The 57,671-nt window shown below is 59.6% G+C and carries 28 protein-coding genes and 3 rRNA genes (2 of these 31 cut by a window edge); 10 read left to right on the top strand and 21 right to left on the bottom strand.

The features are described from left to right. The 3 genes from B2J77_RS00890 to B2J77_RS00880 form a co-directional block, all read right to left on the bottom strand. Positions 1 to 375, bottom strand: partial view of a uroporphyrinogen-III synthase gene (locus B2J77_RS00890; protein WP_058637038.1) — the 5' end (the start) only. It extends 408 nt beyond the left edge of the window; 375 of the gene's 783 nt are visible here — the first part of the coding sequence; it begins with the start codon at positions 373 to 375; the stop codon falls past the left edge of the window. After that, the gene (gene hemC, locus B2J77_RS00885; protein WP_023535732.1) at positions 372 to 1,313 is read right to left on the bottom strand and encodes a hydroxymethylbilane synthase; all 942 of its coding nucleotides are present in this window, start codon (positions 1,311 to 1,313) and stop codon (positions 372 to 374) included. Before hemC ends, B2J77_RS00890 begins: the two co-directional genes overlap by 4 nt. Before the next feature lie 159 nt (positions 1,314 to 1,472). Next, on the bottom strand, positions 1,473 to 2,216 hold the full coding sequence (locus tag B2J77_RS00880; protein ID WP_058637037.1) for a LytR/AlgR family response regulator transcription factor: 744 nt from the start codon (positions 2,214 to 2,216) through the stop codon (positions 1,473 to 1,475). 310 nt (positions 2,217 to 2,526) lie between these two features. On the opposite strand from B2J77_RS00880, the gene argH reads away from it, so the two are divergent. Then, positions 2,527 to 3,921 carry an argininosuccinate lyase gene (gene argH / locus B2J77_RS00875; RefSeq protein WP_058604679.1) on the top strand — a complete coding sequence of 465 codons (1,395 nt, stop codon included), beginning with the start codon at positions 2,527 to 2,529 and terminating at the stop codon, positions 3,919 to 3,921. A 111-nt stretch (positions 3,922 to 4,032) separates the two neighbouring features. Here the strand turns inward: argH and B2J77_RS00870 are convergent, their stop codons facing one another. Beyond that, a complete protein-coding gene (locus B2J77_RS00870; RefSeq protein WP_058637036.1) occupies positions 4,033 to 4,692 on the bottom strand; it encodes a glutathione S-transferase in 660 nt (219 codons plus the stop codon). A 148-nt stretch (positions 4,693 to 4,840) separates the two neighbouring features. Here B2J77_RS00870 and B2J77_RS00865 point away from each other — a divergent pair, with 148 nt between their 5' ends. Together B2J77_RS00865 and B2J77_RS00860 are read left to right on the top strand one after the other, a co-directional pair. Beyond that, on the top strand, positions 4,841 to 5,140 hold the full coding sequence (locus tag B2J77_RS00865; RefSeq protein WP_058637035.1) for a hypothetical protein: 300 nt from the start codon (positions 4,841 to 4,843) through the stop codon (positions 5,138 to 5,140). 68 nt (positions 5,141 to 5,208) lie between these two features. Then, the gene (locus B2J77_RS00860; protein WP_023535777.1) at positions 5,209 to 5,454 is read left to right on the top strand and encodes a TIGR02647 family protein; all 246 of its coding nucleotides are present in this window, start codon (positions 5,209 to 5,211) and stop codon (positions 5,452 to 5,454) included. A gap of 147 nt (positions 5,455 to 5,601) precedes the next feature. Here the strand turns inward: B2J77_RS00860 and B2J77_RS00855 are convergent, their stop codons facing one another. The 6 genes from B2J77_RS00855 to B2J77_RS00830 all read right to left on the bottom strand — a co-directional run bounded on the left by B2J77_RS00855 (position 5,602) and on the right by B2J77_RS00830 (position 11,562). Continuing rightward, positions 5,602 to 7,020, bottom strand: coding sequence for an efflux transporter outer membrane subunit (locus tag B2J77_RS00855; RefSeq protein WP_078477806.1), 1,419 nt, complete (start codon positions 7,018 to 7,020; stop codon positions 5,602 to 5,604). After that, entirely contained in the window at positions 7,017 to 7,892 is an 876-nt protein-coding gene (locus tag B2J77_RS00850; RefSeq protein ID WP_058604675.1) for an HlyD family secretion protein, read from the bottom strand. Before B2J77_RS00850 ends, B2J77_RS00855 begins: the two co-directional genes overlap by 4 nt. Next, on the bottom strand, positions 7,889 to 8,101 hold the full coding sequence (locus tag B2J77_RS00845; protein ID WP_023535833.1) for a DUF1656 domain-containing protein: 213 nt from the start codon (positions 8,099 to 8,101) through the stop codon (positions 7,889 to 7,891). Before B2J77_RS00845 ends, B2J77_RS00850 begins: the two co-directional genes overlap by 4 nt. Beyond that, entirely contained in the window at positions 8,098 to 10,185 is a 2,088-nt protein-coding gene (locus B2J77_RS00840; RefSeq protein WP_078477805.1) for an FUSC family protein, read from the bottom strand. Before B2J77_RS00840 ends, B2J77_RS00845 begins: the two co-directional genes overlap by 4 nt. Further along, entirely contained in the window at positions 10,182 to 10,634 is a 453-nt protein-coding gene (locus B2J77_RS00835; RefSeq protein WP_058604673.1) for a MarR family winged helix-turn-helix transcriptional regulator, read from the bottom strand. Before B2J77_RS00835 ends, B2J77_RS00840 begins: the two co-directional genes overlap by 4 nt. Before the next feature lie 136 nt (positions 10,635 to 10,770). Then, entirely contained in the window at positions 10,771 to 11,562 is a 792-nt protein-coding gene (locus B2J77_RS00830) for a tetratricopeptide repeat protein (protein ID WP_078477804.1), read from the bottom strand. Between the two features lie 207 nt (positions 11,563 to 11,769). Between B2J77_RS00830 and B2J77_RS00825 the strand changes: the two genes are divergently transcribed. Continuing rightward, positions 11,770 to 12,330, top strand: coding sequence for a WYL domain-containing protein (locus tag B2J77_RS00825; RefSeq protein WP_058637032.1), 561 nt, complete (start codon positions 11,770 to 11,772; stop codon positions 12,328 to 12,330). Between the two features lie 59 nt (positions 12,331 to 12,389). Here B2J77_RS00825 and B2J77_RS00820 read toward each other — a convergent pair whose 3' ends face one another. The 6 genes from B2J77_RS00820 to B2J77_RS00795 form a co-directional block, all read right to left on the bottom strand. Next, positions 12,390 to 13,253 carry an ABC transporter permease gene (locus B2J77_RS00820; protein ID WP_078477803.1) on the bottom strand — a complete coding sequence of 288 codons (864 nt, stop codon included), beginning with the start codon at positions 13,251 to 13,253 and terminating at the stop codon, positions 12,390 to 12,392. Positions 13,254 to 13,268: 15 nt separating this feature from the next. Continuing rightward, entirely contained in the window at positions 13,269 to 14,132 is an 864-nt protein-coding gene (locus B2J77_RS00815) for an ABC transporter ATP-binding protein (protein ID WP_078477802.1), read from the bottom strand. 3 nt (positions 14,133 to 14,135) lie between these two features. Next, positions 14,136 to 15,155: an ABC transporter substrate-binding protein gene (locus B2J77_RS00810; RefSeq protein WP_058637030.1), complete on the bottom strand. Its 1,020-nt coding sequence runs from the start codon at positions 15,153 to 15,155 to the stop codon at positions 14,136 to 14,138. A 16-nt stretch (positions 15,156 to 15,171) separates the two neighbouring features. After that, positions 15,172 to 16,071 carry a TauD/TfdA dioxygenase family protein gene (locus tag B2J77_RS00805; protein WP_058637029.1) on the bottom strand — a complete coding sequence of 300 codons (900 nt, stop codon included), beginning with the start codon at positions 16,069 to 16,071 and terminating at the stop codon, positions 15,172 to 15,174. Positions 16,072 to 16,267: 196 nt separating this feature from the next. Beyond that, positions 16,268 to 16,609, bottom strand: a complete 342-nt coding sequence (locus tag B2J77_RS00800) for a hypothetical protein (protein WP_058637028.1) — start codon at positions 16,607 to 16,609, stop codon at positions 16,268 to 16,270. A gap of 186 nt (positions 16,610 to 16,795) precedes the next feature. Next, entirely contained in the window at positions 16,796 to 43,036 is a 26,241-nt protein-coding gene (locus B2J77_RS00795; RefSeq protein ID WP_078477801.1) for an immunoglobulin-like domain-containing protein, read from the bottom strand. A 942-nt stretch (positions 43,037 to 43,978) separates the two neighbouring features. On the opposite strand from B2J77_RS00795, the gene B2J77_RS00790 reads away from it, so the two are divergent. Together B2J77_RS00790 and B2J77_RS00785 are read left to right on the top strand one after the other, a co-directional pair. Then, positions 43,979 to 46,135: a type I secretion system permease/ATPase gene (locus B2J77_RS00790; protein ID WP_028687928.1), complete on the top strand. Its 2,157-nt coding sequence runs from the start codon at positions 43,979 to 43,981 to the stop codon at positions 46,133 to 46,135. Further along, positions 46,125 to 47,501 carry an HlyD family type I secretion periplasmic adaptor subunit gene (locus B2J77_RS00785; protein WP_078477800.1) on the top strand — a complete coding sequence of 459 codons (1,377 nt, stop codon included), beginning with the start codon at positions 46,125 to 46,127 and terminating at the stop codon, positions 47,499 to 47,501. The genes B2J77_RS00790 and B2J77_RS00785 overlap by 11 nt, the downstream gene beginning before the upstream one ends. A gap of 43 nt (positions 47,502 to 47,544) precedes the next feature. Here the strand turns inward: B2J77_RS00785 and lapD are convergent, their stop codons facing one another. Then, positions 47,545 to 49,503 (bottom strand): cyclic di-GMP receptor LapD, encoded by a 1,959-nt coding sequence (lapD, locus tag B2J77_RS00780; RefSeq protein WP_078477799.1) that lies wholly within the window; start codon positions 49,501 to 49,503, stop codon positions 47,545 to 47,547. A gap of 10 nt (positions 49,504 to 49,513) precedes the next feature. After that, complete coding sequence (gene lapG, locus B2J77_RS00775; RefSeq protein WP_194286103.1) at positions 49,514 to 50,275, bottom strand: cysteine protease LapG; 762 nt, start codon at positions 50,273 to 50,275, stop codon at positions 49,514 to 49,516. A gap of 201 nt (positions 50,276 to 50,476) precedes the next feature. Between lapG and B2J77_RS00770 the strand changes: the two genes are divergently transcribed. The 4 genes from B2J77_RS00770 (at position 50,477) to B2J77_RS00755 (ending at position 55,324) form a co-directional block, all read left to right on the top strand. Next, entirely contained in the window at positions 50,477 to 51,166 is a 690-nt protein-coding gene (locus B2J77_RS00770; RefSeq protein ID WP_078477798.1) for a GntR family transcriptional regulator, read from the top strand. A 91-nt stretch (positions 51,167 to 51,257) separates the two neighbouring features. Further along, entirely contained in the window at positions 51,258 to 51,755 is a 498-nt protein-coding gene (locus B2J77_RS00765) for a sigma-70 family RNA polymerase sigma factor (RefSeq protein WP_058639853.1), read from the top strand. An 11-nt stretch (positions 51,756 to 51,766) separates the two neighbouring features. Then, on the top strand, positions 51,767 to 52,738 hold the full coding sequence (locus B2J77_RS00760; RefSeq protein ID WP_078479376.1) for a FecR domain-containing protein: 972 nt from the start codon (positions 51,767 to 51,769) through the stop codon (positions 52,736 to 52,738). Positions 52,739 to 52,909: 171 nt separating this feature from the next. After that, positions 52,910 to 55,324 (top strand): TonB-dependent siderophore receptor, encoded by a 2,415-nt coding sequence (locus B2J77_RS00755; protein WP_277988546.1) that lies wholly within the window; start codon positions 52,910 to 52,912, stop codon positions 55,322 to 55,324. Between the two features lie 105 nt (positions 55,325 to 55,429). Here B2J77_RS00755 and rrf (B2J77_RS00750) read toward each other — a convergent pair. From rrf (B2J77_RS00750) to B2J77_RS00740, 3 genes are all read right to left on the bottom strand, one after another. Then, positions 55,430 to 55,545, bottom strand: a 5S ribosomal RNA gene (rrf, locus tag B2J77_RS00750). 107 nt (positions 55,546 to 55,652) lie between these two features. After that, a 5S ribosomal RNA gene (gene rrf / locus B2J77_RS00745) occupies positions 55,653 to 55,768 on the bottom strand. Between the two features lie 134 nt (positions 55,769 to 55,902). Continuing rightward, a 23S ribosomal RNA gene (locus B2J77_RS00740) occupies positions 55,903 to 57,671 on the bottom strand; it runs 1,124 nt beyond the window's last position.

Raw genomic sequence — 57,671 nt, 5'->3', positions numbered from 1 at the left:
TACCTGTTGCAGCGCAGGCAATTCGAGCAGGGCTTCACTGTCGTCCCCGCCTGCGGGGAAGCTGACATCAAGCTGTGCATCCTGCAGCACCGCAGCTGTAGCCGCGCCTACCGTGAACCAACCCTGGGGCGGTAGGGATAGCTGCCGCTGCTCCGCTGCCGCCAGCAGCAGCCTGGCGGCCGGTTTACTGACCACGATGAACCCCTGGTAAGTGGACAGTTCCTTGAGCAATTCCAACTGCGGCCGCTGCAGCATGACAGGTTCGATTGCAAGCAAAGGCATGCAGCTGCTGGCTATGCCGGCTTCGCCCAGTGTGTGGGCAAGCGCTGCACACTCCTCGGCGGGTCGGGTCAACAGCAGGCGCCAAGGGCTCACGAATGCCCTGCCTCGCCGTAGACTTCCTTGAGGATGGCCTCAGCGCCCTGGTTGAGCAGGTCTTCGGCCACCTGCATACCGAGTGCTTCGGCTTGCAGACGAGGCGCCCTGGCCTGGGCGACCAACAGGGTACCGCCGTCTGGATGCCCTACCAGGCCGCGAAGCCACAGCTGGTCTTGTTCGAGCACGGCATAACAGGCGATCGGCACTTGGCAACCGCCGTTGAGGCGCTTGTTCAAGGCGCGCTCGGCTACCACACGATCGGCCGTATCGAGATGATGCAAAGGCGCAAGGAGCGCGTGGATCTCTGCGTCGGCGCTGCGGCACTCGATGCCGACGGCGCCTTGCCCCCCGGCAGGAAGGCTATCGTCGACGCTGATGCTGTCGGTGATTCGCGCTTCGAAGCCCAGGCGGATGAGCCCGGCTGCCGCCAGGATGATGGCGTCGTAGTCACCCGCGTCGAGCTTGGCCAGGCGTGTATTGACGTTGCCGCGCAGAAAGCGGATTTGCAAGTCGGGACGACGGGCCAGCAGTTGGGTCTGTCGACGCAGGCTCGAGGTTCCGACGATGCTGCCGGCGGGCAACGACTGGAGGCTGTCGAATCGGTTAGAAACGAAGGCATCGCGCGGATCTTCACGCTCGCAGATGCAATACAGGCCAAGGCCCTCGGGAAAGTCCATGGGGACGTCTTTCATCGAGTGCACGGCAATGTCGGCTTCGTGCTCGAGCAGAGCGGTTTCCAGTTCCTTGACGAACAGCCCTTTGCCGCCGATCTTGGCCAAGGGTGCATCAAGCAGCTTGTCACCCCGACTGACCATGGGCACCAGGGAGACTTTCAGGCCAGGGTGGGCCTGTTCCAGGCGCGCCTTGACGTATTCGGCCTGCCACAGGGCCAGGGCACTTTTACGGGTGGCAATACGGATTTCGCGAGTGGACATGTAACGCCCCGAACCAGAGAAATGCCGCCGATGATAACAGCATCACCGGCGGCACTAGCAGATACGGATCAACAGCATGGCCGAAGCTGCCAATGACAGGCCCAGCGGGACGCCCCCGTGCGGCTGTCATGAGTGCTGGCGCGTCACTGGCTCAGGCGTTCAGAGGGTCTGCATCATCTTGCGCATGCCTGCTACATGGCGCCGGCTCACGGTCAGGGCATCACCGTCGAGCCCTTGAAGGTACAGTTGGAAATGCCCCAGCGGTGTACGTTGCAGGCGTTCGATCCGCTCCCGCGCAACCAGTGCATTGCGGTGGATACGCACAAAACGGTCGCCAAATTCATCCTCAAGCGCCTTGAGCGGCTCGTCGAGCAACACTTCGCCCGTTTCATGACGCAGGGTCACGTACTTGTGATCGGCGATAAAGTAGATGACCTGAGCGATAGGGATCAACTCGATGCCCTTGCGGGTTCTGGCGCTGATGTGGCTGCGAGGGCCACTGCCCTCGTGGCCTGGACGCGTGAGCGCGGCCAGCTGGCCGCGGTTTGGTCGCTCGGCCTTGCGCAGTGCCTCCCGAAGCGCCGGCCCGTCAACAGGCTTGGTCACGTAGATAAGGGAGGCTTGCTTGAAGGCATCTTCCCCATACTCGTCATCACCGGTACAGAACACGAGCGCAGGCGGCGCCTCACGCTCGCACAGTCGGGCGGCGACCTGCAGACCATCGAGGCCAGGCATTCCGATATCCAACAGGACAATGTCGGGTTTCAGGCTTTCGATCAGCGCAAGGGCCTCTTCACCATTGGTGGCACTTGGCTCCAGCACGGTATAACCCTCGAGTTCACCGAACATTAGGCTTAGGCGCTTGAGGTCTTGGGGTTCGTCATCAACGATCAGGACATTCATAATTGCGCTGGATTCCTGAGTGAGTCTCGCACGGTTAAAAGCGTAGACAGCTGTGTTTGAAGCGACGCTGCGTGTCACGCTCTAGACCGGTGCGATAGCCAAAGATTCACTGTGGCTGGCAGATTAGCTGCCCGCCTCTGTCAAACTGTAGACGGTCCATGGAACACTGCCGTTCAATCCGTAAAATCTCCGTTGCCTACAGCGCGCTATGCCTTTTCCTCGCGCCCACCCTGCAGGCGCCCTGCGGCACTGGGCCTAACCCTGTTATCATCGCGGCAATTTTTCGTTCACGCCTGTAATGAGTGAAACCATGAGCACTGACAAGACCAATCAGTCCTGGGGCGGCCGCTTCAGTGAACCCGTAGACGCCTTCGTCGCCCGTTTCACGGCCTCGGTCGATTTCGACAAGCGCCTGTACCGCCACGACATCATGGGCTCCATCGCTCATGCCACCATGCTGGCGCAAGTCGGTGTGCTCAGCGATGCCGAGCGCGACACCATCATCGATGGGCTCAAGACCATCCAGGGCGAAATCGAGGCTGGCACCTTCGACTGGCGTGTCGACCTGGAAGACGTGCACATGAACATCGAAGCGCGCCTGACCGACCGCATTGGTATCACCGGCAAGAAACTGCACACCGGCCGTAGCCGCAATGACCAGGTCGCGACCGACATTCGCCTATGGCTGCGTGACGAAATTGACCTGATTCTGGCCGAAATCACCCGCCTACAAGAAGGGCTGCTGGAACAGGCCGAACGCGAAGCCGAAACCATCATGCCCGGCTTCACGCACCTGCAGACGGCACAGCCGGTGACCTTCGGCCACCACTTGCTGGCCTGGTTCGAAATGCTCAGCCGCGACCATGAACGCCTGGTCGACTGCCGCAAGCGTACCAACCGGATGCCATTGGGCAGTGCTGCGCTGGCCGGCACGACCTACCCCATCGACCGTGAGCTGACCTGCAAGCTGCTGGGCTTCGAAGCCGTGGCAGGCAACTCACTGGACGGCGTGTCGGACCGTGACTTCGCCATTGAATTCTGCGCCGCCGCCAGTGTGGCGATGATGCACCTCTCGCGCTTCTCCGAAGAACTGGTGCTGTGGACCAGTGCCCAGTTCCAGTTCATTGACCTGCCCGACCGATTCTGCACCGGCAGCTCGATCATGCCGCAGAAAAAGAACCCGGACGTGCCCGAGCTGGTGCGTGGCAAGAGCGGGCGCGTCTTCGGTGCACTGACTGGTTTGCTGACCCTGATGAAAGGCCAGCCGCTGGCCTACAACAAGGACAACCAGGAAGACAAGGAACCGCTGTTCGATGCCGCAGACACGCTGCGCGATTCGCTGCGTGCCTTCGCCGACATGATCCCGGCCATCAAACCCAAGCATGCCATCATGCGCGAGGCCGCCTTGCGCGGGTTCTCGACCGCAACGGACCTAGCCGACTACCTGGTGCGCCGTGGCCTGCCGTTCCGTGACTGTCACGAAATCGTGGGCCACGCGGTGAAGTACGGCGTCGATAGCGGCAAGGACCTGGCAGAGATGAGCCTGGAAGAGCTCCGTCAATTCAGTGACCAGATCGAACAGGACGTATTCGCCGTCCTTACGCTGGAAGGCTCGGTAAATGCCCGTGATCACATCGGTGGTACGGCACCGGCGCAGGTACGTGCAGCGGTGGCGCGCGGCAAGGCGTTGCTGGCCGCACGCTAACGGCGCTGAGTGACGGGGCGGGGGCTACCCTGCCCCGTCGCTTTGCCAAAAATATTCAGATTGTTGGGGGCTGTAACACAAGCCCCCATCTGGTCGGACTAGCCCGCCGCCTCAGCGCCTGTTGCGCATCATTTCCAGGAAGGACGGCATTGCCGCTTCCTTGTCTGCGACGATTTTCGCCATGTGGGGGTTCTGCCCCATTAGTTCGAGCAATGCCTTGGCCTGAGGGAAATCTTCAAGGAAGTCGATGTTGAGCACTTTCTTGCCTACGGCGCATGCCAGGTCGACCGAGAAGCAGAACATCAGGTCGGCCAGGGTCAATTGCCCGCCTGCCACGTAAGGTGCAAAACGCCCGTTGCGCTTGAGCGTGGCAAAACCTGCCAGAAGCTCGGTGCGCGCCTTTTCCTTGACCAAGGGTTCCACGGGCATGCCAAAGAATGCTTCGGCGTAGCATGTACGCGCAGGGAGCTCGATGTACAGCTCGATCTCCTTGACCAACTCATGCACCTTCGCCTTTGCGTACGGATCAGCGGGAAGCAGCGCCTTGCCGCCCTGGGTCTGCTCGATGTAGTCGAGGATCACCGTGGTTTCGCTGAGAAAGCCGTGCTCGGTCTGCAGTACCGGCACCTTGCCCCGTGGGCTGACTTCCAGCACCTGAGGCGTCTGACCGCTGAAGAACAGGACTTCTTCGAAAGGCGCGCCCTTTTCCAACAAGGCCAATTTGACCATGTTGTAGTAGTTGCTGACAGGGAATCCGTGGAGCTTGAGCATGGTTCGACAGCCTCCGGGCCGTATGGGAATGGCAGGGCTTTTATAGCCCTTTTGGCCATCGGCTGACCAGCGTCATGCACCCGGTCAATGACCAGGCATTGCCACCACGGACGTGGCAAACTGTAGCGCCCACGACAGGAGTAATCCCATGAGCGAGCCCACCGATATCGACAATGACGATGAAGCGTTCGCCGAAGCCACGCTGACCCAGGCCATTGAAAACCAAATTGAAAGCGGCGAGCCGGCTGCGGCGAAGGCTACGTTCAACAAGCTGACACTGGTCGGGTATGAGCGCGAGGATATCCTCAACCTGATGGCCCACGTGCTGGCCTTCGAGATCGACAACATGCTGGCGCAGGACCGAGCCTTCGACAGCCAGTGGTATGAAAACGCCTTGCGCGCGCTACCCGAACTGCCTCCTGAGATGGATCAAGGCGACGACGAATAACCCGGCTACACTCCAGATTCAGGCACCCCCGCGGTGCCGCTATCCTCGTCTGGAAGTCAGGAGTCGCCATGTCCTTTTCACCCGAACTGATCGCTGAACTGGAAGTGCTTGCACTGTTCAATCTCGACAGCAGCCAGGAAGGCATCAAGATTCACAACACCGCATCCCCGACGCTCATCGCCGCCGCGCAGCGGCTGCACGAAAAAGGCCTGACCGATCAACCCGACGGGGGCTACCTGACCAGCCTGGGTCACGACGCGGTCGAAAGTGTTCAGTTGCTGCAGAACATTCTGAGAGCGCCCCAGCCGGCCTGACCTTGTGATTGACTGGGGCTGCGCTGCAGCCCCTGCTGTACATTGGCCGCGGAACACTCATTCACAAACCGTAAACTCTGTTTTCTCGGCTGCGCGTGCCTTGCCTGACCCTTGTCTCGATACTTTTACACAGACTCTATTTACCCCTCAGTGCTCCATGGGACGCTTCCAACCGCCTCCAAGCGCCAGAAACACGCCAACCTGCCCCATTGCAACCTGGCTGTTCGCAGCCGCCAACTGCGCACGCATGTCGGTATAGGTCCGCGTCGCCTGCAAGTCCGCCAGAAATGACTCACGCCCGGCCTGGTAGTACCGGTGCGTCTGGTCGGCCGCTTCCCGAGCAGACTTCTCTGCCTCGGCCAGTGCATCGCGCCGGTCCAGCAGTGCGCTGTATTGAGCCAGCCTTGTCTGGGTTTCGCGTATGGCATTGAGTACCACACCATCGAAATTCGCCAAGGCCGCCTGGGTGGACGCTTCAGCCATGCGAATGCGGGCCCGCGTGCCGTTGGTGGGGATGCTCCAGCTGATCTGCGGGCCGAAGCCCCAGCGGTTGGTCGCAGGCTCGCCCAGGTTGTCCAGGATGCCGATGGTCCCGACCTGCGCGCCGATGCTGATCTGTGGATAAAGCGCGCCGGTCGCTACACCGATATTGGCGGTGGCAGCCGCCAATTGGCGCTCTGCCTGGCGTACGTCGGGGCGACGTTTGAGCAACGCGGCGCCATCGCCCACCGGCACTAACTGAGTCAGCTGCGGCAGTTCAGAGCAATCGGCAGTTCCTGCTGGCAGCTTCTGCATGGGGACCGCCAGCAATGCGGCCAGGGTATACAGGCCTGTCTCACGTTCGGCCTTGAATCGCGGCAGCTCGGCGCCCAAAGACTTGAACTGGGTTTGCGACCGCGTCACCTGAGTTTCATCACCACGCCCCGCATCGCGCAGGCGCTGGCTGAGCTTGACGCTTTGCGCCTGTAAATCGAGCGACTCACGGGCAATGTGGTATTCCTCGTTGGCCGAGCACACTTGGGTGTAGGCCTTGACCACATCCGCCACCAGCGTGATCCGCGCCGTGTCCGCTGCGGCCTGTACCGCATCGGCACTGGCCCTGGCAGCTTCCGTACCGCGTTTGAAGGTGCCCCACAGGTCGAACTGGTAGGACGCGCTTATGATCGCCTCGCCGATGTTCGCCACAGGCACCTTCTCGGGCTGCAAGAAAGCTTCCCCAGACTCTTGCAGGCGCTGGGCACCTAGCTTCACCCCACCGTCGAAGCCTCCTTGAGATTCAGCGATGTCGACCTGCGCACGGGCCTTGGCGATGTTCGCCGCAGCCACGCGCAACTCGGTATTGGCACTCAGGGCCTGGCGTACCAGCGCGTTCAACCGCGGGTCGTGATACAACTGCCACCAATCTTCCGGCACCGGTGCCGACACCACGCTGTCGGCATCTTGGCGCAGGGGGCCGTTGAGGTCAGTGCGCTGGATTGCCGCTTCTTTGGGCAGCTCGTAGTCTGGCCCGACCGTCATGCAGGCGCCGAGCGACAGGCATAGCCCTGCGAGCATCAGCCGTTTCATGGGTGCATGTCCTCGACGATCGAGACGGTGGCGGTTCGCCCGGCAATCATGCGGAAATCCTGCGGGACTTCGTCAAAGGCGATCCGCACCGGAATCCGCTGGGCCAGCCTCACCCAGCTGAAGGCAGGGTTGACGTTGGGCAGCAGGTTGGTGCCGCTGCTGCGGTCGCGGTCCTCGATGCCGGCTGCAAAGCTTTCCACATGCCCGCGCAGGCGGGTGTTGTCGCCCATCACACGAATATCCACCACGTCCCCGATGTGAATGCCCCCCAGCTTGGTTTCCTCGAAGTAGCCATCGACGTGATAAGAGGCACTGTCGACCACCGACAGCACCGGTCGCCCGGCGGTTACGAACTCATGGTTGCGCGGCGCGCGATCGTTGAGATAACCGTCCACGGGGCTGCGCACCACCGAGCGATCCAGGTTCAACTGGGCACTGTCGACAGCCACCTGCGCCTCACTGACCGCCGAGCGGGCGCGCGCTTGGCGCGACTGGCTTTCTTCGAGCTGTTCGGCCGCGACCAGGTTGCCCAACTTACGATTACGGTTCACCTCCCGCGAGGCCTGGGCCAAAGTTTCCTGACGCTCGCCGAGCGTGGCCTTGGCCTGACGCAGCGCCAGGGTGAAACGGTCCTGGTCGATGGTGAACAGCACATCGCCACGCTTGACGGTCTGGTTGTCGCGCACCTCGACCTTCTGGATCAACCCGGATACGTCCGGGGCGATCTGGATCACATCGGCGCGAATGTGGCCATCGCGCGTCCAGGGTGCGAACAGGTAGTACACAACCATCTGCCAGACGAGTACGGCGGCAAATGTCACGACCAACAGAGTAAGGACCACACGGCCCAGGGTCAGCAAAGGTTTTTTCATGGCAGCATCAGGCTTCGACAGAAGTGGTCCACCGCACCGAGCAGCACGGCGTAGAGGGCAACGTTGAACAATGCCCGGTGCCAGACCAGGCGATAGAAGTGCACACGCACCAGTACGGCGTGGACACCCAGAAACAGCAGGTAGGTTCCAATCATCATCACCAGCAGCGTGGGCAGGAATACCCCACTGATATCCAGTTCACCGATCACAGGGGTGCTCCATCCAGGCCAGACGGTAGTTGCAGTTGCTCCGCAGGCTCGAGCATGACCTCGACGCCTGGCAGCAGCGCCAGGCGCAGGCCAGCCAGCGCATGCAACAAATGCGGGCGGGCGTCGAGGCGTTCGCAGGGCTCATCGAGACTGAGCGCCAGCCGGGCCCTTTCCATGTTGCGCAAGAGTGCAGGTGGCGCGTGCAGCCGCTCACCGGCGCGCAGGCAGGCCGCGTAATGGGCACCCACTTCAGCGACCACCAAGGCCAGTCGTTCACGGGCGACCTGACCGGCACGCGGCATGTACGCCAGCAAGTCGAGCAGGTTCAGCCCAACACGCAAGTCCCGTAGCGCCACGCTGCTGTCCTGGCCGGTTTGCGACAGGCGAGGTAAATGCTGCATCAGGCGATCGAGCATTTTTACACCCACCTTGCGATGCTCGGCCAAGGTTGCGTGCTCGGTCACCTCGACGATGTCGCGCCAGGCGAAACGGGTCATGCGCTTGGCAGCCAGCTCCACACCGAAGGGGCGCATGACCAGGGTCCAGATGAACGCGAAGAGCAGGCCAACCGGGCCGGCGAGGTTGGAATTGAGGAAGGTGAAGAAATCGGCGTCGTAGGCACCCTGGATGCTGATGAAGGTCGAGGTGTTGACGATGGTCAGCAATGTCCCTAAGTAAAAGCGTGGCTGTACCGTCAACGTGCCGATGCAGATGAAAGGCACGGCGAAGGCCAGTACCAGCATCGGGAAGTCATGCAGGTTGGGCAGCACAAGGAACAAATACAGGCTCGAGAAAATGACCGACAACAGGGTCCAGAAGAAAAAACGGTAGATCTGTGGGGCCGGGTCGTCCATCGCCGCGAAGAAGCTGCATGAGACGGCAGCCAGGATCACCGCACTGGCGCCATCATTCCAGCCCAGGCCGATCCACAGGCCGCAGGCAACGATGATGGCCAGGACGGTGGAGGTGACCGAGTAGAGCATCAGGCCCCGGTCGAAGAATGGCCGCAAGCGCGCCAGGCGCCAGTGCCGGTAAACGGCGCGCCAGGGTGTGGCGTCGTCGGTACGCAGGGCATGCTGCAAGGTACAGCAGTCCTGCCACAGGTCTACCCATTCGGTGAGCCGATAGAGCGCATTGGACAGCAACAGCTCGGCCCGTTGGTCCAGTGCAGCCGCATCCGGGCGCAGATCGTCGATCCTTTGATGCAGAGCTGCCCACCGCTGGACAGAGGGGCTGTCTGCGGTGCCCTTGAGCCATTCACGTGCAGCATCGAGCACAGGCAGGATGTGTTCAAATTGCTGCGCAGCGTGCCCTTGCAAGGCCGCCAATGCATCGTCCAGCGCGTCGATGACCGGCAGCAGGTGGATCATGCGCCCACGTAGCTCACGGGCGTTTTTCAAGGTATGGGGGCCGGTACCTTCATGGCCGAGCTGGCCGATCATCAACTCCAGTGAGTTGAAGGTCGCCACCATCGCCCCGCGCATGCCACCGACATCGACCGTGCTCTGCTGCCGGGCAAGATAGCTGTCGCTGTAGCGAATGGCATCGTTGAACCAGTTGCCTGTCGCCCCTACCACCACGGGCGCCAGCCGTCGTGGCCAGAAAATGGCCCCGACCACGGCTGCGCAGACGATCCCCAGGCAGATTTCCTGGGCCCGCGAGGAAGCCACGTCGAACACGGCCAATGGGTTATCGACCACTGCCAGGGCGATCATCGGCAAGGTATACCCGGCCAGCATGAACACGTAGTTGTTGGCCGTGCGCACATTCAGCGAGAGGAACAGCAACGTCCCCGTCCACAGGGCCACTGCGATGCTCAGCAGCAGCGGCGACTGCACCAGGGGCGGTACCAGCAGCACTGCCCCAGCGGCGCCCAGCAAGGTGCCCAGGGCGCGGTACAACGCCTTGGAGCTGGTAGGCCCCAGGAAGGGGCTGGAAACGATGTAGACGGTCGCCATGGCCCAGTACGGGCGCGGCAACTGCATGAGCAGGGCGATATATAGCGCGATCATGGAGGCGGCGAATGTGCGCACGCCGTAGAACCAATCGCGCGCCGGTGGCACCGAGCTGAAGAAGCCGTTCATGCGACCCCGCCCGTGCTGCCCAGCCCGGCTGCTTCGAATGCGCGCAGTACACGCAGCGTGGCCTGCAGGTCCTCTGGATCGAGCCGGCTCAGCACATCACCGCGCACCCTCACCAACTCCGCCTCGATGGCCTCGGCCAGCACGCGCCCTTCAGCCGTAAGGCTCAGGGCCTTGGCGCGCCTGTCCATCGGATCTTCGCTACGCAACACCAACCCGGCCCTGCACAGCTGGTCGAGCAAGCGCACCAGGGACGGGCTTTCCAGCCCGGCCGCCTGGGCGACCGCCACCTGGTGCACGCCATCGCCCAGGCGCACGATCATCAGCAGTGGCGCGGCACAGGCTTCGGAAATGCCGTAGCCGGTCAGTGCCATGTGGCAGATGCGGCGCCAGTGCCGAGCGGCAACGACCAGGCCACTGCTGACCTGAAGACGCAGAAGATCAAGGGACATGGGAATCACATATATTCATAGTTTGCTAACTATCAATATACGCCTGATGCTCCCCCTTCCGTCAACCGGGGGCGACGAAGCGCCTGCATGAAATCTTGTTCACACGGCCAGGCCAACCGCTACCCACGCCAGCGCCTCAAGGCTGAACTTGGTCTTCCAGCTTCATGGTCAGGGCCAAGGTACTGCCCATCTGCACGGCGCGATCGCGCCATTGCTGATAGCGCTCCTGATCGCGTCGACTGAAGTGCACGGCCAGTTCTTCTGCCGCCTGCACCACACCCGCAGCGGCCGCCAGTTCGAGCCAGTACAATGCCGGCTTGAGCTCCGGTTGCACATGCAGGCCGTGAATCAGCCGGTAGCCAACCTCGAAACGACAGCGTGCCTCACCCTGTTCGGCACCCTGCAGGAACCATCGGTAGGCCAGCTGCGGATCGACCTGCCATTGCATAGGGCCATCGCACACTTCTTCTTCGTACAAGTCTCCCAGCGCAGCGGCCGCATGCGACATGCCTCGCTCGAACGCCTGGCGGTAGCATTCGGCGGCCTGCGTGTAGGAACGATCCACACCTTTGCCGAAGTAGTGCTGCTGCCCCAGGTTGAACCAGGCCACGGCACTGCCCTGCAATGCCGCCATGCGCAGAAGGTGCCCGGCCAACACCGTATCAGCACGCCAGTACTTGCCATTGAGCCAGATCCAACCCAGGTCGTTCAGCGCTGCCACATTCCCCTGCAGGGCTTGCAGGCGCAGATCCTGGTAGACCGCTTGCAGGTCACTGGCTTCGTCCAGACGGCTGACCAGCATCGTCCGTTGACTGGGCATGCCGACACCTGCAAACAGCCGCTGGCGTCGGGCGACAGCGGGCGAAACGATCACCTGTGCCGGAAGCAGGCGGGCGAGCAGCGAATGGATATTGCCGACAGCAGACATGTTCATCCTCATTGAACGACGCACAACCTCAACCTTCGGCTGTGATGAGGCGTGATTCTGCGCAACAGGACGTCAAAACCTGTCGCGAACGATTCGGATGCAGGCAACCAAACGTCACTTACTTGATCTGAGCGGTCCGTGGCCAATTGCCATGCCCCTCGCGTGCCGCCATCCTAGAGCGGCAAGCCTAGACAAGGACGTTACCTTTTGCCGTTCGCCACCACTCGCGCCACCCTCAGCCGTCAGTGGGCGCTGCTGCGCCAGCTACCGGGCCGTTCTCCAGGCCTCACCAGTTCCGAGCTGGCTTGTCGGCTACGAGACCTGGGCTTTACCGTCAGCAAGCGAACCGTAGAGCGCGACCTCAATGACCTGTCGTTGATCTTCCCGCTGGAGCGCAACGACAAGAGCATTCCCTACGGGTGGCACTGGGCCGCGGGCGTTGTCAGCGAGCTGCGCGGCACCACCGATCTGCTGGCGCATCTCAAAGGAGAAGCGCTGCAAGCGCCACCGGGCGAAGGCATTGAATTGGTGGCGCGCATCAGTGACCCACTGGCGCGCCAGCTCCGAGAGGCTCCACTGAGCAGCGACATGCAGTTGATCGCCCATGACCAGGGGCATCGGCTGCGGGCCACGGTGAGCGACGGGAGCTCGTTGCGCTGGTGGCTTTTGAGCCGTGGGGACGAACTGGTGGTCGAGCAGCCTGCGCAGTTGCGCGAAGAGATCGGCAAGATTCTCAGCAACGCCGCAGCCCAGTATCTAACACCATGACCAGGGACGCTCGCATTGGCCTTGGCCAATGCGAGCGGCCAACGCCGGCGCTTGCAAGCTCAGCGCTGCATGCCCCAGCGCTTGACCGTCAGGCGCTCCAGGGTGTTGAAGACTAGCCCCTCAACCAGCAGCCCGATCAGGATGACCACCGCAAGGCCTGCGAACACCTTGTCGGTATAGAGTTCGTTGCGGTTCTGAAAGATGTACCAACCCAGGCCACCTTTGCCGCTGCTGGCACCAAAGACCAGTTCTGCGGCAATCAGCGTGCGCCAGGCGAACGCCCAGCCGATCTTGAGCCCGGACAGGATCGAGGGCAACGCCGCCGGCACCAGGATGTGCATCACCAGCCGTAGCCCTTTGAGGCCATAGTTGCGCCCGGCCATGCGCAGGGTGTTGGAAACACCCTGGAACCCTGCATAGGTATTGAGCGCCAGGGCCCAGAGCACCGAATGCACCAGGACGAAGATCAGGCTGTTGTCGCCTAGCCCGAACCACAGCAAGGCCAATGGCAACAGGGCGATGGCAGGCAGGGGGTTGAACATCGAGGTCAAGGTGCTCAGCAGGTCGCGCCCAAGCTGGGTGGAGACGGCCAGGCTGGTGAGACCAAAGGCCAGGATAATCCCTAGCAGGTAGCCCTTGAGCAAGATCACCAGCGACACGCCGACCTTGGCCGGCAGCTCTCCACTGACCAGGCCTTCCCACAGCGCGGCAGCTGTCTGCAGGAAGGTCGGTAGCAGCAGGTCATTGTCCTGATAACGGGCGACGGCTTCCCACAGCAATGCGATAACTATCAGGATGACGGCCTTGCGCAGCCAACCGTGCTGCCAGAGGCGCTGACTCAACGACAGGTCGCGTTCCACAGGCACGCTGAGCAATGGCTCCAGCTGCACCTCGTATTCCTGGCGCACAGGGGTTGTGGTCATGGCTCAAGCTCCTGATCAGTAGGCAATGCGGATGTCGTTGAAACCAATGTCATCGACTTGAGCGGGGTCGGCCGCTTCATCGAACAGCAAACGGTGTATGCGCCGGGCACTGGCCTGGAAATCGCTGCCCCCCAGGCTGCCCAGGTGATATTGGTGGCTGTGCACCTCGGCGCGTACCCGGCCGGGGTGAGGCGTGAGCAGCAAGATGCGGTTGCCCACCACCAAGGCCTCTTCGATGGAGTGGGTGACGAACAGCAAGGTGAAGCGTACTTCCTCCCACAGCAGCAGCAACTCTTCCTGCATCTTGCGCCGGGTAAGTGCATCGAGTGCGGCGAACGGTTCGTCCATCAGCAATATCTTCGGCTGCGTGGCCAAGGCCCTGGCAATCGCCACGCGCGCTTTCATGCCGCCTGATAGCGTATGCGGGTAGGCATCGGCAAAGGCTGCAAGACCGACTTTCTCCAGGTAGTGAAGCGCCCGCTCTTCAGCATCGGCCCGCTTCAATTGGCCCGATACCAACAGTGGAAACATGACGTTGTGCTTCACCGTCTTCCAAGGCGGCAACTGGTCGAATTCCTGGAACACCACGATGCGGTCCGGTCCCGGGTCGCTGACGGGTTGCCCCTGAAGCAGGATCTGTCCTTCACGGGGTTCGATGAAGCCGGCCACGGCTTTGAGCAAGGTTGACTTGCCACAACCGGATGGCCCCAGCAGGACGAAGCGATCAGCCTGATCCACCTCGAAACTGACCTGATGGGTAGCGCGTACCACCCGTTGCCGGGTGCGGTATTCAAGGGTAAGGCCCTGCACGTTCAACAACGGCGGTGCTATGGGATGGCTCAAGGTGCTGACCGTGTGGCCTGGCAATGGCGCAGTCATGGCTCAGCTCCCCTGCAGCGGGTGTTCATCCTGGAAGAAATAATCCTTCCACGACGCTGGCTTGTGCTTGATCGCGCCGACCCTGTAGAGAAATTCGGCGAGCTTGTAGGTGTTCTTTGGCGTGACGGTAAATTCGTACCGAGGGTTGTCGATCAGCTTGATGAGGCTTGCGCGGTCGATCTTAGCGTTGGTCACCCGGATGTAGGTATCGGCGGCTGCCGCCTTGTCGTTCTGGGCAAACGTGGCCGCTTCGGCGATGGCATCGACGAAGGCTCTGTACGTCTTGGGGTTGTCCTTGCGGAATTTTTCGGTGGCAAACAGCAGCGTGGGCGAATTCGGCCCAAGCAAGTCGTAGCTGTCGAGCACGATGTGCACGTTCTTGTTGGCCAGCGCCTGATCCTGGAACGGCGGGTTTGAGAAATGCCCGTTGAGTTCGGTACCGCCTGCCAGCAAGGCGGCCGTCGCATCAGGATGAGGAACCGCCAGGGTGTACTTGTCCAGGCGGTTGTATTGCTCGTCTCCCCATTGCTGCGCCGCGGCGTATTGCAGCAAGCGCGACTGCACGGACACCCCCACCGCCGGCACGGCGATGCGGTCCTTGTCGGAAAGATCCGCAATGGTCTTCACAGCCGGATTGCTGCTGACCAGGTAATACGGGAAATTGCCCAGCGAAGCCACGGCCTTGACGTTCTGTCGCCCTCGGGTTCGATCCCAGACGGTGAGCAGCGGGCCTACGCCAGCACCTGCGATATCCACCGAGCCGGACAGCAATGCGTCGTTGATGGCCGAGCCACCGGAAAGCTGTGCCCACTCGACGTCGATGTCGATGCCTTGCGCCTTGCCGTGCTTTTCGATCAGGTGCTGGTCACGCACCACATTGAGCAGCAGGTAGACGATGCCGAACTGTTCGGCGATACGAATCTTGCCTTCTGCCTGGGCGGCGGCGGGGGCCACGAGGCTGCCAATGACGAGGCTTGCGCCCAGCCCGATGCTTGCCGCCAGGCGGCTGATGGATTTGCGCATGATGGAATCCTTGTCGTCAGAACGGGGCATCGCCCTGGATGGTGGTGCGGTAGAGCTTGCGCCGCAGGTGTGCAGGGCAACCGGCAGCCAGGTGGATCAGGGAGCGGTTATCCCAGAACACCAGGTCGTGGGGCTGCCATTGATGGCGGTAGACGTTGTGCTCCAGCACGCTCAAGGCATACAGCTGCTGCAGGACATCCCGGCTTTCGTCCTCCGGCAGCCCGACGATGCGGGTGGTGAACCCTTCACTGACGAACAATGCCTGGCGACCGGTTTCGGGGTGGGTACGCACGACGGGGTGGATGACTTCCTGCACCTGAGCCAGTTGCTCGGCTGTCAGTGCAGGGCGCCAATTGCCTTCGAATCGGGTTTCGGCGTAGCGGGCTGTGTAGGAATGAGCGGCACTGCGCCCGGCTACCAGTGTGCGTAGCGCAGCGGGTACTGCGTCCCAGGCCTTGTGCATGTCGGCGAACAACGTGTCCCCGCCCTCGTCGGGGAGTTCCTGGGCATGCAGCATCGAGCCCAAGCTGGGCAGTGCCTTGTAGGAGAGGTCCGAGTGCCAGAACTTGCCCGCATCGCCCAGGCCGATGTTCTGGCCGTTCTCGATGATGTTGGAAACAATCAGGATTTCAGGGTGCCCCTGGAGCAGGAACTGCTTGAGCACATGAATCTGCAGTTCGCCAAAGCGGCGGCTGAACGCGATCTGCTGCTCAGGCGTGATGCGCTGATCGCGAAAAACCAGAACATGATGATCGAGGTGAGCGCGATGAATACGCGCGAAGTCCTGGGCATTGAGCGGCCTGGATAGGTCGAGGCCGATGACTTCGGCGCCGACGGCGCCGGCGAACGGGTGGACTTCAAAAAGTTGTGACGGCGCGCTATCGATGAGCGACAGGGCGTTCAAGGCAGCTGGCATGTTTCACTCCCACGCAGTGCGCGACTTCATGACGCGCGACGATCGGAAACGCACGGGGGACTCCCGTGTGGGTTCGAGTCGTGCGGCGCATCGATTGGTCGACGGGTACGCAGTGAGTGAACTATAAGGTCATAAGAAATATATTTTAAATACCTTTAAAGCATAACCATAGTCCGGTCTGTGCATGGGCTGGGTGTCAGATCAGGCCACTCTCTTCTTCTTCATCTATCAGGTTGTTGAGGCTGCTCAGCGCCTTGCGCGCCGTCGAACGGTTGAGCAGTTTGGCCCGGGCGCCAGGTGGCAGATCGGTGATCTTGAACACGCCTTTGGCGGTCAGGACATCGATCAGGTCTTCAAGCACCCGGATCATGTCCAGGTCGCTTTGCTTGAGCTGATTGAGGCTGTTTTCCACGACGTCATCGGCAAACCATTCCTGGATGTCGGCATGGTCGGCCGGAAGCATTTCGGTAAATTCGTCGAACGCAGCAGCTTCCACTCGCTGCAACTGGCCAGCGGCGTCGCGTTGCACGTAGAACATGGCGATGTCCCTCGTCACATGGATTCCTTCAGGGTAGACAGCAGCATAGGCAAAAAGCGCCGTACGCGTGGATGCGGCGCGAAAGTATGCGCTGTGTGAGTGCGTGGCGGGAAGGCCTGCCCAGGCAGTTGCGCCAGGTGAAGACATACCGGGGCAACCTTTTACGGTTGCCCCGGTGATGGGCCATCAGCTGTCTTTGTTGTGGATGATGATGGTCGGGTCGGCACCGCTGATCAACGAGTTGATCGTCTGGTTGGACCAGTTCACACCTTCGAGCTTGATGGTGACGTCAGCGTTGGCCAGCCCGCCATCGGTGTTGAGCTTGCCTTCGCTGCTGACCTGCAGCGTCGTGGTGCCCTCCACGGTCGACAGCTTGAGGTAGTTGTCGATGGTGCTGCCTTTCTCGCCTTGCAGCAGGTCCTTGAGGTCGATGCGGTCACCTTCGGAGCGGTTGAAGTCCTTGATGACGTCATTGCCATAATCGCCGGCCTTCCAGACGAAGGTATCGGCACCGCTGCCGCCGATCAGGATGTCGTTACCCGGGCCGCCGATGAGGGTGTCGTTACCCGAGCCACCCAGCAGGATGTCATTACCCTTGCCACCATCGAGGATGTCGTTGCCGCCCTGACCGAACAGGATGTCGTTACCGTTACCGCCCGACAGGATGTCGTTGCCGCCATTGGGCCCGGAGATATCGAACTCGGTGTAGTGCTCGGAGATGTACTGGTGCATCGCCTTGCTGTCCACCGCGCTGGCATCGACACCGGTTTTCATCGCCACATAGTTCTGCAGCGCTTCGATACCGTTACCCGCCACCGACGGCATGGTGATCACGTCGCCGAACAGGATGTCGTTGCCATCGCCACCATTGACGGTGTCACTACCAGGCTGGATGGCCTCGGTGTGGCCCAGAATGGCGTTGGCCAGGTTGGAGGCATCGATGTTGCTCTGCGGTTTGCCATCGGAGTCGTACGGCTTGAGGTCATCGGTGTTGACGCCGCTGCCGATGCCGATCGCCTCGATGGTGGGCGACAACCCTTTGAGTAACGCATACGCGTTCTGGGAGTTGGTAATCGTGTCAGCATCGGCGTAGCTGCCCTGGCCTGCCAGGCTGGACAGCTCATAAGTGCCGTCGCCCTGCGCGTGCAATGTGCCTGACAACGTCTGGGTCGAGCTCCAGAAGCCGTATCTGGTAACCGTAAGGTACCCCGAGCTGTCAATGTTCAGGACGTTGCTGCTGTCCAGGTTGACGTTCACGGTCTGGCCGAGCTTGTAGTTAATGGACGACAGGTAAGCATCCATCATGATGCCCTTGCTGCTGAGCAGCGCCGGGTTACCACGCTCACCGGTCTGGTAGTAAGTTGGCTCGCCGTCGGTGATGAAGAACGTCTGATTGTTGCCGGTAACGCCAGAATCCTTGAGGTTCTGGAACCAGTTGGCCGTCGTCTTGAAGGCGTCCTCGTAGTTGGTGCCACCTTTGGCCGTCATGGCCGTCAGGGCATTTTTCAGCGTCTGCAGGGCATTGCTGTCGGACAGGTTGACCGCAACGGTGGATTTCACCTGAGTGGCGAAGTCCACCAGCAACACGTTGACCGTGCCGGACGTTGCCCCTTTGACGCTGTTGGACAGCGTGGTGAAGACCGACTGCAGTGCTTTCTGCGCAGGGTCCACGGAGTCCTTCATGCTGCCCGAGGTATCCACGATGAAGGCCAGGTTGTAGTTCTGACCTGGGACCACATGCAGGCCGCTGATGTCGGCGACGATGATCTCGTTGGCGCCCGTTCCGGTGAACGTATCGCTCTCGGCCGTGAGGTTGGTCGCCGAGTAGGTATCAGGGTACACCGTGACCTTGATCGTGCCTTCGTTGACCGCCTTGCTGCCGCCCACGCTCTCCGTGGAGGTAGAGGTGACCTTCACGTCGAACTGGCCTTGGTAGTAGGCCGGTGGCTTGATGGTGAGGCTGCCCAACTTCCAACCGGTCACATCGACGCCACTGGCGCCAACGGTAGCGGTATGGCCAGCACCATCGCTGACCACCGCCCCCGCCGGGATGCCGGATAGCTTGACACTCAGCGTCTCGGAACCGTCGGTATCGGTCAGGGCAGTCGAGATACCGACCAGTTTCACCGTACCGTTCTCTGGGCCTTCGTTGAGCTTGTAGCCATCGTAGTAGGTTTGGCCGTTGACCGTGTGCGCGTCTGACACGCTCAGACCAGCGTTGGCCATCTCGGTCACGTTCTGGTACATGCGGATGTTTGCGCTGCTCAGGTCGGTCACGCCGCCAGAGCCGACCTGAATGTTCAGATCATAGCTGCCCGGGCCGGACTGGTTGGCATGGTAGACCTCGATCGGGTAGTAGCCGGTCGCCGTAGGCGTGAACGACCCCGTCACCTGGCCGCCGCCGCCCCACGTGGCCGTGACCACGGTCTTGCCACCGATATTGACCAGGAAGCTGTCGTCGGCAGTACCACTGAAGGTGTAGGTCTTGCCAGCTTCCAGGTAGATCAGGCCGGAGGTCTTCGAACCGCTGCCTCCATTCACGCTGCCGTCGGACTGGACGTTGGTGGTGGTAGCACTGGAGGTGGCGCTGCCGGAGTTGGCAAAGACCGTCTTCAGTGCATCACCGGTGATGCCATTGCCGTTGGTACCCAAGTCCTTCAGGGTGGTCCACACTTCCTTGGTCAAGCCTTTGGACACTACATCGGCGCTGCCGATGGCCAGCGTCGGCATGTCTGCCACAGGGCTGATGTCGACCTTCATGGTCGTTTCGGTACCCAGGTTGGTCCCGTCGTTGGGCTTGTACTTGAACTGCGCGTAGTCAGCCTGCTGGTTGCCCACGCCGGTGCCACCGTAGCCATCAGCGCCGGACTGGTTGAGCAGCGGCACGAACTTCAGTTTGCTGGCGGCGATATCGGCCTGGCTGATCACTTGGCCGACAGTAACGTTGGTCCAGCTGCTGCCGTTGAAGTACTTGAGGCTGCCTGCAGCCGGCAGCGAGGTGATGGTCACGGCCAGACCGGTATTGCCATCCGGGTCGGTGACCTTGAAGTCACCCCAGGCGAATACGTAGTCGGTGTCTTCCACGCCATACACGGCACCGCCTGGTGATACCGGCAGGTTGTCGTTGTCGAGGATGGCGGTGGTGACGCTGCCTTTGCTGCCGTTTACCTGCAGGTTTTCGAAGTTGCCACCGGTGGCGCTTTCGATCTTGACCGTGAAGTTCTCGGTGCCTTCGACCAGCTTGTCGTCGATCGTCGGCACATCGAAGGTCACGCCGGAGCTGTTGGCCGGGATTTTCACGGTGGTGACACCCGTGAAGTCTTCGCCGTTCTTGGCCGTGCCCGAGTAGCTGAGGGTCACAGTGACTTCGGACTGGGACGGGTTGCTCAACGTCAGGGTGTAGTGCGCCGTCTCGCCTTCGGTGAGCGAGGTGGTGCCACTGATACCGACGGTGGTCACGTCGCCCTGGCCGCTCGGCTCGTCGGTCACGGTCGTGGTCACGGCAGTCTTGCTGCCCACCAGGCTCTCGAACTGCTTGTCACCGGCAACGCTGATGTCGGTGATGGCCTTGGTGATGGCAGGCTGGCCACCGACGTACACGTCATCCGGCGCATTGATGCTGACCGTACCGCTTGCGGAACCCGCGGCAATGAACACTTGCGTGCCACCGGTCAGGGTCACGGTCACGCCGCCGTGGCCTGTCACAGGCAGGCTGGTGTCTTCACTGACCAGCGTCACGGTGTAGGTGATCTTGCCACCCTCGACGACGGTGGTGTTATCCACAGCCAGCACAGCAGTGACCTTGCTGATGGTGTCAGTGATGTTGACCGAGGCAGGCGCGCCCAGCACCAGGTTCTCGAACTTGGCGTTTGGTACTTCGGCCTTGGTGATGCCGATCTCCAGCTTGCCCTCGTCCTTGAACACGTCATCACCCTGAGCTGGCGCGACGTAGGACTTGCTGGTCTCCCCGGCCTTGAACACAACGGTGGCGTTGTTGCTCAGGGTCACGGTGAGGTCTTTGTCCAGCACGCGGTTCAAGGTCAGGGTGAACAGAGGCGGCGTGGCTTCATTGACCGAGGCCTGGTTGGCCACGATGTTGACCAGTACCAGGTCACCCTGGCCGGCCGGCTCATCGGTCACCGCCGTGGTGACCGTGTTCTTGCTCGCCACCAGGTTCTCGAACTGCTTGTCACCGGCGACGGTGAGGTCAGTGATGGCCTTGATGATTGCAGGCTGGCCACCGACATACACATCATCCGGCGCATTGATGGTGACGGTGCCGCTGGCAGAGCCGGCGGCGATGAACACCTGGGTGCCGCCGGTCAGGGTGACGGTCACGCCACCATGGCCAGTCACCGGCAGGTTGGTGTCTTCACTGACCAAGGTCACGGTGTAGGTGATCTTGCCGCCTTCAGCCACAGTGGTGTTATCCACAGCCAGCACAGCGGTGACCTTGCTGATGGTGTCGGTGATGTTGACCGAGGCAGGGGAGCCCAGCACCAGGTTCTCGAACTTGGCGTTCGGCACCTCGGCCTTGGCGATGCCGATCTCCAGCTTGCCCTCGTCCTTGAACACGTCGTCGCCCTGCGCCGCGGCGGTGTAGGTCTTGGTCATCTCGCCAGCCTTGAACACAACGGTAGCGTTGTTGCTCAGGGTGACGGTCAGGTCCTTGTCCAACGCACGGTTCAGGCTCAGGGTGAAGGTCGGCGCAGTGGCTTCGTTGACCGACACTTGGTCTGCAGCGATGTTCACCTGCACCAGGTCGCCCTGCCCAGCCGGCTCGTCGGTGACGGTGGTCGTGACTGCCGCCTTGCTGGCCACCAGGTTCTCGAACTGCTTGTCACCGGCCACACTGATATCCGTGATGGCCTTGGTGATGGCAGGCTGGCCGCCGACGTACACGTCGTCCGGCGCATTGATGCTGACGGTACCGCTGGCAGACCCGGCGGCGATGAACACCTGCGTGCCGCCGGTCAGGGTGACGGTCACGCCACCATGGCCGGTGACCGGCAGGTTGTTGTCTTCGCTGACCAAGGTCACGGTGTAGGTGATCTTGCCGCCTTCAGCCACAGTGGTGTTATCCACAGCCAGCACAGCGGTGACCTTGCTGATGGTGTCGGTGATGTTGACCGAGGCAGGGGCGCCCAGCACCAGGTTCTCGAACTTGGCGTTCGGCACTTCAGCCTTGGCGATGCCGATCTCCAGCTTGCCCTCGTCCTTGAACACGTCGTCGCCCTGCGCCGCGGCCGTGTAGGTCTTGGTCATCTCGCCAGCCTTGAACACAACGGTAGCGTTGTTGCTCAGGGTGACAGTCAGGTCCTTGTCCAACGCACGGTTCAGGCTCAGGGTGAAGGTTGGGGCCGTGGCTTCGTTGACCGACGCTTGATCCGCAACGATGTTCACCTGCACCAAGTCGCCCTGGCCAGCAGGTTCGTCAGTCACGGTGGTGGTCACTGGCGACTTGTTGGCCACCAGGTTCTCGAACTGCTTGTCACCGGCCACACTGATATCCGTGATGGCCTTGGTGATTGCAGGCTGGCCGCCGACGTATACGTCATCCGGTGCGTTGATGCTGACGGTACCGCTGGCAGACCCGGCGGCGATGAACACCTGCGTGCCACCGGTCAGGGTGACGGTCACGCCACCATGGCCGGTCACTGGCAGGTTGTTGTCTTCGCTGACCAAGGTCACGGTGTAGGTGATCTTGCCGCCTTCGGTCACGGTGGTGTTATCCACAGCCAGTACCGCAGTAACCTTGCTGATCGTGTCGGTAACGTTGACCGAAGCCGGGCCGCCAATGACCAGGTTCTCGAAGGTGGCGTTCGGCACCTCTGCCTTGACGATGCCGACCTCGATCTTGCCTTCGTCCTTGAACACGTCATCGCCCTGCGCAGCGGCGGTGTAGGTCTTGGTCATCTCGCCAGCCTTGAACACAACGGTAGCGTTGTTGCTCAGGGTGACGGTCAGGTCCTTGTCCAGTGCACGGTTCAGGCTCAGGGTGAAGGTCGGTGCCGTGGCTTCGTTCACCGACACTTGGTTGGCGACGATATTGACCTGCACCAGGTCGCCCTGGCCGGCAGGTTCGTCGTGCACGGTGGTAGTGACCGGCGACTTGTCCGCCACCAGGTTTTCGAATTGCTTGGCGCCTGCGACCGTGATGTCGGTAATCGACTTGGTGACCGCAGGCTGGCCGCCCACGTACACGTCATCTGGCGCATTGATGGTGACGGTACCCGTGGCAGAGCCAGCGGCGATGAATACCTGGGTGCCACCGGTCAAGGTAACGGTCACGCCGCCGTGGCCAGTCACCGGCAGGTCGCTGTCTTCGCTGATCAAGGTCACGGTGTAGGTGATCTTCCCGCCTTCGACGACCGAGGTGTTATCCACAGCCAGCACAGCCGTGACTTTGCTGATGGTGTCGGTGACATCGACCGATGCAGGTGCGCCTAGCACCAGGTTCTCGAAGGTAGCATTCGGCACTTCGGCCTTGACGATGCCGATCTGGATCTTGCCTTCGTCCTTGAAGACGTCATCACCCTGGGCAGGTGCGACATAGGACTTGCTGGTCTCGCCGGCCTTGAACACAACAGTGGCGTTGTTGCTCAGGGTGACGGTGAGATCCTTGTCCAGCACGCGGTTCAGGGTCAGGGTGAACAGGGGTGGCGTGGCCTCGTTGACCGAGACCTGATTGGCCACGATGTTAACCAGAACCAGATCACCCTGGTTGTCATTGCCTGGCATACCCGAGCCTGGCTCGTCGGTGACTGCGGTGCTGACCGGGGTCTTGTCCAAGGTCAGCTGCTCGAATTTCCAGACATCCGGACCGCTGACCGCCGCGATCGACTTGACGACCGGGTCGTTGGCGCCGATGTAGACGTTGTCAGGTGCGATGACGGTTACCGAGCCGGTCGTACCATTGGCCGGGATGGTGATGGTGGTTTTGCCATCGTCCAGGGTGAAGGTCAGCGCGCCGTGCTTGTCGATTGGCAGGCCGTCCTTGTTGGTCAGGGTCACGGTGTAGGTGATCTGACCGCCTTCGGCCACGGAGTCGGTCGCAGTCAGTTTCGCGACTACTTCGTCGATGGTGTCGGTGACTTTGACCGACGCCTCGTTACCCAGTTGCAAGTTCTCGAAGGTGCGACCACCCGCGTCGGCTGCCGACTTGATGCCCAGGCTAATTTCGCCCGAGTCTTTATAAACGTCGTCGCCCTGCGCTGCGTGGGTGTACTGAACGCTGGTTTCGCCGGCCTTGATAGTGACCTTCTCGTTGTTGCTCAGGGTCACGACCAGATCATTGGCCAGTGCGGTATTCACGTGCACAGTGAACGTCGGCTTGACGTTCTCGGCGACAGAGGTCTGGTCGGCCGTGATGGTCACGTGGACCAGGTCGCCCTGGTTGCCAGTGCCAGGGACTCCCGAGCCTGGCTCGTCGGTAACCTGGGTGGTGACCGGAGTCTTGTCGAGCGTCAGCTGCTCGAACTTGCCAACATCTGCGCCGGCAACGGAGGCGATCGATTTGACGACCGGGTCATTTGCACCGACATAGACGTTGTCAGGCGCTGTGACGGTAACCGAACCGGTTGTCCCGTTGGCTGGGATGGTGATGACAGTTTTGCCATCGTCCAGGGTGAAGGTCAGCGCGCCGTGTTTGTCGATCGGCAAGCCATCTTTGTTGGTCAGGGTCACGGTGTAAGTGATCTGACCGCCTTCAGTGACCGAGTCGGTAGCGGTGAGCTTGGCTACAACTTCGTCGATGGTGTCAGTCACTTTGACCGAGGCATCGTTGCCCAGCTGCAGGTTTTCGAAGGTACGGCCGCCAGCGTCTGCTGCCGACTTGATGCCCAGGCTGATTTCGCCGGAGTCTTTGTAGACGTCGTCACCTTGGGCGGCATGCTCGTACGACACAGCAGTCTGACCAGCCTTGATGGTGACTTGAGCGTTGTTGCTCAGGGTCACGACCAGGTCGTTAGCCAGGGCTTTGTTGATCTGAACGGTGAACGTTGGCTTAACGTTTTCAGCAACAGTGGTCTGGTCGGCCGTAATGGTGACCAGAACTTGGTCGCCCTGGTTGCCCGTGCCTGGAGTACCCGAGCCTGGCTCGTCGGTAACCTGGGTGCTGACCGGCGTCTTATCGAGCGTTAGTTGCTCAAACTTACCAACGTCCGCACCAGCAACACTGGCGATCGATTTAACGACCGGATCGTTAGCACCGACATAGTCGTTGTCTGGCGCGGTCACAGTGACCGAACCGGTTGTGCCATTGGCTGGGATGGTGATGACGGTCTTGCCATCGTCCAGCGTGAAGGTCAGCGCGCCATGTTTGTCGATTGGCAAGCCGTCTTTGTTGGTCAGGGTCACGGTGTAAGTGATCTGACCGCCTTCAGTGACCGAGTCGGTTGCAGTGAGCTTGGCTACAACTTCGTCGATGGTGTCAGTCACTTTGACCGAGGCATCGTTACCCAGCTGCAGGTTCTCGAAGGTACGGCCGCCAGCGTCGGCTGCCGACTTGATGCCCAGGCTGATTTCGCCCGAGTCTTTGTAAACGTCGTCGCCCTGCGCTGCGTGCTCGTAGGAAACAGCAGTCTGGCCGGCTTTGATGGTGACTTGAGCGTTGTTGCTCAGAGTAACGACCAAGTCGTTGGCCAAGGCCTTGTTGATCTGAACAGTGAACGTCGGTTTGACGTTCTCGGCAACGGAGGTCTGGTCAGCCGTAACGGTGACCAACACCAAATCGCCTTGGTTACCCGTGCCCGGAGTACCCGAACCTGGCTCGTCGGTAACTTCGGTGCTGACTTGGGTTTTATCCAGCGTCAGTTGCTCGAACTTCCAGGCATCCGCGCCGCTGACCGATTCGATCGAGTTCACGACAGCAGGGTTCGTGCCCACATAAACGTTGTCCGGTGCAGTGGCGGTGGCCGAACCTACGGTGCTGTTGGCAGGAACCACGACGGTGGTGCCGTCTTTCAGGTGGAAGTACAACTCAGCGTGATTGTTGATCGGCAATCCGTCTTTGTTGGTCAGGGTCACGGTGTAGGTGATCTGACCGCCTTCGGTTACGGAATCGGTGGCGGTGAGCTTGGCTACAACTTCGTCGATGGTGTCGGTGACTTTGACCGAGGCATCGTTACCCAGCTGCAGGTTTTCGAAGGTACGGCCGCCAGCGTCTGCTGCCGACTTGATGCCCAGGCTGATTTCGCCGGAGTCTTTGTAGACGTCGTCGCCCTGTGCTGCGTGCTCGTAGGAAACAGCAGTCTGGCCGGCCTTGATAGTGACTTGAGCGTTGTTGCTCAGGGTCACGACCAGGTCGTTGGCCAGGGCTTTGTTGATCTGCACGGTGAACGTTGGTTTGACGTTCTCGGCAACAGAAGTTTGGTCGGCAGTGATGGTGACCAGAACTTGGTTGCCCTGGTTGCCCGTGCCCGGAGTACCCGAGCCTGGCTCGTCGGTAACTTGGGTGCTGACTGGCGTCTTGTCCAGCGTCAGTTGCTCGAACTTGCCAACATCTGCGCCAGTGACGGTTGCGATCGATTTCACGACCGGATCGTTAGCACCGACATAGTCGTTGTCTGGCGCGGTTACAGTGACCGAACCGGTAGTGCCGTTCGCCGGGATGGTGATGGTGGTCTTGCCATCGTCCAAGGTGAAGGTCAGCGCGCCATGCTTGTCGATCGGCAGGCCATCCTTGTTGGTCAGGGTCACGGTATAGGTGATCTGACCGCCTTCGGTAACCGAGTCAGTAGCAGTCAGCTTGGCTACGACTTCGTCGATGGTATCGGTGACTTTGACCGAGGCCTCGCCGCCCAGCTGCAGATTCTCGAACGTGCGACCGCCAGCGTCGGCTGCCGACTTGATACCCAGACTGATTTCGCCCGAGTCTTTGTAAACGTCGTCGCCCTGCGCTGCGTGCTCGTAGGACACGGCAGTCTGACCGGCCTTGATAGTGACTTGGGCGTTGTTGCTCAGAGTAACGACCAAGTCGTTGGCCAAGGCCTTGTTGATCTGAACAGTGAACGTCGGTTTGACGTTCTCGGCAACGGAGGTCTGGTCAGCCGTAACGGTGACCAACACCAAATCGCCTTGGTTACCCGTGCCCGGAGTACCCGAACCTGGCTCGTCGGTAACTTCGGTGCTGACTTGGGTTTTATCCAGCGTCAGTTGCTCGAACTTCCAGGCATCCGCACCGCTGACCGATTCGATCGAGTTCACGACGGCAGGGTTCGTGCCCACATAAACGTTGTCCGGCGCAGTAGCGGTGGCCGAACCTACGGTGCTGTTGGCAGGGACCACGACGGTGGTGCCGTCTTTCAGGTGGAAGTACAACTCAGCGTGGTTGTTGATCGGCAGACCGTCTTTGTTGGTCAGCGTCACGGTGTAGGTTATCTCGCCACCTTCGGCAACCGAAGTGGTCGCAGTCAACTTGGCCACGACTTCATCGATGGTGTCGGTCACTTTGACCGAAGCATCATTACCCAGCTGCAGGTTCTCGAAGGTACGGCCGCCTACGTCGGCTGCCGACTTGATGCCCAGGCTGATTTCGCCCGAGTCTTTGTAAACGTCGTCACCTTGTGCTGCGTGGGTGTACTGGGCGCTGGTTTCGCCGGCCTTGATGGTGACCTTCTCGTTGTTGCTCAAGGTCACGACCAGGTCGTTAGCCAGGGCCGTGTTCACGTGCACGGTGAAGGTCGGCTTGACGTTCTCGGCGACCGAGGTCTGGTCGGCGGTGATGGTCACGTGGACCAGATCGCCTTGGTTGCCAGTCCCTGGAGTACCCGAGCCTGGCTCGTCGGTAACCTGGGTGCTGACAGGTGTTTTATCGAGCGTTAGTTGCTCGAACTTGCCGACGTCTGCGCCAGTAACAGTTGCGATCGATTTGACGACCGGATCATTCGCGCCAACATAGACGTTGTCAGGCGCGGTCACAGTGACCGAACCGGTAGTGCCGTTGGCTGGGATGGTGATGACGGTCTTGCCATCGTCCAGCGTGAAGGTCAGCGCGCCGTGTTTATCGATTGGCAGGCCATTTTTGTTGGTCAGGGTCACGGTATAAGTGATCTGACCGCCTTCAGTGACCGAGTCGGTTGCTGTGAGCTTCGCCACAACTTCGTCGATGGTATCGGTGACTTTCACCGAGGCCTCGCCGCCCAGCTGCAGGTTTTCGAACGTGCGACCGCCAGCGTCGGCTGCCGACTTGATACCCAGACTGATTTCGCCGGAGTCTTTGTAGACGTCGTCGCCTTGAGCGGCGTGCTCATAGGAAACAGCAGTCTGGCCGGCTTTGATGGTGACTTGAGCGTTATTGCTCAGGGTCACGACCAGGTCGTTGGCCAGGGCTTTGTTGATCTGAACGGTGAACGTTGGCTTAACGTTCTCGGCAACAGATGTCTGGTCAGCGGTGATGGTGACCAGCACTTGGTCGCCCTGGTTGCCCGAGCCCGGAGTACCCGAGCCTGGCTCGTCGGTAACCTGGGTGGTGACTGGAGTCTTGTCCAGCGTCAGTTGCTCGAACTTGCCAACATCTGCGCCGACAACGGAGGCGATCGATTTCACAACCGGATCGTTGGCACCGACGTAGTCGTTGTCTGGCGCGGTCACAGTGACCGAACCGGTTGTGCCATTGGCTGGGATGGTGATGACGGTCTTGCCATCGTCCAGCGTGAAGGTCAGCGCGCCGTGTTTGTCGATCGGCAAGCCGTCTATGTTGGTCAGGGTCACGGTGTAAGTGATCTGACCGCCTTCAGTGACCGAGTCGGTAGCGGTGAGCTTGGCTACAACTTCGTCGATGGTGTCGGTGACTTTCACCGAGGCCTCGCTGCCCAGCTGCAGGTTCTCGAACGTGCGACCGCCAGCGTCGGCTGCCGACTTGATACCCAGACTGATTTCGCCCGAGTCTTTGTAAACGTCGTCGCCCTGCGCTGCGTGCTCGTAGGACACGGCAGTCTGACCGGCCTTGATAGTGACTTGGGCGTTGTTGCTCAGAGTAACGACCAAGTCGTTGGCCAAGGCCTTGTTGATCTGAACAGTGAACGTCGGTTTGACGTTCTCGGCAACGGAGGTCTGGTCAGCCGTAACGGTGACCAACACCAAATCGCCTTGGTTACCCGTGCCCGGAGTACCCGAACCTGGCTCGTCGGTAACTTCGGTGCTGACTTGGGTTTTATCCAGCGTCAGTTGCTCGAACTTCCAGGCATCCGCACCGCTGACCGATTCGATCGAGTTCACGACAGCAGGGTTCGTGCCCACATAAACGTTGTCCGGCGCAGTAGCAGTGGCCGAACCTACGGTGCTGTTGGCAGGAACCACGACGGTGGTGCCGTCTTTGAGATGGAAGTACAACTCAGCGTGGTTGTTGATCGGCAGACCGTCTTTGTTGGTCAGCGTCACGGTGTAGGTTATCTCGCCACCTTCGGCAACCGAAGTGGTCGCAGTCAACTTGGCCACGACTTCATCGATGGTGTCGGTCACTTTGACCGAAGCATCATTACCCAGCTGCAGGTTCTCGAAGGTACGGCCGCCTACGTCGGCTGCCGACTTGATGCCCAGGCTGATTTCGCCCGAGTCTTTGTAAACGTCGTCACCTTGTGCTGCGTGGGTGTACTGGGCGCTGGTTTCGCCGGCCTTGATGGTGACCTTCTCGTTGTTGCTCAGGGTCACGACCAGATCATTGGCCAGTGCGGTATTCACGTGCACAGTGAACGTCGGCTTGACGTTCTCGGCGACAGAGGTCTGGTCGGCCGTGATGGTCACGTGGACCAGGTCGCCCTGGTTGCCAGTGCCAGGGACTCCCGAGCCTGGCTCGTCGGTAACCTGGGTGGTGACCGGAGTCTTGTCGAGCGTCAGCTGCTCGAACTTGCCAACATCTGCGCCGGCAACGGAGGCTATCGATTTGACGACCGGGTCATTTGCACCGACATAGACGTTGTCAGGCGCTGTGACGGTAACCGAACCGGTTGTCCCGTTGGCTGGGATGGTGATGACAGTTTTGCCATCGTCCAGGGTGAAGGTCAGCGCGCCGTGCTTGTCGATTGGCAGGCCATCTTTGTTGGTCAGAGTCACGGTGTAAGTGATCTGGCCACCTTCGGTAACCGAGTCAGTAGCAGTCAGCTTGGCCACGACTTCGTCGATGGTATCGGTGACTTTCACCGAGGCCTCGCCGCCCAGCTGCAGATTTTCGAAGGTGCGACCGCCAGCGTCTGCTGCCGACTTGATACCCAGGCTGATTTCGCCCGCGTCTTTGTAAACGTCGTCGCCCTGCGCTGCGTGCTCGTAGGACACGGCAGTCTGGCCGGCTTTGATGGTGACCTGAGCGTTGTTGCTCAGGGTCACGACCAGGTCGTTGGCCAGGGCTTTGTTGATCTGGACGGTGAACGTCGGTTTGACGTTCTCGGCGACAGAAGTCTGGTCGGCAGTGATGGTGACCAGAACTTGGTCGCCCTGATTGTCAGTGCCCGGAGTGCCCGAACCTGGCTCGTCGATAACTTGAGTGCTGACTGGCGTCTTGTCCAGCGTCAGTTGCTCGAACTTGCCAACATCAGCGCCGGCAACGGAGGCGATCGATTTAACGACCGGATCGTTGGCACCGACGTAGTCGTTGTCAGGGGCGGTCACAGTGACCGAACCGGTAGTGCTGTTCGCCGGGATGGTGATGACGGTCTTGCCGTCGTCCAGCGTGAAGGTCAGCGCGCCGTGTTTATCGATTGGCAGGCCGTCTTTGTTGGTCAGGGTCACGGTGTAAGTGATCTGACCGCCTTCAGTGACCGAGTCGGTAGCGGTGAGCTTGGCTACAACTTCGTCGATGGTGTCGGTGACTTTCACCGAGGCATCGTTGCCCAGCTGCAGGTTCTCGAACGTGCGACCGCCAGCGTCGGCTGCCGACTTGATACCCAGACTGATTTCGCCCGAGTCTTTGTAAACGTCGTCACCTTGTGCTGCGTGGGTGTACTGAACGCTGGTTTCGCCGGCCTTGATAGTGACCTTCTCGTTGTTGCTCAGGGTCACGACCAGATCATTGGCCAGTGCGGTATTCACGTGCACAGTGAACGTCGGCTTGACGTTCTCGGCGACAGAGGTCTGGTCGGCCGTGATGGTCACGTGGACCAGGTCGCCCTGGTTGCCAGTGCCAGGGACTCCCGAGCCTGGCTCGTCGGTAACCTGGGTGGTGACCGGAGTCTTGTCGAGCGTCAGCTGCTCGAACTTGCCAACATCTGCGCCGACAACGGAGGCTATCGATTTGACGACCGGGTCATTTGCACCGACATAGACGTTGTCAGGCGCTGTGACGGTAACCGAACCGGTTGTCCCGTTGGCTGGGATGGTGATGACAGTTTTGCCATCGTCCAGGGTGAAGGTCAGCGCGCCGTGTTTGTCGATCGGCAAGCCATCTTTGTTGGTCAGGGTCACGGTGTAAGTGATCTGACCGCCTTCAGTGACCGAGTCGGTAGCGGTGAGCTTGGCTACAACTTCGTCGATGGTGTCAGTCACTTTGACCGAGGCATCGTTGCCCAGCTGCAGGTTTTCGAAGGTACGGCCGCCAGCGTCTGCTGCCGACTTGATGCCCAGGCTGATTTCGCCGGAGTCTTTGTAGACGTCGTCACCTTGGGCGGCATGCTCGTACGACACAGCAGTCTGACCAGCCTTGATGGTGACTTGAGCGTTGTTGCTCAGGGTCACGACCAGGTCGTTAGCCAGGGCTTTGTTGATCTGAACGGTGAACGTCGGCTTAACGTTTTCAGCAACAGAAGTCTGGTCGGCAGTGATGGTGACCAGAACTTGGTCGCCCTGATTGTCAGTGCCCGGAGTGCCCGAACCTGGCTCGTCGATAACTTGAGTGCTGACTGGCGTCTTGTCCAGCGTCAGTTGCTCGAACTTGCCAACATCAGCGCCGGCAACGGAGGCGATCGATTTAACGACCGGATCGTTGGCACCGACGTAGTCGTTGTCAGGGGCGGTCACAGTGACCGAACCGGTTGTGCCATTGGCTGGGATGGTGATGACGGTCTTGCCATCGTCCAGCGTGAAGGTCAGCGCGCCGTGTTTGTCGATTGGCAGGCCATCTTTGTTGGTCAGGGTCACGGTGTAGGTGATCTGACCACCTTCAGTGACCGAGTCGGTTGCTGTGAGCTTGGCTACAACTTCGTCGATGGTATCGGTGACTTTCACCGAGGCCTCGTTGCCCAACTGCAGATTTTCGAAGGTGCGACCGCCAGCGTCGGCTGCTGACTTGATACCCAGACTGATTTCGCCGGAGTCTTTGTAGACGTCGTCGCCTTGCGCTGCGTGCTCGTAGGAAACAGCAGTCTGACCAGCCTTGATGGTGACTTGAGCGTTGTTGCTCAGGGTCACGACCAGGTCGTTGGCCAGGGCCTTGTTGATCTGGACGGTGAACGTCGGTTTGACGTTCTCGGCTACGGAAGTTTGGTCGGCAGTGATTGTCACCTGGACCAAATCACCTTCGTTACTGGTACCTGGCGTACCCGAACCTGGCTCGTCAGTGACAGCAGTGCTAACCGGAGTAGTGTCCAAGGTCAGCTTTTCGAACTTACCAACATCAGCACCGGTGACGGTCGCAATAGCCTTGACCACTGGGTCGTTCGCGCCGACGTAAACGTTGTTCGGGGCAGTTACGGTGACAGAACCAGTGGTGCCGTTCGCCGGGATGGTGATGGTGGTCTTGCCATCGTCCAAGGTGAAGGTCAGCGCGCCGTGCTTGTCGATCGGCAGGCCGTCTTTGTTGGTCAGGGTCACGGTGTAGGTGATCTGACCACCTTCGGTAACCGAGTCAGTAGCAGTCAGCTTGGCTACGACTTCGTCGATGGTATCGGTCACTTTGACCGAGGCATCATTGCCCAACTGCAGATTTTCGAAGGTGCGACCGCCAGCGTCGGCTGCCGACTTGATGCCCAAGCTGATTTCGCCGGAGTCTTTATAAACGTCGTCGCCTTGCGCCGCGTGCTCGTAGGAAACAGCGGTCTGGCCGGCTTTGATGGTGACTTGAGCGTTGTTGCTCAGGGTCACGACCAGGTCGTTAGCCAGGGCTTTGTTGATCTGCACGGTAAACGTTGGTTTGACGTTCTCGGCAACAGATGTCTGGTCAGCGGTGATGGTGACCAGCACTTGGTCGCCCTGGTTGCCCGTGCCTGGCGTACCCGAACCTGGCTCGTCAGTGACAGCAGTACTAACCGGAGTAGTATCCAAGGTCAGCTTTTCGAACTTACCAACATCAGCACCGGTGACGGTCGCAATAGCCTTGACCACTGGGTCGTTCGCGCCGACGTAAACGTTGTTCGGGGCAGTTACGGTGACAGAACCAGTGGTGCCGTTCGCCGGGATGGTGATGGTGGTCTTGCCATCGTCCAAGGTGAAGGTCAGCGCGCCGTGCTTGTCGATCGGCAAGCCGTCTTTGTTGGTCAGGGTCACGGTGTAGGTGATCTGACCGCCTTCAGTGACCGAGTCGGTTGCTGTGAGCTTCGCCACAACTTCGTCGATGGTGTCAGTCACTTTGACCGAGGCATCGTTGCCCAACTGCAGATTTTCGAACGTGCGGCCGCCAGCGTCGGCTGCCGACTTGATACCCAGACTGATTTCGCCCGAGTCTTTGTAGACGTCGTCGCCTTGCGCTGCGTGCTCGTAGGAAACAGCAGTCTGACCAGCTTTGATGGTGACTTGAGCGTTGTTGCTCAGGGTCACGACCAAGTCATTGGCCAGGGCCTTGTTGATCTGGACGGTGAACGTTGGTTTGACGTTCTCGGCAACAGATGTCTGGTCAGCGGTGATGGTGACCAGCACTTGGTCGCCCTGGTTGCCCGTGCCTGGCGTACCCGAACCTGGCTCGTCAGTGACAGCAGTACTAACCGGAGTAGTGTCCAAGGTCAGCTTTTCGAACTTACCAACATCAGCACCGGTGACGGTCGCAATAGCCTTGACCACTGGGTCGTTCGCGCCGACGTAAACGTTGTTCGGGGCAGTTACGGTGACAGAACCAGTGGTGCCGTTCGCCGGGATGGTGATGGTGGTCTTGCCATCGTCCAAGGTGAAGGTCAGCGCGCCGTGCTTGTCGATCGGCAGGCCGTCTTTGTTGGTCAGGGTCACGGTGTAGGTGATCTGACCGCCTTCAGTGACCGAGTCGGTAGCGGTGAGCTTGGCTACAACTTCGTCGATGGTGTCAGTCACTTTGACCGAGGCATCGTTGCCCAACTGCAGATTTTCGAACGTGCGGCCGCCAGCGTCGGCTGCCGACTTGATACCCAGACTGATTTCGCCCGAGTCTTTGTAGACGTCGTCACCTTGTGCCGCGTGGGTGTACTGAGCGCTGGTTTCGCCGGCCTTGATGGTGACCTTTTCATTGTTGCTCAGGGTCACGACCAAGTCGTTGGCCAGGGCCTTGTTGATCTGAACAGTGAACGTTGGCTTGACGTTTTCAGCAACAGAAATCTGATCCGCCGCAATGGTGACCAGAACTTGGTTGCCCTGGTTGTCCGTGCCTGGAGTACCCGAGCCTGGCTCGTCGGTAACTTGGGTGCTGACTGGAGTCTTGTCCAGCGTCAGTTGCTCGAACTTGCCAACATCTGCGCCAGTGACGGAGGCGATCGATTTCACGACCGGATCGTTAGCACCGACATAGTCGTTGTCTGGCGCGGTTACAGTGACCGAACCGGTAGTGCCGTTGGCTGGGATGGTGATGACGGTCTTGCCGTCGTCCAGCGTAAAGGTCAGCGCGCCGTGTTTGTCGATCGGCAGGCCATCTTTGTTGGTCAGGGTCACGGTGTAAGTGATCTGACCGCCTTCGGTGACCGAGTCGGTAGCGGTGAGCTTGGCTACAACTTCGTCGATGGTGTCGGTCACTTTGACCGAGGCATCGTTACCCAGCTGCAGGTTTTCAAAGGTGCGGCCGCCAGCGTCTGCTGCCGACTTGATGCCCAGGCTGATTTCGCCCGAGTCTTTGTAAACGTCGTCGCCCTGCGCTGCGTGCTCGTAGGAAACAGCAGTCTGGCCGGCTTTGATGGTGACTTGAGCGTTATTGCTCAGGGTCACGACCAGGTCGTTGGCCAAGGCCTTGTTGATCTGGATGGTGAACGTCGGCTTAACGTTCTCAGCAACGGAGTTCTGGTCAGCGGTAATAGTGACCAGCACCAGATCGCCTTGGTTACCCGTGCCCGGAGTACCCGAACCTGGCTCGTCCGTAACTTCGGTGCTGACCTGGGTTTTATCCAGCGTCAGTTGCTCGAACTTCCAGGCATCCGCGCCGCTGACCGATTCGATCGAGTTCACGACGGCAGGGTTCGTGCCCACATAAACGTTGTCCGGTGCAGTAGCAGTGGCCGAACCTACGGTGCTGTTGGCAGGAACCACGACGGTGGTGCCGTCTTTCAGGTGGAAGTACAGCTCAGCGTGGTTGTTGATCGGCAGACCGTCTTTGTTGGTCAGCGTCACGGTGTAGGTGATCTCGCCGCCTTCGGCAACCGAAGTAGTCGCAGTGAGCTTGGCCACAACTTCGTCGATGGTGTCGGTGACTTTGACCGAGGCATCGTTACCCAGCTGCAGGTTTTCGAAGGTACGGCCGCCTGCATCGGCTGCCGACTTGATGCCCAGGCTGATTTCGCCCGAGTCTTTGTAGACGTCGTCGCCTTGAGCGGCATGTTCGTAGGACACGGCAGTCTGACCAGCCTTGATGGTGACCTGAGCATTGTTGCTCAGAGTAACGACCAGGTCGTTGGCCAAGGCCTTGTTGATCTGGATGGTGAACGTCGGCTTGACGTTCTCAGCAACGGAGTTCTGGTCAGCGGTAATAGTGACCAGCACCAGATCGCCTTGGTTACCCGTGCCCGGAGTACCCGAACCTGGCTCGTCGGTAACTTCGGTGCTGACTTGGGTTTTATCCAGCGTCAGTTGCTCGAACTTCCAGGCATCCGCGCCGCTGACCGATTCGATCGAGTTCACGACAGCAGGGTTCGTGCCCACATAAACGTTGTCCGGTGCAGTGGCGGTGGCCGAACCTACGGTGCTGTTGGCAGGGACCACGACGGTGGTGCCGTCTTTCAGGTGGAAGTACAACTCAGCGTGATTGTTGATCGGCAGACCGTCTTTGTTGGTCAGCGTCACGGTGTAGGTGATCTCGCCGCCTTCGGCAACCGAAGTAGTCGCAGTGAGCTTGGCCACAACTTCGTCGATGGTGTCGGTGACTTTGACCGAGGCATCGTTACCCAGCTGCAGGTTTTCGAAGGTACGGCCGCCTGCATCGGCTGCCGACTTGATGCCCAGGCTGATTTCGCCCGAGTCTTTGTAGACGTCGTCGCCTTGAGCGGCATGCTCATAGGAAACAGCGGTCTGGCCGGCTTTGATGGTGACCTGAGCATTGTTGCTCAGAGTAACGACCAGGTCGTTGGCCAAGGCCTTGTTGATCTGGATGGTGAACGTCGGCTTGACGTTCTCAGCAACGGAGTTCTGGTCAGCGGTAATAGTGACCAGCACCAGATCGCCTTGATTACCCGTGCCCGGAGTACCCGAACCTGGCTCGTCGGTAACTTCGGTGCTGACCTGGGTTTTATCCAGCGTCAGTTGCTCGAACTTCCAGGCATCCGCACCGCTGACCGATTCGATCGAGTTCACGACGGCAGGGTTCGTACCCACATAAACGTTGTCCGGCGCAGTAGCAGTGGCCGAACCTACGGTGCTGTTGGCAGGAACCACGACGGTGGTGCCGTCTTTCAGGTGGAAGTACAGCTCAGCGTGGTTGTTGATCGGCAGACCGTCTTTGTTGGTCAGCGTCACGGTGTAGGTGATCTCGCCGCCTTCGGCGACCGAAGTAGTCGCAGTGAGCTTGGCCACAACTTCGTCGATGGTGTCGGTCACTTTGACCGAAGCATCATTGCCCAGTTGCAGGTTCTCGAAGGTACGACCGCCTGCATCGGCTGCCGACTTGATGCCCAGGCTGATTTCGCCCGAGTCTTTGTAAACGTCGTCGCCTTGCGCCGCGTGTTCGTAGGAAACAGCGGTCTGGCCGGCTTTGATGGTGACTTGAGCGTTATTGCTCAGGGTCACGACCAAGTCGTTGGCCAGGGCTTTGTTGATCTGAACAGTGAACGTCGGCTTGACGTTCTCAGCTACGGAGTTCTGGTCAGCGGTAATAGTGACCAGTACCAAATCGCCTTGGTTACCCGTGCCCGGGGTACCCGAACCTGGCTCGTCAGTTACTGTAGTGGTTACAACCTCATTGCCCAGCGTCAACTTCTCGAAGTTATCTCCACCCGAAACCGACTCTAGCTTGTTCACCAGAGCAGGCTGGCCACCCATATACACATCATCGCCAACGGCAATAGTAGTGCTGCCAGCGACGCTATTGGCTGGAATGGTGACTTTCGTCCCGTCAGTCAGCGTGAAAGTCAGTGCTCCATGTTGAGTAACAGGCAAGCCTTGAGCGTTGCTCAGAGTTACGGTGTAGGTAACTTGGCCACCCTCTGTAACAGTCGTCTTGTCCGCCGTAAGGGTTGCGATGACTTCGCTGATGGTGTCGGAAATTTCAACTGTTGCCGGGCCACCGATGACTAGGTTCTCGAACGTGGCGCCCGGGACGCTAGCGTCGGTCACACCTAGCGTGACGGAGCCTGGATCCTTGATGACATCGTCGCCTTGTGCGGCGAGCTTGTACTCGACCTCAGTCTTTCCAGCCTCGATGGTGACTTTGTCACCATTCGACAATGTGACAGTGAGCGGACGGTCCAAGGCTTGACTGACTTTGACCGTGAAGGACGGCTGCTGATCTTCGGTCACATTGCCGTTACTGACGATGCTAACGGTGACAGTGTCGATACTGTCGTTGATGACCGTGGAGGCTGGCGTGGGGTTTGCGGTCAGTTCTTCGAAGTTGCCGCCGGTGGCGCTGTCGATGGTCACGCTAACGGTGGAACCGTTGTTGTAGACGTCGTTGGCCGGGGTCTGGAAATCGATGCTGCCCTGGGTCTTGCCTGCTTCGACAGTGATGACCTGGCCGTTGGACAGGGTCACAGTCACTGGAGTCTGGGCCGGGTTGGTCAGGGTCACGGTGTAGGTGATGACGCCGCCTTCAGTGACCGAAGGATTCGCGGTCAGGGTCGCGGTAGTGGTGTCGATTGAATCATTGATCGTCGTTACGGCTGGCGTCGGATTAGGCGTCAGCTGCTCGAAGTTGCCGCCCGTAGCGCTGTCGATGGTCACACTAACGGTCGAGCCGTTGTTGTAGACGTCGTTGGCCGGGGTCTGGAAATCGATACTGCCCTGAGTCTTGCCAGCCTCCACAGTGATGACCTGGCCATTGGACAGGGTCACAGTGACCGGAGTCTGAGCCGGATTGGTCAGGGTAACGGTGTAAGTGATGACACCGCCTTCGGTGACTGAAGGACTCGCGGTCAGGGTCGCGGTAGTGGTGTCGATCGAATCATTGATCGTCGTTACAGCTGGCGTCGGACTAGGCGTCAACTGCTCGAAATTACCGCCCGTGGCGCTGTCGATGGTCACGCTAACGGTGGAACCGTTGTTGTAAACGTCGTTGGCCGGGGTTTGGAAGTCGATGCTGCCTTGAGTCTTGCCAGCCTCAACAGTGATGACCTGGCCATTGGACAGGGTCACGGTCACAGGAGTCTGAGCCGGGTTGGTCAAGGTCACGGTGTAGGTGATGACGCCGCCTTCGGTGACGCTTGGTGAAGCGGTCAGAGTTGCAGTGGTCGTATCAATCGAATCGTTGATCGTGGTAACGGCAGCCGCTGGATTCGGGGTCAACTGCTCGAAGTTACCGCCCGTGGCGCTATCGATGGTCACGCTAACGGTCGAGCCGTTGTTGTAGACGTCGTTCGCCGGGGTTTGGAAGTCGATGCTGCCCTGGGTCTTGCCTGCTTCAACAGTGATGACCTGGCCGTTGGACAAGGTCACGGTGACCGGGGTCTGAGCCGGGTTCGTCAGGGTCACGGTGTAGGTGATCACGCCGCCTTCAGTGACGCTTGGCGAAGCCGTCAGCGTGGCAGTGGTAGTGTCGATCGAGTCGTTGATCGTAGTTACCGCTGGCGTCGGATTAGGCGTCAGCTGTTCGAAATTACCGCCCGTGGCACTGTCGATGGTCACGCTAACGGTGGAACCGTTGTTGTAGACGTCGTTGGCCGGGGTCTGGAAATCGATGCTGCCCTGGGTCTTGCCTGCTTCAACGGTGATGACCTGACCATTGGACAGGGTCACGGTGACCGGAGTCTGAGCCGGGTTGGTCAGGGTAACGGTGTAGGTAATGACACCGCCTTCGGTGACGCTCGGCGAAGCCGTCAGCGTGGCAGTGGTCGTGTCGATCGAATCATTGATCGTCGTTACAGCTGGCGTCGGGTTAGGCGTTAGCTGCTCGAAGTTGCCGCCCGTGGCGCTGTCGATGGTCACACTAACGGTCGAGCCGTTGTTGTAGACATCGTTGGCCGGGGTCTGGAAATCGATGCTGCCCTGGGTCTTGCCTGCTTCAACGGTGATGACCTGACCATTGGACAGGGTCACGGTGACCGGAGTCTGAGCCGGGTTGGTCAGGGTAACGGTGTAGGTGATGACACCGCCCTCAGTAACCGAAGGGTTCGCGGTCAGGGTCGCGGTTGTAGTGTCGATTGAATCATTGATCGTGGTAACCGCAGCCGCTGGATTAGGCGTCAGCTGCTCGAAGTTGCCGCCCGTAGCGCTGTCGATGGTCACACTAACGGTCGAGCCGTTGTTGTAGACATCGTTGGCCGGGGTCTGGAAGTCGATGCTGCCCTGGGTCTTGCCTGCTTCAACGGTGATGACCTGACCGTTGGACAAGGTCACGGTGACCGGAGTCTGAGCCGGATTGGTCAGGGTCACGGTGTAAGTGATGACACCGCCTTCGGTGACCGAAGGACTCGCGGTCAAGGTCGCGGTAGTGGTGTCGATCGAATCATTGATCGTGGTAACCGCTGGCGTCGGGTTAGGCGTCAGCTGTTCGAAGTTACCGCCCGCGGCGCTGTCGATGGTCACGCTAACGGTCGAGCCGTTGTTGTAGACGTCGTTCGCCGGGGTCTGGAAGTCGATGCTGCCCTGGGTCTTGCCTGCTTCAACGGTGATGACCTGACCGTTGGACAAGGTCACGGTGACCGGAGTCTGAGCCGGATTGGTCAGGGTCACGGTGTAAGTGATGACACCGCCTTCGGTGACCGAAGGACTCGCGGTCAAGGTCGCGGTAGTGGTGTCGATCGAATCATTGATCGTGGTAACCGCTGGCGTCGGGTTAGGCGTCAGCTGTTCGAAGTTACCGCCCGTAGCGCTGTCGATGGTCACACTAACGGTCGAGCCGTTGTTGTAGACATCGTTGGCCGGGATCTGGAAATCGATGCTGCCCTGGGTCTTGCCTGCTTCAACGGTGATGACCTGACCATTGGACAGGGTCACGATGACCGGAGTCTGAGCCGGGTTGGTCAGGGTAACGGTGTAGGTAATGACACCGCCTTCGGTGACGCTCGGCGAAGCCGTCAGCGTGGCAGTGGTCGTGTCGATCGAATCATTGATCGTCGTTACAGCTGGCGTCGGGTTAGGCGTTAGCTGCTCGAAGTTGCCGCCCGTGGCGCTGTCGATGGTCACACTAACGGTCGAGCCGTTGTTGTAGACATCGTTGGCCGGGGTCTGGAAATCGATGCTGCCTTGAGTCTTGCCTGCTTCAACGGTGATGACCTGGCCGTTGGACAGGGTCACGGTCACCGGAGTCTGAGCCGGGTTGGTCAGGGTCACGGTGTAGGTGATGACACCGCCCTCAGTAACCGAAGGGTTCGCGGTCAGGGTCGCGGTTGTAGTGTCGATTGAATCATTGATCGTGGTAACCGCAGCCGCTGGATTAGGCGTCAGCTGCTCGAAGTTGCCGCCCGTAGCGCTGTCGATGGTCACACTAACGGTCGAGCCGTTGTTGTAGACATCGTTGGCCGGAGTTTGGAAGTCGATGCTGCCCTGGGTCTTGCCTGCTTCAACGGTGATGACCTGACCGTTGGACAAGGTCACGGTGACCGGAGTCTGAGCCGGATTGGTCAGGGTCACGGTGTAAGTGATGACACCGCCTTCGGTGACCGAAGGACTCGCGGTCAAGGTCGCGGTAGTGGTGTCGATCGAATCATTGATCGTGGTAACCGCTGGCGTCGGGTTAGGCGTCAGCTGTTCGAAGTTACCGCCCGCGGCGCTGTCGATGGTCACGCTAACGGTCGAGCCGTTGTTGTAGACATCGTTCGCCGGGATCTGGAAATCGATGCTGCCCTGGGTCTTGCCTGCTTCAACGGTGATGACCTGACCGTTGGACAAGGTCACGGTGACCGGAGTCTGAGCCGGATTGGTCAGGGTCACGGTGTAAGTGATGACACCGCCTTCGGTGACCGAAGGACTCGCGGTCAAGGTCGCGGTAGTGGTGTCGATCGAATCATTGATCGTCGTTACAGCTGGCGTCGGGTTAGGCGTCAGCTGCTCGAAGTTGCCGCCCGTGGCGCTGTCGATGGTCACGCTAACGGTGGAACCGTTGTTGTAGACGTCGTTCGCCGGGGTTTGGAAGTCGATGCTGCCCTGGGTCTTGCCTGCTTCAACAGTGATGACCTGGCCGTTGGACAGGGTCACGGTAACTGGGGTTTGAGCCGGGTTGGTCAGCGTGACGGTGTAAGTGATCACGCCACCTTCGGTCACGCTTGGCGAAGCCGTCAGCGTGGCAGTGGTGGTGTCGATCGAATCATTGATCGTGGTAACTGCTGGTGTCGGGTTTGGCGTCAGCTGTTCGAAGTTGCCGCCCGTGGCACTGTCGATGGTCACGCTAACGGTGGAACCGTTGTTGTAGACGTCGTTGGCCGGGGTCTGGAAATCGATGCTGCCCTGGGTCTTGCCTGCTTCAACGGTGATGACCTGACCATTGGACAGGGTCACGGTGACCGGAGTCTGAGCCGGGTTGGTCAGGGTAACGGTGTAGGTAATGACACCGCCTTCGGTGACGCTCGGCGAAGCCGTCAGCGTGGCAGTGGTCGTGTCGATCGAATCATTGATCGTCGTTACAGCTGGCGTCGGGTTAGGCGTTAGCTGTTCGAAGTTACCCCCCGTAGCGCTGTCGATGGTCACACTAACGGTCGAGCCGTTGTTGTAAACATCGTTGGCCGGAGTCTGGAAGTCGATGCTGCCCTGGGTCTTGCCTGCCTCAACAGTGATGACTTGGCCGTTGGACAGGATCACGGTAACTGGGGTTTGAGCCGGGTTGGTCAGCGTGACGGTGTAAGTGATCACGCCACCTTCGGTCACGCTTGGCGAAGCCGTCAGCGTGGCAGTGGTAGTGTCGATCGAATCATTGATCGTAGTAACGGCAGCCGCTGGGTTCGGGGTCAGCTGTTCGAAATTACCGCCCGTGGCGCTGTCGATGGTCACGCTAACGGTGGAACCGTTGTTGTAGACGTCGTTGGCCGGGGTCTGGAAGTCGATGCTGCCCTGGGTCTTGCCTGCCTCAACAGTGATGACCTGGCCGTTGGACAGGGTCACAGTCACTGGAGTCTGGGCCGGGTTGGTCAATGTCACGGTGTACGTGATCACACCGCCTTCGGTGACCGAGGGAGTGGCGGTCAACGTTGCAGTGGTGACATCGATGGTATCTGTAATTTCAGTAACCAACGGCCCTTGAGGTGGAGTTACTGAAATGCCACTCCCCCCGCTGGTACCGGTAACAGTGGTCGAAATTTGCCCACCATCAATGTAGGGCGTGTCTTTCGGCGGGATCACGACATTGACACTGCCAGTGGTCTGCCCGGCCGGAATGACGATCACAGAGCCATTGGCCAGGGTGATGAGAAGGTCGCTGCTCGGTGCCTGGCCAACCGTAGCGGTATAAACAATGACGCCACCCGCTTCGCTGATCGATGGCGTGGCCCCGACCACAAGGGTGGTGGCAACCGTAGTGCCCGTTGTCGGCGCGGTGACGCGATTGTCAGCAGTGGTTCCAGCTACCTCCACGGGGGCGGCCGCTGCGGCAAAACCAAGGCCTTCTGTAGGGAAGCCAATCGTGGGATCAACGCTGCCGGCCGTTTCTTCCAGCATGACGAAACTGTGGCCGCCACCTGCCGCACCGCCGCCCGCAGCGGTCGGCCCGGCAGCCGTGGCTTCAAGATCGGTGGTCGGGTCAGCGCCTGCAGCGATCGCTTGTTGCAATTCCTCGACCGACGGCGCTGCCTGGGCAGCGGCCTGGCCCAAGTCAGTACTGCTGTCAGGCGTGTCTGCGCTCCACTGGGTATCACGACCAAGGTCAAGCAACCGGCCGTCTGCCAACTCCAGCGTTACCGCGCCACCCGGACCGGTAAGGACCTGTTCACCTGCAAGAAGTCGATCGCCTTCTATGAGCACACGCCTGATGCCTTCAGGGGATACCGCAATAACCTGGCCGACAATACTTTTGACGATGGCTACAACGCTGCTCATTGGACTCTCCGTGTGACCCGCTGGGGTACTTCTGTGCCAGAGCGGCATCCGCAGCCACCTGAACAGGAATTATGTCGATGATCTCTTGACGCTTGGTTGCGTCAACATTCCGTCTATGACGAAATGAAGTTAGATTTCTGCCAAACTATTGACCTTATATTGGCCATCCTAAACAATCACCAAGGTAATGTCACATTGATATTTTTACCTTAGCCAAGGGCCAATCAACAGCAAATGCCTTGCGTCATTAAAACAGCGCAATGGCACAGAGCATGCGGGCCCAAGTGATGACAGCGGCCAGAAATCACATGCTTTTCAACCGTTCGTCGGGCTCAGTAGGACCGACAGCGTCAACAGAAGGTCGATTTTGTTTATTGACGCCACATTCCTCAGTCTCGTAAGCATAAACCTTGCCGATTACATGCCCGAGAATGACCCGAGGTGCTGCAAATTTTCAGGCTGGCTCACCGCTGAATAAACGGCAGCCGAAGGCGCTCATCGTCTAAACCAGCCCTTGCCACGCGCCTGCGATTATCGGCCAGAGTCGACCAAGGAAGTGGGCTTCAAGGGATGAATTTTAACTAACATGGGTTGCACGAACGCCAGCAAACCAGCGCCTGATAAATGACATTAAGCTAGGCTGTAATGACAGGCCCAATACATATCGTTTCTCTGCTCCTTTCTCAGCAGCTGAAGCCTGGGTTGCAGAGTGATTCAGAAATGAAACGTTTGTCTGCTGATCAGCGTCATGTAGTAAAGAGACCAATACAGTTGTTTACTCACCACCTTATTCAAGGCGACCATTGGCGACACACTGCATCGCTCGCTGCACGCCTGCCGGGCGCCGACATGCATTGCCCCACTGAATGCCTGAGTCTGCTGCCATTAAATGATCGGCAGCTAGCTCACCCCCACCCACCACAAGGATGAAGAGAGCGCCGCGTGGAATCAGAAGTCAGTCGAGTCCAGCTCAACCATGACCCACGTAGTCAGCACGACGATCCTTTGCTGGACAGTCTGCTGAGCTTGTGTGTACTGCACCAGAAACCTGCCAGCCGGGTCATGCTTACCACGGGCCTGCCTTTGCCCGCCCAGCGCCTGAGCCCCGAGCTGCTGCCCCGTGCGGCGGCCAGGGCCGGCCTGCAGGGCCGCCTGTTGCAGCGCAAGCTGGAGCAGATCCCAAGCATCGCCATGCCCGCCATCCTGTTGCTCAAGGGTGGACGCAGCGCTGTGTTGCTCGGGTGGGAAAACGAAGACACCGCGCGGCTGTTGCTGAGCGAAAGCGATGGCGGCGAAGTACAGGTCAGCCGCGAGACGCTTCAGGACGACTACAGCGGGCGAGTGTTCTTCGCTCAACCGCAGCACAAATTCGACGTCAACCATGGCAACTTGATCCCGCGGGCCAAATCCTGGTTCCGAGATACGCTGCTGCGCAGCAAGTGGCTGTACATCGATGCCATCGCCGCCAGCCTGGTGATCAACCTGATCGCCCTCGCCGCGCCACTGTTCGTAATGAACGTGTATGACCGGGTCGTTCCCAACCAGGCGACCTCGACCCTATGGGTGCTGGCGGTCGGTATCGCAGGTGCCTATATCTTCGACCTGATCCTCAAGGGTCTGCGCGGGTTATGCCTGGACCTTGCAGGGAAAAAGACCGACCTGATCATTTCGGCGACACTGTTCGAACGCATCGTGGGCATGTCGATGAAGTATCGGCCGGCCCGGGTAGGTAGCTTTGCCCAGAACATTCACGAGTTCCAGGGATTACGTGACTTCCTGGCGTCGTTGACGCTGACCAGCCTGATCGACTTGCCGTTCACGGTGCTCATCCTGATCGTCATCGCAATCATCGGCGGGCACCTGGTGTGGATCCCGATCATCGCCTTCCCGCTGGCCCTGGGCATCGGCTATGCACTGCAGCGGCCGCTGATGGCGACCATGGAACGGACCATGGCGCTGGCATCGGAGCGCCAGTCGAGCCTGATCGAGACCCTGGCGGGGCTGGACGCCGTGAAGGTCAACAACGCCGAGAGCGAGCGCCAATACATGTGGGAGCAGACGCTCGGTACCCTCAGCCGGCTGGAGTTGCGCGTCAAGGTCCTGTCGAGCCTGGCGATGAACATCACCCTGCTCATTCAGCAGCTGGCAGGGGTGGCGATGATCTGCGTGGGTGTCTACCTGATCATCGACGGCAACTTGAGCATGGGCGGCCTGGTAGCGTGCTACATGCTCAGCGGCCGTGCCCTTGGGCCGCTGGGGCAGCTCAATGGTCTGCTGGCTCGCTACCAGCAAGCCAAGGTGACCATGGTGTCCACCGACCACATGATGGAGCTGCCACAAGAGCGCAACTTCGAAGAGCGCCCGCTCAGCCGCAGAGTATTGCAGGGCAGCGTAGAGTTCCGCGGCGTGGACTTCACCTACCCCAACCAGCAGAACATGGCGCTTAAGAACATCAACCTGACCATCCGCCCTGGCGAAAAGGTGGGGATCATCGGGCGCAGCGGGTCGGGCAAGAGTTCACTGGCCAAGCTGATCGTTGGCCTGTACGAGGCCGATGGCGGCTCATTGCTGGTCGACGGCGTGGATATTCGCCAGATCGATGTCAGCGAACTGCGCCACAACATTGGTTATGTGCCCCAGGACATTCAGCTGTTGGCGGGCACGCTGCGGGACAATCTGGTCAGCGGGGCCCGCTACATCGACGACGAAATGATCTTGCAGGCGGCCGAGCTTGCGGGCGTGCATGAATTCGCGCGGCTGCATCCGGACGGCTACGAGCTGCAGGTAGGCGAACGTGGGCAGAACCTGTCCGGCGGGCAGCGTCAGAACGTGGCCTTGGGCCGCGCCTTGCTGTTGAACCCACAGATCCTGCTGCTCGACGAACCCACGAGCGCCATGGACAACACCGGCGAGGAACGCTTGAAACAGCGCTTGCAGGCTGTGGTGGAAAGCAAGACGGTGCTGCTGGTGACTCACCGGGCTTCGCTGCTGTCACTCGTGGACCGCCTGATCGTGATCGATCGCGGGCAGATCGTTGCCGATGGCCCGAAAGCGGCCGTCATGGATGCGTTGAAGAAGGGGCAGATCAGTGTCGCATAAGCTGGATTTCGGGCAACTCAAGGAAGGCCTGCGGCGTTACTTCAAAGGCAGTGACTCGCTGGGCGGTCAGCCGCTGCCCGAGGTCAACAAGGCCCTTATCGAAGATGCGCCGCGTGTGGTGCGCCTGACGATCTGGGGCGTCATTCTGTTCTTTGTATTTCTGATCGTCTGGGCCAGTTTTGCGCCCATCGATGAGGTGACGCGTGGTGAAGGCAAGGCCATCCCGTCATCCAAGGTGCAGAAAATCCAGAACCTGGAAGGCGGCATCGTGGCGGAAATCTTCGCCAAGGAAGGCGAGATCGTCGAGGTGGGGCAGCCGCTGCTGCGCCTGGATGAAACCCGCTTCGCTTCCAACGTGGGGGAAACGGAAGCCGATCGGCTGGCCATGGCCCTGCGGGTTCAGCGCCTGAGTGCGGAGGTTGACGACAAGCCACTAAAGATCGACGAAGAATTGCGCAAGGCCGCACCTAGCCAAGCGGCCAGCGAAGAATCGTTGTACCAGAGTCGGCGCCAGCAGCTTCAGGACGAGATTGGCGGACTGCAACAGCAACTGGTCCAGCGCCAGCAGGAACTGCGCGAGTACAGCTCCAAGCGCGGGCAGTACGCCAACAGCCTTGAGCTGCTGCGTAAAGAGATCAGCATGTCGGAGCCTTTGGTCGCGACGGGTGCTATTTCCCAGGTGGAAGTGTTGCGCTTGCGTCGTGCCGAGGTTGAAAACCGTGGTCAGCTCGATTCCACGTCGCTGGCCATCCCCCGTGCCGAAGCGGCCGTTCGAGAAGTGCAGAGCAAGATCGAGGAGACCCGCGGCAAGTTCCGAAGCGAGGCGCTCACCCAACTGAACGAAGCCCGGACCGAACTGAACAAGGCGACCGCTACTAGCAAGGCGCTGGATGACCGTGTCCACCGCACCATGGTCACCTCGCCTGTACGGGGTATCGTCAAGCAGTTGCTGGTCAACACCATCGGCGGCGTGATTCAGCCAGGCAGCGACATCATTGAGGTCGTGCCGCTGGACGATACGCTGGTCATCGAGGCCAAGATTCTGCCGAAGGACATTGCCTTCCTGCACCCAGGCCAGGAAGCCACGGTCAAGTTCACCGCGTACGACTACACCATCTACGGGGGGCTCAAGGCCAAGCTCGAGCAGATCGGCGCCGATACCATCACCGACGAAGACAAGAAGACCACGTACTACCTGATCAAGCTGCGTACCGACCGCAGCCATCTGGGCACCGATGAAAAGCCGCTGCTGATCATTCCCGGTATGGTGGCGACGGTCGATATCATGACCGGCAAGAAGACCATCATGAGCTACCTGCTCAAGCCCATCATGAAAGCCCGCTCCGAGGCCCTGCGCGAACGCTGAGGCTATGCCCGCACGGTCTCGTGCGGGCCCTCATTACTGTTGGTCAGCGCTTATGGTGCGCCCAAGGGGCAGGTTCACCCACCAACTGCCCCTGAATCCCCCCTACACCCATTTCGCAGAGCACTGCGCGCTCGCCTTCGGTTTCCACGCGTTCGGCCACCAGGGGCAGGTCGATGCTGTGTGCGGCACGCTGGATCGCCTCGATGAACAAACGCTTATGCTGCTCATGGTCGATGTTGCGGATGTAGCTGCCATCAATCTTCAGGTAGGCCAACCCAAGGTGGGACAGGTTGCCGATCATGCTGAAGCGCCCGCCAAACCGTTGCAGTGCCAGGCCGAAGCCAAGGCTATGCAGCCTTCGGGTCAGTTTCTCCAACGCCGGCTGGTCTGGTAGCTGCTCTTCTCCGATTTCGAACACCAAACGCGATCCGAGAGCGATGTTCTGGCTGAGCAGTTCGAAAATGCGGTGCAGAGCCTGGGCGTCCGCCAAGGTAGCGGCGGAGAGGTTCAGCGCCAGCACCTGGTCGTGGCCACGCATGTGCGCCAGCACCTTCTGCAGCACCAGAAGGTCCAGCCTTGGCATCCAGCCAAAGCGCTCGAGCCAAGGGAGGAATCGACCGGCTGGCAGCGCCTCGCCTTGTCGATCCTTCAGGCGGGATATCACCTTGTGGTGCAGCACATGCTGGGCAGTTGCACAATCGACCACCGGCTGGAAGAACAGCTCGAAGTGGCCGTTGGTGAAGGCCTGGTCAAGGCGCTCATGCCAGTCGTGCTGGCTGTCGGCAGCCACGGCAGCGACGCCTTGCTCCAGGCAGACCCAACCTGGGGTTGGCTGGTTCTCCGCGCGTGCCAGGGCCTCATCAGCCAGTTTGAGTAGGGCTGGGGGAGCGTCGCCCGGGCTGAAGGGGGCCAAGCCGATGCAGGCCACCGGTTGAATATCGGTAGCGCCCGTCTCATGCAGGCTCTGCAGCGTGGCCTCGAGCGCCTGGGCCAGCTGTATGGCTTCTTCATGCACCATACCAGGTGCCAGCACGGCGAATTCCCCACCACGGCTGCGGGAAATCAGGTCGTTGGTTTCCGGGAAGCTCGCGCAGGCGCGGCGCAATTGCTCACCAACCGCCTGCAGCAACTGATCCGTGCGCTGGCCACCTAGACGCGCGTTGAGGCCCGCCAGGCCTTGAACCCGAAGCAACAACAGGTAGCCTGCCCGTGCTTCCTCAAGGTTGCTGACCCGAGCATTGAGCTGCATTTCGAAATAGCGACGGTTGGACAGGCCGGTCAAGGTGTCTTGGTAGGACTCGGCGCGTAACCGCTCGCTGCGCTCGGCCTGCTCGGTGAACAGTGCCTTGAGCTTTTCCACCATCTGGTTCATGGCCTGGACAACGCGCCTGAGCTCGGGCGTGCGGGGCAGTTCAGGCAGGCTCAGGAATTCACGCCTGGCGATGGCATGGGACTGTTCGACCATGTAATCCAGCGGCTTGAGCTGCCGGCGCAGCAGCAACGCGCCCAGGATAGCGCTGGCAGCACCACAGAGCAGTAGCCAGCCCAGGCTGCCCAGCGCGCTTTGCCAGAGCTTGGCAATGGCGAACATGGGGTGGCTGATGACCTCGACGCGTGCCGCCTGCTGCCAGCCACGGCTGACCAACGCATCACCGCCGGCAGCTTCCAAGCCGATCAGGTGAACGAACCAACGGGGTACGCCCCCAGGGTCGGGTTCGGCATGGCGCTCGACGAGCACCGTATTGGAAGCCAGGTCCACCACCTTGATACTGGCGTAGTAGCCACTGTCGAAGATCGAACTCACCATCAGCTCGACCATGGCAGGGTCATCGATATTGGGCGTAAGCGACAGGGCCAGCGCAGTGGCTGCATCCTGTGCATGCGAGCGCAGCTGGTTGACATACTGGCTTCGCGAACTCTCCAGGCTGACCATGAAACTGCCGGTGAACGCCACTACCAGGAACAGGCAAATAGCCAACAGCAATTGTTTGAACAGTGACATCTGTGCTCCTTCAGTAAACCGGCTCGGCCGGGAAGCCTTCGGCCTGCATTTTTTTCAATAGGTCCTGCCAGCGCGACAAGCGCTTGGTGTCGCCCACTTTCTTGTTGCCAGCGGCGCCTGTCAGCCATAGGCCTTCACCGTTGAAGGCATAGACGGGCAACAGGTCGGGACGCTGGCTGGCTGGCTTGATCGCGTCCATCAGGCTGTCGAGCACCAACGGCTGCGCCTGGGGCGTTGAATAATAAGTCAGTACCATGTGTGCCCGGTTCTGTCGCAAGGCCTTGACGTATGTGATCCGCAATTTCTCGCTGGGGATGCCCATGCGCCTGAGGCTGAAGTACTTGGCGATAGCGTAATCCTCGCAATCGCCAGCCCCTTTTATCAGTGCTTGGACCGGCGTTGCCCAGTAATCGACCTCGTGCCATAGATCGATATCCTCGACGTAGCGCAATTGTTGGTTAAAGAACCGGTTGACCACCTGCAGACGCTCAAGCTCTGTCCCCTGCTTCTGGGTGGCCATGAGGTTTTGCCAGGCATCGATCCGCGCTTTGCCCTCCCCCAAGGGCCCGTACAGCGCTTGCGACTTGCGACTGATCTGGGCGAAATCCCAGTCGGCATGCAAACCGCCCAGCAGCAGGCCACCCAGCAGCGCAGCCAGGGCAACTCGGTGCAGCACGGTTTTGAGCATCGGGGTGATCGCCACTGCCAAGCCCTGTCCAGGCCAGTCGAAAGAAGCGATGGTGCGGCCTGACACCGCAAAAGACAATGGCACATCGCGATCATCGGCCTCCCGGTCGGCGTCCGCCGCATCAACGCTTGCCGCGCGGGTCATGTCACTTCCTTTGCAAAGCAACTTCATCCACCATAGCCGCGCCCTGGGGCATGGCTCTGTAGAAGCCGGCATTTGACACGTCATACAGCTATAACTGTGTCATTGGATCCAACTTTGGTAATCGTTTAAGGCAGGCGTTGCGTGGCCGACAAAATCAAACTGAGCAGCGTGTTGAACAGTGAACAGTTGCTGCCACATCTGGCCCGCGGCGTTATTGAAGAACGCGTGCGCAGTGCCATTCTCGAGGGTCGTTTGCCTCCCGGAACGGCAATCAGACAACAGGAATTGGCGACACTTTATGGCGTCAGCCGTATGCCCGTGCGTGAGGCGTTGCGTCAACTGGAGGCGCAGTCACTGTTGAACGTGGAGCTTCACAAGGGCGCAGTCGTCGCGCCGCTGATCGGCGAGGATGCGGCAGATGCCTACGACTTGCGTGTTCTGCTCGAGAGCGAGGCGTTGCGCCAATCCATTCCGTTTCTGACGGCTCAGGACATCGCCAAGGCCCGCAGTTGTATCCAGCAACTGGAAAACGAGACGCGACATGCCGAGATCGCTCGCCTTAATCGTGAGCTTCACATGTTGCTGTATAGCAAAGCAGCAAACCAGAAACTGCTGCGCTTGATCGATGCCGAATTGATGCAGGAGGAGCGGTTTCTGCGCTTTCATCTTTCGTCGATGGGCCTGGGCAAGCTCACCCAGGACGATCACACAGCCTTGGTCGATGCTGCCAGTGCCAAACGTGTGAACGATGCGATTGCGGTATTGGAGCATCACCTCAACAGCGCAGCTGTGACCATTCGAAGGTATTTGGACAGCCAGCGACCCTACTGAATGGTGTGGGTATCGACAGGTAGGTTGCAAAATCTCGCGCCGGGCGAAACAATGAGACTAATTATCATTTAAGCCCCGACAGCTGTGTCACATGCCTAGCAACGATCTCGTGCAAAACCTCTACAGCGCTCATCATGGCTGGCTGCACACCTGGCTGCGCCACAGGCTTGGCAATGCGGCCGACGCTGCTGACGTAGCTCAGGATACTTTCATGCGGCTGTTGCAACGCCGCGAGCATCTGCAGATACAGCAGCCCAGGGCGTTTCTGCGCACGGTGGCGCGCGGGTTGATCATCGACCATTGGCGTCGAGAGGAACTGCATAAAGCCTATCTGGAAGCGCTGGCGCTGGTGCCTGAGGCTAACACCCCCGATGTTGAGACCCGCGAGCTGTTACTGGAGCTACTAGAACGTATCGCCAAAATGCTCGATGGCCTCAAGCCAAAGGTGCGCACTGCTTTCTTGCTAGCCCAATGTGAAGGCTTGCGCTATCAGGAAATTGCACAGCAGATGGGCGTATCGGTGAGAACGGTGGAGCGCTACATTGCCGACGCGCTTTATCATTGCTACCTGCTGCGCTATGAAGCGTAATGTCACCGTTTATGCCTAGCCCTCATCCAGACGCCAAGACAGTCAGACAGGCAATCCAGTGGATGCTGAAACTCCGCCACAGCGAAGACCCGGCTCTAAACGAACGCATCGCGCAGTGGCGGGCCGAGGCTGCGGCCCATGAGCTGGCCTGGCAGCGCGTCCTGCACTTGGACCAGGACTTGGACCTGCGCCACGTGCCCGCTGCGGGGGTTGCACTGCAGACACTGGAGGCCAGTCATCGCCGCCTTGAGCGGCGGCAGGCGTTGAAGCTGCTGGGCACCGTTGCCCTGTTCGGATCGGCTGCATGGCTGAGCAAGGACTTGAGTGTGGTGCAGGCCTGGTCATCCGACTACGCGACAGCCACGGGCGAGCGCAGACACGTGACATTACCCGACGGCTCTCGATTACAACTCAACACCCGCAGTGCCGTGGACGTGGCCTTCACCAGGCAGCAATTGGCGATCGACCTCAAGCGTGGGGAGGTCATGCTGGACTGTCGACAGGCAGGTCCTGGACAAGCGCCAGTCACGCTGCGCACCAGTACCGCATCGTTGCAGACCGTCGGGGGGCGCTTCGTGGGGCGTGTGGAGGACGATTGCCTGCGGGTGGTCGTCAGCGAGGGGCGGGTATTCACCCGCAGGCAGGGCACCGGCCTGATCCAATGGCTCGAGCCAGGTAGAGAATGGCGCGTCACCGCCACTGGTGCCGAGCACGTGGCGCCTTCAGGGATTGACGCGATGGCCTGGACCGAAGGCCTTATCGTCGGCAAGAACATGCTGCTCAGGGATTTCCTGACGCAGATCAGCCGATACCGCCGGGGTTATCTCACCTGCAGCGATGACATTGCTGAGCTTCGCTTGTCCGGGGTATTTCGCCTTCAGGATCCAGAGCAACTGCTGCAATTGCTGCCTACCACGCTTCCCGTTCAAGTCCGTCAGTTGACGCGATGGTGGGTGCGCGTGGAGGCGCTGGGCCATGCCTAGTCTTTGATCAACAAGGCCTGATTCTAATGTGTCGGGTTTTGGCCGCGCATCCGGCTAGATCAGTGAGAAGAATCTCCTGCACACTTTACGGACGCTTTCATGTCAACCAACCGGGTAAAACTGTACGCCTTTGGCGCGAATGATTTTCGACCTGTCTTGCACTCAGATTTGCTGAGCAATGCCATCCGCGCTGCCTTGCTGGGGACGGCGCTTGGATTGGCCATGGTGCCTGGCATGACACTCGCCGCTGATGCCTCGCAGGTCAGCTCGACCTATGCCATTGCGCCTGGTCCCCTGGATGAAGTGCTCAATCAATTTGCCCGTCAAGCGGGCATTACGCTTTCCAGTACACCGGCACTCACTCAAGGATTGCAGTCCAAAGGCCTTCATGGACAGTACTCAGCTGAGCAGGCGCTGGGGGTTCTGCTGGCTGGAAGCGGTCTGACAGCAGTGAACCAAGGAAACCGGACCTTCATCGTACAGGCCCAGCCAGCGGAGGCAGCGCTGGCGTTACCCGATACGGATATTCGAGGCTTCACCCTTGGCAATGCCTTGGGGAGCATGGAGGGTTATAACGCCACCCATAGCCAGGTCGCCACTAAAAGCAGCCTGGCATTGGTCGAGACGTCTCAATCGGTTTCGGTGGTAACCCGGCAACAGATCGACGACCAAGGCTCTCAAACCGTCGCACAGGCCATGCGCTATACCCCAGGCGTGATGACCAACCCCTATGGTGCGACGCACCGGTATGACTACGTGGCCATGCGAGGCTTCAACGATGGCTCGGTGGATAACATCTATGTAGACGGCCTCAAGTCCATGGGGGACAACGGCACCTACAGCACGATGCAGGTCGACCCCTATTTCCTGGAGCGGATCGATGTCTTGAAAGGGCCCTCTTCGGTCCTGTATGGCCGTAGCTCTCCGGGTGGATTGGTCGCACTGACCACCAAGAAACCCGTGTTCACCGCTTTTCATCAAGTTCAAGCATCGGTCGGCACGCAAGGTCAGCGCGGGCTGGGCTTCGACACCAGCGGCCCATTGGATGCAGACGAGCGTATTGCCTACCGTCTGACCGGTTTGGCAGACGCTTCGGATACGCAGTTCGATCACAACAAGGAAGAACGCTACGCCATCGCCCCGTCGCTTAGCATCGACTTCAGCGAAGACACATCGCTGACCCTGCAAGCCTACCTGCAGCATGATCCAAACGGGGGCTATCACGGTGGCAACCCTGCAAACGGAATGCTGAGTAAGCGTAATGGGGTACGCCTGTCGGATCACTTCTTCGAAGGGGAGCCGGGCATCGATAACTACGAGCGCACCCAGCAGTCGTTCAGTTATCAGTTCGAGCATCGATTCAACGATGTATTTACCGCGCGGCAGAACTTCCGCTACCAGGACTCGGACGTGTCGATGGACCAAGTGTACTCGGCAGGTTGGGCAGATGCCGACGGTACCGTACTGACCCGAGCCTACACCGGGGGTGATGAGCGGCTGCACTCCTACATCATCGACAACATGGTCCAGGCTGAATTCTTCACCGGCATCGCCAAGCACACCCTGCTGCTGGGTACGGATTACCAGCGTCGCAAAGCCGATGTCTCGTGGCGCTATGGCACTGTAGACCCCCTGGATGCGGCTAACCCGCAGTATGGTAACGGCAACCTGCGGGTGCTTGGTGAAAACCGATACCAACGCCGGTTGCAACAGACGGGGGTCTATCTGCAGGATCTGGTGGAGCTGGATCAATGGCGCTTCTCACTGGGCCTGCGCCAGGACTGGGTCAAGGTATCAGAGGACAATCGCGATACCGATACCAGGGTCAGTGACAAGCGGTCCAACTTCACGACTCGCGCTGGGGTGCTCTATCTCTTCGAGAATGGCCTGGCGCCGTATGTGAGCTATTCCGAGTCCTTCAACCCGAATACCGTGTCCGATCAAGACGGAAAACCGCTCGCTCCTACCGAGGGCACACAGTGGGAAGCCGGCATCAAGTATCAGCCACCTGGTAGCGACAACCTGTATACCGCTTCAGTGTTCCGTATCGAGCAGGAGAACCTGGCTTCCAAACAACCTGACGAAGACTTCTACAGGCCTGTTGGTCAAGTGCGCTCACAAGGGTTGGAGCTCGAAGCGCATGTGCAGGTTACTGATAATCTGAAACTGCTGGGTGGCTATACCTACACCGACATCGAGTACTCGAAGTCGATGCCTAGCCTGGTATCCAGCGGTCTGGACAACAAAGGCAATTCGCCCACCCAGGCCCCGGAGCAAATGGTCTCGCTGTGGGCCGACTACAACTTCCGGCAAGGCGCGCTCGATGGGCTTAAATTGGGCGGTGGTGTGAGGTATGTGGGGCATAGCTGGGCCGATGCAGAGAACAGCCGCAAGGTGCCTTCCTACACATTGGTTGATGCCTCGTTGGGCTATGACCTGGGTAAGCTGGGTTTGAAGGGCTTGGATGTCCGCCTGAATGCCAACAACCTGACCAATCAGCGCTACATCACCTCGTGTGCCAGCTTGAATTACTGCTATATGGGCGAAGAGCGCAATGTCAGCGCCACAGTGAGCTACCAGTTCTGAAGCGCACAGCGGGACAGCCGCTTATCAGAAGCTAGCTATGTGGGGTGTTTAACCCGGAAAGAAAAAGCCCCTGTCTGCAACGCAGACAGGGGCTTTTTGTTTGAATCTTGACGATGACCTACTCTCACATGGGGAAACCCCACACTACCATCGGCGATGCATCGTTTCACTGCTGAGTTCGGGATGGGATCAGGTGGTTCCAATGCTCTATGGTCGTCAAGAAATTCTGTGTGCTGGCCCGTCGTCGACGTGCCTGCGAATCTCTGTAGTTCCTACTTAAAGACAAAACCCCTACCTGCATGCGCAGATAGGGGTTTTGCGAAATGAATCTTGACGATGACCTACTCTCACATGGGGAAACCCCACACTACCATCGGCGATGCATCGTTTCACTACTGAGTTCGGGATGGGATCAGGTGGTTCCAATGCTCTATGGTCGTCAAGAAATTCTGTAGCCAGAATGTCCTGTTGGACAGCCCAGCGAATCCGGATATGTGATGTTTGTGATGTGTTGCGAACTTTCGGTTCATGTCATCTTCACCACCGCAATCTGCAGAAGCAAATTGCTTGGGTGTTATATGGTCAAGCCTCACGGGCAATTAGTATTGGTTAGCTCAACGCCTCACAGCGCTTACACACCCAACCTATCAACGTCGTAGTCTTCGACGGCCCTTTAGGGGATTCAAGATCCCAGTGAGATCTCATCTTGAGGCAAGTTTCCCGCTTAGATGCTTTCAGCGGTTATCTCTTCCGAACATAGCTACCCGGCAATGCCACTGGCGTGACAACCGGAACACCAGAGGTTCGTCCACTCCGGTCCTCTCGTACTAGGAGCAGCCCCTCTCAAATCTCAAACGTCCACGGCAGATAGGGACCGAACTGTCTCACGACGTTCTAAACCCAGCTCGCGTACCACTTTAAATGGCGAACAGCCATACCCTTGGGACCGGCTTCAGCCCCAGGATGTGATGAGCCGACATCGAGGTGCCAAACACCGCCGTCGATATGAACTCTTGGGCGGTATCAGCCTGTTATCCCCGGAGTACCTTTTATCCGTTGAGCGATGGCCCTTCCATACAGAACCACCGGATCACTAAGACCTACTTTCGTACCTGCTCGACGTGTGTGTCTCGCAGTCAAGCGCGCTTTTGCCTTTATACTCTACGACCGATTTCCGACCGGTCTGAGCGCACCTTCGTACTCCTCCGTTACTCTTTGGGAGGAGACCGCCCCAGTCAAACTACCCACCATACACTGTCCTCGATCCGGATAACGGACCTGAGTTAGAACCTCAAAGTTGCCAGGGTGGTATTTCAAGGATGGCTCCATGAGAACTGGCGTCCCCACTTCAAAGCCTCCCACCTATCCTACACAAGCAAATTCAAAGTCCAGTGCAAAGCTATAGTAAAGGTTCACGGGGTCTTTCCGTCTAGCCGCGGATACACTGCATCTTCACAGCGATTTCAATTTCACTGAGTCTCGGGTGGAGACAGCGCCGCCATCGTTACGCCATTCGTGCAGGTCGGAACTTACCCGACAAGGAATTTCGCTACCTTAGGACCGTTATAGTTACGGCCGCCGTTTACCGGGGCTTCGATCAAGAGCTTCGCTTGCGCTAACCCCATCAATTAACCTTCCGGCACCGGGCAGGCGTCACACCCTATACGTCCACTTTCGTGTTTGCAGAGTGCTGTGTTTTTAATAAACAGTCGCAGCGGCCTGGTATCTTCGACCAGCAAAAGCTTACGGGGCAAGCCCTTCACCTTCGCCGGCGCACCTTCTCCCGAAGTTACGGTGCCATTTTGCCTAGTTCCTTCACCCGAGTTCTCTCAAGCGCCTTGGTATTCTCTACCTAACCACCTGTGTCGGTTTGGGGTACGGTTCCCAGTTATCTGAAGCTTAGGAGCTTTTCTTGGAAGCATGGTATCAACCACTTCGTCGCCTAAAGGCAACTCGTCATCAGCTCTCGGCCTTGAAATCCCGGATTTGCCTAAGATTTCAGCCTACCACCTTAAACCTGGACAACCAACGCCAGGCTGGCCTAACCTTCTCCGTCCCTCCATCGCAATAACTGGAAGTACAGGAATATTAACCTGTTTTCCATCGACTACGCTTTTCAGCCTCGCCTTAGGGACCGACTAACCCTGCGTCGATTAACGTTGCGCAGGAAACCTTGGTCTTTCGGCGTGCGAGTTTTTCACTCGCATTGTCGTTACTCATGTCAGCATTCGCACTTCTGATACCTCCAGCAAGCTTCTCAACTCACCTTCACAGGCTTACAGAACGCTCCTCTACCGCATCATCATAAGATGATACCCGTAGCTTCGGTGCATGGTTTGAGCCCCGT

The organism is Pseudomonas parafulva, assembly GCF_002021815.1.
Taxonomy (GTDB): Bacteria; Pseudomonadota; Gammaproteobacteria; order Pseudomonadales; family Pseudomonadaceae; genus Aquipseudomonas; species Aquipseudomonas parafulva_B.
This window is presented reverse-complemented; position numbering and strand designations above follow the sequence as displayed.

Excerpts from the sequence above, each read along its gene's own strand:
- B2J77_RS00835 (WP_058604673.1), bottom strand. The coding sequence starts at position 10,634 with ATGTCCCTTGATCTTCTGCGTCTTCAGGTCAGCAGTGGCCTGGTCGTT.
- B2J77_RS00810 (WP_058637030.1), bottom strand. The coding sequence starts at position 15,155 with ATGCGCAAATCCATCAGCCGCCTGGCGGCAAGCATCGGGCTGGGCGCA.
- B2J77_RS00760 (WP_078479376.1), top strand. The coding sequence starts at position 51,767 with ATGCCTAGCCCTCATCCAGACGCCAAGACAGTCAGACAGGCAATCCAG.
- B2J77_RS00820 (WP_078477803.1), bottom strand. The coding sequence starts at position 13,253 with ATGACCACAACCCCTGTGCGCCAGGAATACGAGGTGCAGCTGGAGCCA.
- B2J77_RS00830 (WP_078477804.1), bottom strand. The coding sequence starts at position 11,562 with ATGTCTGCTGTCGGCAATATCCATTCGCTGCTCGCCCGCCTGCTTCCG.
- B2J77_RS00795 (WP_078477801.1), bottom strand. The coding sequence starts at position 43,036 with ATGAGCAGCGTTGTAGCCATCGTCAAAAGTATTGTCGGCCAGGTTATT.
- argH (WP_058604679.1), top strand. The coding sequence starts at position 2,527 with ATGAGCACTGACAAGACCAATCAGTCCTGGGGCGGCCGCTTCAGTGAA.
- B2J77_RS00855 (WP_078477806.1), bottom strand. The coding sequence starts at position 7,020 with ATGAAACGGCTGATGCTCGCAGGGCTATGCCTGTCGCTCGGCGCCTGC.
- B2J77_RS00880 (WP_058637037.1), bottom strand. The coding sequence starts at position 2,216 with ATGAATGTCCTGATCGTTGATGACGAACCCCAAGACCTCAAGCGCCTA.
- B2J77_RS00765 (WP_058639853.1), top strand. The coding sequence starts at position 51,258 with ATGCCTAGCAACGATCTCGTGCAAAACCTCTACAGCGCTCATCATGGC.
- B2J77_RS00860 (WP_023535777.1), top strand. The coding sequence starts at position 5,209 with ATGTCCTTTTCACCCGAACTGATCGCTGAACTGGAAGTGCTTGCACTG.
- B2J77_RS00850 (WP_058604675.1), bottom strand. The coding sequence starts at position 7,892 with ATGAAAAAACCTTTGCTGACCCTGGGCCGTGTGGTCCTTACTCTGTTG.
- B2J77_RS00865 (WP_058637035.1), top strand. The coding sequence starts at position 4,841 with ATGAGCGAGCCCACCGATATCGACAATGACGATGAAGCGTTCGCCGAA.
- hemC (WP_023535732.1), bottom strand. The coding sequence starts at position 1,313 with ATGTCCACTCGCGAAATCCGTATTGCCACCCGTAAAAGTGCCCTGGCC.
- B2J77_RS00805 (WP_058637029.1), bottom strand. The coding sequence starts at position 16,071 with ATGCCAGCTGCCTTGAACGCCCTGTCGCTCATCGATAGCGCGCCGTCA.
- B2J77_RS00815 (WP_078477802.1), bottom strand. The coding sequence starts at position 14,132 with ATGACTGCGCCATTGCCAGGCCACACGGTCAGCACCTTGAGCCATCCC.
- B2J77_RS00800 (WP_058637028.1), bottom strand. The coding sequence starts at position 16,609 with ATGTTCTACGTGCAACGCGACGCCGCTGGCCAGTTGCAGCGAGTGGAA.
- lapD (WP_078477799.1), bottom strand. The coding sequence starts at position 49,503 with ATGTCACTGTTCAAACAATTGCTGTTGGCTATTTGCCTGTTCCTGGTA.
- B2J77_RS00870 (WP_058637036.1), bottom strand. The coding sequence starts at position 4,692 with ATGCTCAAGCTCCACGGATTCCCTGTCAGCAACTACTACAACATGGTC.
- B2J77_RS00840 (WP_078477805.1), bottom strand. The coding sequence starts at position 10,185 with ATGAACGGCTTCTTCAGCTCGGTGCCACCGGCGCGCGATTGGTTCTAC.